The organism is Shimia litoralis (assembly GCF_005518135.1).
GTDB lineage: Bacteria > Pseudomonadota > Alphaproteobacteria > Rhodobacterales > Rhodobacteraceae > Shimia_E > Shimia_E litoralis.
Genome location: NZ_SULI01000017.1, coordinates 1 through 57,671 on the forward strand (window position 1 = coordinate 1; position 57,671 = coordinate 57,671).

At 52.6% G+C, this 57,671-nt stretch carries 52 protein-coding genes, 1 tRNA gene, 2 pseudogenes and 1 riboswitch (1 of these 56 running past the window's edge); of the genes and pseudogenes, 28 read left to right on the forward strand and 27 right to left on the reverse strand.

What is annotated here, in order from left to right; translation table 11 throughout:
- Together FAP39_RS12785 and FAP39_RS17795 are read right to left on the reverse strand one after the other, a co-directional pair.
- Positions 1–963: asparagine synthetase B family protein (locus FAP39_RS12785; RefSeq protein WP_246059135.1), on the reverse strand; the 963-nt coding region annotated here is incomplete at its 3' end.
- A 1-nt stretch (position 964) separates the two neighbouring features.
- A complete protein-coding gene (locus FAP39_RS17795; protein WP_246059137.1) occupies positions 965–1,993 on the reverse strand; it encodes a hypothetical protein in 1,029 nt (342 codons plus the stop codon).
- A 334-nt stretch (positions 1,994–2,327) separates the two neighbouring features.
- Here FAP39_RS17795 and galU point away from each other — a divergent pair, with 334 nt between their 5' ends.
- The 6 genes from galU (at position 2,328) to FAP39_RS12820 (ending at position 9,651) form a co-directional block, all read left to right on the forward strand.
- Positions 2,328–3,221 (forward strand): UTP--glucose-1-phosphate uridylyltransferase GalU, encoded by an 894-nt coding sequence (gene galU / locus FAP39_RS12795; RefSeq protein WP_138016793.1) that lies wholly within the window; start codon positions 2,328–2,330, stop codon positions 3,219–3,221.
- An 18-nt stretch (positions 3,222–3,239) separates the two neighbouring features.
- Positions 3,240–4,223: a UDP-glucose 4-epimerase GalE gene (gene galE, locus FAP39_RS12800; RefSeq protein WP_138016794.1), complete on the forward strand. Its 984-nt coding sequence runs from the start codon at positions 3,240–3,242 to the stop codon at positions 4,221–4,223.
- A gap of 40 nt (positions 4,224–4,263) precedes the next feature.
- Positions 4,264–5,460, forward strand: coding sequence for a glycosyltransferase family 4 protein (locus FAP39_RS12805; protein ID WP_246059139.1), 1,197 nt, complete (start codon positions 4,264–4,266; stop codon positions 5,458–5,460).
- Between the two features lie 76 nt (positions 5,461–5,536).
- Positions 5,537–6,523, forward strand: a complete 987-nt coding sequence (locus FAP39_RS12810) for a glycosyltransferase family 2 protein (RefSeq protein ID WP_171006854.1) — start codon at positions 5,537–5,539, stop codon at positions 6,521–6,523.
- Positions 6,520–8,217, forward strand: coding sequence for a DUF5927 domain-containing protein (locus FAP39_RS12815; protein WP_138016797.1), 1,698 nt, complete (start codon positions 6,520–6,522; stop codon positions 8,215–8,217). Before FAP39_RS12810 ends, FAP39_RS12815 begins: the two co-directional genes overlap by 4 nt.
- 6 nt (positions 8,218–8,223) lie before the next feature.
- A complete protein-coding gene (locus FAP39_RS12820) occupies positions 8,224–9,651 on the forward strand; it encodes a sulfotransferase family 2 domain-containing protein (protein WP_138016798.1) in 1,428 nt (475 codons plus the stop codon).
- 13 nt (positions 9,652–9,664) lie between these two features.
- On the opposite strand, the gene FAP39_RS12825 is transcribed toward FAP39_RS12820, so the two are convergent.
- From FAP39_RS12825 to FAP39_RS12860, 8 genes are all read right to left on the reverse strand, one after another.
- Positions 9,665–10,132 (reverse strand): PTS sugar transporter subunit IIA, encoded by a 468-nt coding sequence (locus tag FAP39_RS12825; protein ID WP_425471429.1) that lies wholly within the window; start codon positions 10,130–10,132, stop codon positions 9,665–9,667.
- A gap of 38 nt (positions 10,133–10,170) precedes the next feature.
- Entirely contained in the window at positions 10,171–10,740 is a 570-nt protein-coding gene (hpf, locus tag FAP39_RS12830; RefSeq protein ID WP_138016799.1) for a ribosome hibernation-promoting factor, HPF/YfiA family, read from the reverse strand.
- 250 nt (positions 10,741–10,990) lie between these two features.
- Positions 10,991–11,749 carry an LPS export ABC transporter ATP-binding protein gene (gene lptB / locus FAP39_RS12835; protein ID WP_138016800.1) on the reverse strand — a complete coding sequence of 253 codons (759 nt, stop codon included), beginning with the start codon at positions 11,747–11,749 and terminating at the stop codon, positions 10,991–10,993.
- Positions 11,749–12,237: a lipopolysaccharide transport periplasmic protein LptA gene (gene lptA / locus FAP39_RS12840; RefSeq protein WP_138016801.1), complete on the reverse strand. Its 489-nt coding sequence runs from the start codon at positions 12,235–12,237 to the stop codon at positions 11,749–11,751. The genes lptB and lptA overlap by 1 nt, the downstream gene beginning before the upstream one ends.
- Positions 12,224–12,859: an LPS export ABC transporter periplasmic protein LptC gene (gene lptC, locus FAP39_RS12845; protein ID WP_171006849.1), complete on the reverse strand. Its 636-nt coding sequence runs from the start codon at positions 12,857–12,859 to the stop codon at positions 12,224–12,226. The genes lptA and lptC overlap by 14 nt, the downstream gene beginning before the upstream one ends.
- Position 12,860: 1 nt before the next feature.
- Positions 12,861–13,829, reverse strand: coding sequence for a KpsF/GutQ family sugar-phosphate isomerase (locus FAP39_RS12850; RefSeq protein WP_138016803.1), 969 nt, complete (start codon positions 13,827–13,829; stop codon positions 12,861–12,863).
- Positions 13,829–14,440 carry a ribonuclease D gene (locus FAP39_RS12855; protein ID WP_138016804.1) on the reverse strand — a complete coding sequence of 204 codons (612 nt, stop codon included), beginning with the start codon at positions 14,438–14,440 and terminating at the stop codon, positions 13,829–13,831. The genes FAP39_RS12850 and FAP39_RS12855 overlap by 1 nt, the downstream gene beginning before the upstream one ends.
- Positions 14,441–14,535: 95 nt before the next feature.
- Positions 14,536–15,555, reverse strand: coding sequence for a glycosyltransferase (locus FAP39_RS12860; protein ID WP_138016805.1), 1,020 nt, complete (start codon positions 15,553–15,555; stop codon positions 14,536–14,538).
- Between the two features lie 125 nt (positions 15,556–15,680).
- On the opposite strand from FAP39_RS12860, the gene rfbC reads away from it, so the two are divergent.
- The 6 genes from rfbC to FAP39_RS12890 all read left to right on the forward strand — a co-directional run bounded on the left by rfbC (position 15,681) and on the right by FAP39_RS12890 (position 21,063).
- Positions 15,681–16,244 carry a dTDP-4-dehydrorhamnose 3,5-epimerase gene (gene rfbC / locus FAP39_RS12865; RefSeq protein ID WP_246059141.1) on the forward strand — a complete coding sequence of 188 codons (564 nt, stop codon included), beginning with the start codon at positions 15,681–15,683 and terminating at the stop codon, positions 16,242–16,244.
- 2 nt (positions 16,245–16,246) lie between these two features.
- Positions 16,247–17,287, forward strand: a complete 1,041-nt coding sequence (rfbB, locus tag FAP39_RS12870) for a dTDP-glucose 4,6-dehydratase (protein WP_138016807.1) — start codon at positions 16,247–16,249, stop codon at positions 17,285–17,287.
- A complete protein-coding gene (gene rfbD, locus FAP39_RS12875; RefSeq protein WP_138016808.1) occupies positions 17,284–18,156 on the forward strand; it encodes a dTDP-4-dehydrorhamnose reductase in 873 nt (290 codons plus the stop codon). The genes rfbB and rfbD overlap by 4 nt, the downstream gene beginning before the upstream one ends.
- Positions 18,143–19,015 carry a glucose-1-phosphate thymidylyltransferase RfbA gene (gene rfbA, locus FAP39_RS12880; RefSeq protein ID WP_138016809.1) on the forward strand — a complete coding sequence of 291 codons (873 nt, stop codon included), beginning with the start codon at positions 18,143–18,145 and terminating at the stop codon, positions 19,013–19,015. The genes rfbD and rfbA overlap by 14 nt, the downstream gene beginning before the upstream one ends.
- A gap of 71 nt (positions 19,016–19,086) precedes the next feature.
- On the forward strand, positions 19,087–20,409 hold the full coding sequence (locus tag FAP39_RS12885) for a UDP-glucose dehydrogenase family protein (protein WP_138016810.1): 1,323 nt from the start codon (positions 19,087–19,089) through the stop codon (positions 20,407–20,409).
- 78 nt (positions 20,410–20,487) lie between these two features.
- Entirely contained in the window at positions 20,488–21,063 is a 576-nt protein-coding gene (locus tag FAP39_RS12890) for a sugar transferase (protein ID WP_138016811.1), read from the forward strand.
- Here the strand turns inward: FAP39_RS12890 and FAP39_RS12895 are convergent.
- From FAP39_RS12895 to FAP39_RS12920, 6 genes are all read right to left on the reverse strand, one after another.
- Positions 21,052–21,348, reverse strand: coding sequence for a hypothetical protein (locus FAP39_RS12895; RefSeq protein ID WP_138016812.1), 297 nt, complete (start codon positions 21,346–21,348; stop codon positions 21,052–21,054). The genes FAP39_RS12890 and FAP39_RS12895 overlap by 12 nt on opposite strands.
- Positions 21,348–22,958 carry an IS66 family transposase gene (gene tnpC, locus FAP39_RS12900; RefSeq protein WP_138016813.1) on the reverse strand — a complete coding sequence of 537 codons (1,611 nt, stop codon included), beginning with the start codon at positions 22,956–22,958 and terminating at the stop codon, positions 21,348–21,350. The genes FAP39_RS12895 and tnpC overlap by 1 nt, the downstream gene beginning before the upstream one ends.
- A gap of 61 nt (positions 22,959–23,019) precedes the next feature.
- On the reverse strand, positions 23,020–23,367 hold the full coding sequence (gene tnpB, locus FAP39_RS12905) for an IS66 family insertion sequence element accessory protein TnpB (protein WP_212743426.1): 348 nt from the start codon (positions 23,365–23,367) through the stop codon (positions 23,020–23,022).
- Positions 23,364–23,738 carry an IS66-like element accessory protein TnpA gene (gene tnpA / locus FAP39_RS12910; protein ID WP_138016815.1) on the reverse strand — a complete coding sequence of 125 codons (375 nt, stop codon included), beginning with the start codon at positions 23,736–23,738 and terminating at the stop codon, positions 23,364–23,366. The genes tnpB and tnpA overlap by 4 nt, the downstream gene beginning before the upstream one ends.
- A gap of 301 nt (positions 23,739–24,039) precedes the next feature.
- A complete protein-coding gene (locus tag FAP39_RS12915; RefSeq protein WP_171006850.1) occupies positions 24,040–25,086 on the reverse strand; it encodes a calcium-binding protein in 1,047 nt (348 codons plus the stop codon).
- Positions 25,038–26,000 (reverse strand): calcium-binding protein, encoded by a 963-nt coding sequence (locus FAP39_RS12920; RefSeq protein ID WP_171006851.1) that lies wholly within the window; start codon positions 25,998–26,000, stop codon positions 25,038–25,040. Before FAP39_RS12920 ends, FAP39_RS12915 begins: the two co-directional genes overlap by 49 nt.
- Before the next feature lie 673 nt (positions 26,001–26,673).
- Between FAP39_RS12920 and FAP39_RS12925 the strand changes: the two are divergent.
- Together FAP39_RS12925 and FAP39_RS12930 are read left to right on the forward strand one after the other, a co-directional pair.
- Positions 26,674–27,637, forward strand: a pseudogene (locus tag FAP39_RS12925) (UDP-galactopyranose/dTDP-fucopyranose mutase family protein); the annotation flags it as partial.
- Positions 27,638–27,669: 32 nt separating this feature from the next.
- A complete protein-coding gene (locus FAP39_RS12930; protein ID WP_171006852.1) occupies positions 27,670–28,431 on the forward strand; it encodes a glycosyltransferase family protein in 762 nt (253 codons plus the stop codon).
- 182 nt (positions 28,432–28,613) lie between these two features.
- Here the strand turns inward: FAP39_RS12930 and FAP39_RS12935 are convergent, their stop codons facing one another.
- From FAP39_RS12935 to FAP39_RS12975, 9 genes are all read right to left on the reverse strand, one after another.
- Positions 28,614–30,791, reverse strand: coding sequence for a polysaccharide biosynthesis tyrosine autokinase (locus FAP39_RS12935; RefSeq protein WP_138016819.1), 2,178 nt, complete (start codon positions 30,789–30,791; stop codon positions 28,614–28,616).
- The gene (locus FAP39_RS12940) at positions 30,792–31,238 is read right to left on the reverse strand and encodes an arsenate reductase/protein-tyrosine-phosphatase family protein (protein ID WP_138016820.1); all 447 of its coding nucleotides are present in this window, start codon (positions 31,236–31,238) and stop codon (positions 30,792–30,794) included.
- A 23-nt stretch (positions 31,239–31,261) separates the two neighbouring features.
- On the reverse strand, positions 31,262–32,323 hold the full coding sequence (locus tag FAP39_RS12945; protein ID WP_138016821.1) for a polysaccharide biosynthesis/export family protein: 1,062 nt from the start codon (positions 32,321–32,323) through the stop codon (positions 31,262–31,264).
- 257 nt (positions 32,324–32,580) lie between these two features.
- Complete coding sequence (locus tag FAP39_RS12950; RefSeq protein WP_138016822.1) at positions 32,581–33,684, reverse strand: flagellar basal body P-ring protein FlgI; 1,104 nt, start codon at positions 33,682–33,684, stop codon at positions 32,581–32,583.
- Positions 33,681–34,691 carry a flagellin gene (locus FAP39_RS12955; RefSeq protein WP_138016823.1) on the reverse strand — a complete coding sequence of 337 codons (1,011 nt, stop codon included), beginning with the start codon at positions 34,689–34,691 and terminating at the stop codon, positions 33,681–33,683. Before FAP39_RS12955 ends, FAP39_RS12950 begins: the two co-directional genes overlap by 4 nt.
- A 2-nt stretch (positions 34,692–34,693) precedes the next feature.
- Positions 34,694–36,136: a flagellar hook-associated protein FlgK gene (gene flgK, locus FAP39_RS12960; protein ID WP_138016824.1), complete on the reverse strand. Its 1,443-nt coding sequence runs from the start codon at positions 36,134–36,136 to the stop codon at positions 34,694–34,696.
- A gap of 23 nt (positions 36,137–36,159) precedes the next feature.
- Positions 36,160–37,461, reverse strand: a complete 1,302-nt coding sequence (locus FAP39_RS12965) for a flagellar hook protein FlgE (protein WP_246059144.1) — start codon at positions 37,459–37,461, stop codon at positions 36,160–36,162.
- A gap of 90 nt (positions 37,462–37,551) precedes the next feature.
- Complete coding sequence (locus tag FAP39_RS12970) at positions 37,552–38,391, reverse strand: flagellar motor protein MotB (RefSeq protein ID WP_138016826.1); 840 nt, start codon at positions 38,389–38,391, stop codon at positions 37,552–37,554.
- Between the two features lie 89 nt (positions 38,392–38,480).
- Positions 38,481–39,065, reverse strand: a complete 585-nt coding sequence (locus FAP39_RS12975) for a lysophospholipid acyltransferase family protein (RefSeq protein ID WP_138016827.1) — start codon at positions 39,063–39,065, stop codon at positions 38,481–38,483.
- Positions 39,066–39,415: 350 nt separating this feature from the next.
- Here FAP39_RS12975 and FAP39_RS12980 point away from each other — a divergent pair, with 350 nt between their 5' ends.
- The 3 genes from FAP39_RS12980 (at position 39,416) to FAP39_RS12990 (ending at position 46,190) form a co-directional block, all read left to right on the forward strand.
- Positions 39,416–41,149 (forward strand): autotransporter assembly complex protein TamA, encoded by a 1,734-nt coding sequence (locus FAP39_RS12980; protein WP_171006853.1) that lies wholly within the window; start codon positions 39,416–39,418, stop codon positions 41,147–41,149.
- Positions 41,113–44,589, forward strand: a complete 3,477-nt coding sequence (locus FAP39_RS12985) for a translocation/assembly module TamB domain-containing protein (RefSeq protein ID WP_138016829.1) — start codon at positions 41,113–41,115, stop codon at positions 44,587–44,589. The genes FAP39_RS12980 and FAP39_RS12985 overlap by 37 nt, the downstream gene beginning before the upstream one ends.
- Positions 44,590–44,720: 131 nt before the next feature.
- Positions 44,721–46,190 (forward strand): M20 family peptidase, encoded by a 1,470-nt coding sequence (locus FAP39_RS12990; RefSeq protein WP_138016830.1) that lies wholly within the window; start codon positions 44,721–44,723, stop codon positions 46,188–46,190.
- A 270-nt stretch (positions 46,191–46,460) separates the two neighbouring features.
- Here the strand turns inward: FAP39_RS12990 and FAP39_RS12995 are convergent.
- Positions 46,461–46,536, reverse strand: a tRNA-Lys gene (locus tag FAP39_RS12995).
- Between the two features lie 150 nt (positions 46,537–46,686).
- Here FAP39_RS12995 and FAP39_RS13000 point away from each other — a divergent pair.
- The 4 genes from FAP39_RS13000 to FAP39_RS13015 are packed head-to-tail and all read left to right on the forward strand — an operon-like array spanning position 46,687 to position 51,149.
- The gene (locus tag FAP39_RS13000; RefSeq protein ID WP_138016831.1) at positions 46,687–48,336 is read left to right on the forward strand and encodes a PAN domain-containing protein; all 1,650 of its coding nucleotides are present in this window, start codon (positions 46,687–46,689) and stop codon (positions 48,334–48,336) included.
- 43 nt (positions 48,337–48,379) lie between these two features.
- Positions 48,380–49,210: a diaminopimelate epimerase gene (dapF, locus tag FAP39_RS13005; protein ID WP_138016832.1), complete on the forward strand. Its 831-nt coding sequence runs from the start codon at positions 48,380–48,382 to the stop codon at positions 49,208–49,210.
- Positions 49,210–50,466 carry a tRNA (N(6)-L-threonylcarbamoyladenosine(37)-C(2))-methylthiotransferase MtaB gene (gene mtaB, locus FAP39_RS13010; protein WP_138016833.1) on the forward strand — a complete coding sequence of 419 codons (1,257 nt, stop codon included), beginning with the start codon at positions 49,210–49,212 and terminating at the stop codon, positions 50,464–50,466. The genes dapF and mtaB overlap by 1 nt, the downstream gene beginning before the upstream one ends.
- A 35-nt stretch (positions 50,467–50,501) precedes the next feature.
- Positions 50,502–51,149 carry a glutathione S-transferase gene (locus FAP39_RS13015; RefSeq protein ID WP_138016834.1) on the forward strand — a complete coding sequence of 216 codons (648 nt, stop codon included), beginning with the start codon at positions 50,502–50,504 and terminating at the stop codon, positions 51,147–51,149.
- Positions 51,150–51,194: 45 nt separating this feature from the next.
- On the opposite strand, the gene FAP39_RS13020 is transcribed toward FAP39_RS13015, so the two are convergent.
- Positions 51,195–51,632: a 6,7-dimethyl-8-ribityllumazine synthase gene (locus FAP39_RS13020; protein WP_138016835.1), complete on the reverse strand. Its 438-nt coding sequence runs from the start codon at positions 51,630–51,632 to the stop codon at positions 51,195–51,197.
- A gap of 81 nt (positions 51,633–51,713) precedes the next feature.
- Positions 51,714–51,876, reverse strand: a riboswitch (FMN riboswitch).
- A 62-nt stretch (positions 51,877–51,938) separates the two neighbouring features.
- On the opposite strand from FAP39_RS13020, the gene FAP39_RS13025 reads away from it, so the two are divergent.
- The 7 genes and pseudogenes from FAP39_RS13025 to pncB form a co-directional block, all read left to right on the forward strand.
- A complete protein-coding gene (locus FAP39_RS13025) occupies positions 51,939–52,571 on the forward strand; it encodes an FMN-binding negative transcriptional regulator (protein ID WP_138016836.1) in 633 nt (210 codons plus the stop codon).
- Positions 52,568–53,115 (forward strand): annotated as a pseudogene (locus FAP39_RS13030) (glutathione S-transferase family protein). Before FAP39_RS13025 ends, FAP39_RS13030 begins: the two are co-directional and overlap by 4 nt.
- Positions 53,116–53,464: 349 nt before the next feature.
- Positions 53,465–54,025, forward strand: a complete 561-nt coding sequence (gene petA, locus FAP39_RS13035) for a ubiquinol-cytochrome c reductase iron-sulfur subunit (RefSeq protein WP_138016837.1) — start codon at positions 53,465–53,467, stop codon at positions 54,023–54,025.
- A gap of 11 nt (positions 54,026–54,036) precedes the next feature.
- Complete coding sequence (gene petB, locus FAP39_RS13040; protein WP_138016838.1) at positions 54,037–55,350, forward strand: cytochrome b; 1,314 nt, start codon at positions 54,037–54,039, stop codon at positions 55,348–55,350.
- Positions 55,351–55,366: 16 nt separating this feature from the next.
- Positions 55,367–56,158: a cytochrome c1 gene (locus FAP39_RS13045; protein ID WP_138016839.1), complete on the forward strand. Its 792-nt coding sequence runs from the start codon at positions 55,367–55,369 to the stop codon at positions 56,156–56,158.
- A 180-nt stretch (positions 56,159–56,338) separates the two neighbouring features.
- The gene (gene pncA / locus FAP39_RS13050) at positions 56,339–56,947 is read left to right on the forward strand and encodes a bifunctional nicotinamidase/pyrazinamidase (protein ID WP_138016840.1); all 609 of its coding nucleotides are present in this window, start codon (positions 56,339–56,341) and stop codon (positions 56,945–56,947) included.
- Between the two features lie 125 nt (positions 56,948–57,072).
- Positions 57,073–57,671, forward strand: partial view of a nicotinate phosphoribosyltransferase gene (gene pncB, locus FAP39_RS13055; protein ID WP_138016841.1) — the 5' portion only. Its footprint extends 694 nt past the window's final position; 599 of the gene's 1,293 nt are visible here — the first part of the coding sequence; its start codon is at positions 57,073–57,075; the stop codon falls past the right edge of the window.

A 57,671-nucleotide genomic window follows, 5' to 3' on the forward strand; every position in this document is an offset into this window, starting at 1 on the left:
AAGCTGGCGGCCATCGGCGTCAATCGCGTCGCGCATCGTGCGGAACTTGATCATTTGAAAGGGCTTAACGGCCGAGAACAGCTCTGTCATTTGATCCAGAGCACTGGTTTGATGTTTTGCCTGAGCCGCGATGATCGACGAGTCGATGCCACCCGATAGCGCTACACCGACCGGCACATCGGCATGCAAACGTAGCCGAATGGCATCTTGCACCAGATGCCGCAATTCCTCGATTGCCTCACCCTCGGACGATATCGGCAACTCGTCTTGATAGCCGGGCTTCCAATACGCCCGCAGGTTAGACAGGCCATTCGCCGGCGCGGTGCCGTCAATCTCGGCTATCGACGCGGCCGGAAACGCCTCGACCAATTCCAGCCAGCTATGGTCGTCAATACTCTGCAATGACTGCGATAAGAAACGCGCGGCGGTTACCGGATCGGGCGTCACGTCGACCCCCGGTAAAGCCATCAGGCTATGCATTTCGGACGCCATGTAGATCCCGTTGCTATCACGGTACATGTACAGTGGTTTCTTGCCGAAGCGGTCGCGCGCCACATAGAATCGGTTCGACACGCAGTCTTGAACGACCATCGCCCACATGCCGTTGAATTGTCGGAACGCTTCGTCGATGCCAAGGCGCTCGATCAATTCGACGATAACTTCGGTATCGGTGCCCGAACGCAGCCCCGTCAATCCAAATTGATCAGCCAGCTCACGAAAGTTATAGACCTCGCCATTGAACAAAATCCGGTAGCGTCCCGAGGCGGAAAGCATTGGCTGTGCGCCGCTTTCACTGAGCCCAACAATCGCCAGCCGCTGATGCGCCATTCCCAAATGGACGCCCGCGGTTTCTTCAAACAAAACCCCTTCGCCATCTGGCCCACGATAATACTGCCGCGCATGGGCGGCAGTAACAAATTCGCGCACAGGACGCGCCGCGAGGGCAAAAATCAATCCACACATTTTAAGATATTCCTTTCGATTGCCCTCGTTGAAGTGCAAGCATGCGTGCGGCTTTGGGCACTCTCGATCGACCAAGAGTCGCCATAGCGAAATACACTGGCGTGTACATATTGACGAAGAAGTTGAATGCAAAGATGGACTGCACGACCATGGCAATAAACGCAAGCCTGCAGGCATATTGGAAATACGATGACTTATCGATCTTTGCAGTCAATACGGCACCGATGGTTACGAACCAAATCAACAGACCAAACAATCCAAATTTTGCTGTGACCGCCAATGGAGTGAAGTGGGCGTTACTGACCTCTTGAACCGCCGCAAAGCCAAACTCATATAGAAAGTCCGTATTCAGCTCATAGCGGAACCCATATCCGTTGCCGAACCAGAGCGACCACCCAGTTAAGTGCGGCTGCAACGAAACATATTCTACATAGCGCCCCGGATCTAGAAACTTAAGCATCTCTAGAAAGCTAGTTGACGACTCTTGCGCACTCACAAACTGCCTGTAAGTCGCAAGAATTTTGTCGACGAAGCTAACGTCGGCGCTTAAAAATGATCCACCAAATATTACAAGCACCGGCGAAAAGAGAACTATGGGGATCAATGCTCGCAGAATGGCAGACCGGAAACGGGCATGCGCAAATCCCGCAATAAGGCCCATGACCAAAACACCAATCAAAATCATTCGCTTAGCCGCTTTGGCAGACGCCGTTGTATTATCGATTTTTCTTGGCCTGAAGGCAGCAATGTGGCGAATCAAACCAACCTTGCCTATTATTTGATCCAGTGCCTCACGGAGAGCGGTAGGTGCGTTGATGATCAACTGTCCGCCTTCAAATATTCGGGGTAGCTCAACGAAACCCAGAAACTGGTCATATATCGTTCCCAAACGTGGAGCTGGATCCGGTTGGGCATATGCTTGTTCGCCCCATACTCGAACCGCTTCAGGCTTGAGCCGTGCTGTTGCCATTTCGTCGGTCAGTAAAGTGTTGAAATTGAGGCGATTCCAATCTGGTTTTTGTGTTTCCACCCTGACAAGATTGACCTACAGAACTTGTTCTGATGTTGATTGATTAATTTCAAGAATTAGAGCTGCAAAGGGTCCGGCGCAAGCGCATCCATCCCGTGCTTGGATGCCATAGGAATCGGAAAGGTGCCCTGTAAAACCACCCGCTGTGGGTATTGTAGCGGAAATGAAACAACCAACCCCGATCAGCAGATGCACAGAGTCGCTTGATTTTAACAAATACTGTCCAACAATCGGGGTAGTTCATTGCGTTGAGTTATCGGTTAAGGTTGTGTACGGTTTGGCAATAAAAACGAATTAGTCCTGAATATGCCATAGTGATTGAGAGAGTTAGTAAATGCGTAAAAAGGTTACCAAAGCCATTTTCCCAGTAGCAGGCATGGGAACGCGGTTTTTACCAGCCACAAAAGTGGTTCCAAAAGAAATCCTGACGCTGGTTGATCGTCCATTGATCCAATATGCGATCGACGAGGCGCGAGAAGCTGGAATCACCGAGTTTATTTTCGTGACTGCAAAAGGTAAAAGTGCGCTTGAGGATTACTTTGATCACTCGCCACTGCTTGAGCAAGAGTTGCGGAAAAAGGGTAAAGACGAACTTTTGGCGACGCTGAAAACTACAAACATGGATAGCGGTGCAATCGCATATATCCGCCAACACAAAGCTCTTGGTTTGGGGCATGCCGTCTGGTGTGCGCGTCGTTTGATTGCGAACGAACCCTTTGCAGTCATTTTGCCGGATGACGTGATCGCGGGCGAGCAAGGCTGTCTTAAGCAGATGGTCGAAGCCTATGAGGAAACCGGCGGAAGTATGGTCGCGGCAATGGAAGTCGCACCGGAGCAGGCGTCATCCTATGGAATCCTTGATATTCAGGAAGACATGGGGTCTCTGGTGTCTGTAAAAGGTATGGTTGAAAAACCGCCCGTTGAATCGGCGCCATCCAACCTTGCGGTGATTGGGCGATATATTCTGACACCAGACGTGTTGCGGACGCTGAACAAGCAAAAATCCGGTGCGGGTGGCGAGATTCAATTAACGGACGCCATTGCTCAAGAAATTGTGCAGGAACGGAATGTGTTTGGGTATCGTTTCCGCGGACAGCGTTTTGATTGCGGATCCAAAGCGGGCTATTTGCAGGCAACTGTATCCTTTGCTTTGGCGCGCGCCGAGCTAAGAGATGAGCTCAGTGCATATCTTAAGGAAATGGTCGCCAGCGAGAAAGCTGCTCAATAACGGTCTGGAGACTCGGGTTTGCAAAATGTGTTAGTTACAGGCGGTGCAGGGTATATTGGCTCGCACGCCTGCAAAGCATTGAAACGTGCTGGTTTTCAGCCGGTTACGTATGACAACCTTTGTGCTGGCTGGCAAGATTCCGTAAAGTTCGGCCCCTTTGAAAAAGGGGACTTGCTTGATCGTGCGCGATTGGACGAAGTGTTTGCGAAGTACCAACCTGTAGCAGTGATGCATTTTGCTGCGTTGAGCCAGGTGGGCGAAAGCATGCAGGTGCCGGGGAAATATTGGCAGAATAACGTCGGTGGGTCCTTAACTCTTTTAGAAGCTGCGGTGGCGGCAAATTGTAAGAACTTTGTGTTTTCCTCAACATGCGCGACGTATGGGGATCAAGATAATGTGGTTCTTGATGAAAATAGCACGCAAGCACCGATTAACGCGTATGCCGCGTCCAAGCGGGCAATCGAAGATATGTTGCGAGACTTTGAAGGTGCGCATGGCCTGCGACACGTGATATTTCGATACTTCAACGTCGCAGGCGCAGATCCAGAGTGTGAAGTGGGCGAGTTTCATCAGCCCGAAACACATTTGATCCCTATAATGCTTGGGGCAATCGATGGCAAAAGAGATGCGTTGACCATCTTTGGAACTGACTATGATACACCTGATGGCACCTGTATTCGTGACTATGTGCATGTGTGTGATCTGGTCGATGCGCATATCTTGGGGCTGAGCTGGCTGTTGTCGGATAAAGAGAGCCGCGTGTTTAACCTTGGTACCGGAAGCGGGTTTTCAGTGCGGGAAGTGATTGATCAATCACGTGCCGTGACCAATAGAGATGTCCCCTATTTTGAAGGGCCGCGCCGCGCAGGAGATTGCACCCGACTTGTCTCAGGCTCGACACGTGCGGAAAAAGAACTAGGCTGGGCACCGTCGAGATCTAATCTGCATACGATGATATCTGACGCTTGGAGATGGTATCAAACTGGCTATTACGAAAAATAACGCCGTTCCCCCCGCACGAATTTTGGACCTTAGCCGGCTTATGAGCCGCGCTGGGAAGACGCCGACTGGTGTGGATCGGGTCGAATTGGCATATTTACGATTTGTGCTTGAGTGCCCAGAGCCTTGTTTCGGCCTGATTAGAACCTCGTTGGGGTTTGTGTTGCTTGACCGGTCGGGCCTGTCCGGCGTCCTGGCGCGTCTGACTGGCGCGCTTGCATGGGGCCCGGCAGACAGATTGGCGCGAGTTGTGCGGAACCTGTCGCCAGAACGGAAAAAAAGTGAGTCTGATCTACGCCGCCTAAGTCTTGCGCGATCACGCCCCATGTTTCTTAAGCGGATGCTGCGCAAACATGTGCCCAACGGCGCGACCTATTTTAACGTAGGTCACACAAACCTGACAGAGCGGGTGATTTGGGCGCTCGAGCACGGGCTAAATGCGCGTATTGTCGTGTTTGTACATGACACCATTCCCTTGGATTTCCCACAGTTCCAACGAAGTGGGAGCGTGCACCGATTTGCCGGGTTCTTGGGGCGCGTTGAAAAATCTGCGGACCTGATTTTATGCAACTCGGCGGTGACAAAAAGAGATATCGAACGTCATCTTTTGAAACGCTCGCCGTCGTTGAAAATTGCTGTGGCGCATCTGGGTGTCGATCTACATTGTTCACAGAGCATGGACAATATGAGCGCCCCTCAACTGCCTTTGCCGTTCTTTTTGTGTGTTGGAACGATTGAGCCGCGTAAGAACCACGCGCTGCTCTTGGATATTTGGCATAAGATGGCCGCGGAAATGGACGCGGCCGAGGTGCCGTCGTTGGTCGTCTGCGGACACCGGGGTTGGTGCAACGCAGAGGTGTTTGACCGATTAGATCAATCACCTCTTCGCGATCACAAAATATTTGAGTTTTCCAACTTGAGTGACGGTCAGATAGGGCGATTGATGCAAACCTCTGCAGGGCTGCTGTTTCCCAGCTTTGCAGAAGGTTTTGGGCTACCTCCGGTTGAAGCGACGGCTATGGGCGTTCCGGTGGTCTGTGGTGAATTAGACGTGATCCGCGAAATCTTGCAAGACAAACCCATTTACGCAAGCGTTACAGACAGTTATGCATGGGAGCAGGCAATACTTGATCTGGCAAGGCAGCATCAGGAAAAGGGCAGCGCAGACCGTGCGACGAGCACGCGTTACACTCCGCCGACATGGGATGCGCATTTCAACGTCGTCTTAAAGGTGACGTGATATTTCGCCCAGATCCATGTACGTTGTCTGGAACTGGGTTGAAGGGTGAAGATTGGGCTTTTTGAATTCATATCGTTTGCGTATTCAGCGGCGTCGCTGGCTGCTTCGGGCGTTGTACAAGCGCCGCGAGCTACAGCCTGTGGCCAATCGCACCAATCAGATTAAGCGCGACGACTTGTTGTTGTTTTCGACCCAAAGAAACGAGAAGATCCGCCTTCCGTATTTTCTAAGCTATTACCGTGACATGGGGATCAATCATTTCCTAATTGTGGACAATGATAGCGATGATGGCTCACTCGAGTACCTTGCAGATCAACCGGATGTTTCCGTGTGGCACACGCGCAAAGGATACAAGCAATCGCGGTTTGGCGTTGATTGGTTGAATTGGCTTCAGCTTAGGTATGGGCACGGCCACTGGTGTTTGACGGTCGATCCAGATGAGTTTCTGATTTATCCATTTTGTGACACGCGCCCGTTGCGCGCCTTGACGGATTGGCTTGACGCGTCGTCGATTAAATCCTTTAGCTCTATGCTGTTGGATATGTACCCAAAGGGGCGTCTGGATACGCAACCCTATCGCGTAGGGCAAAATCCAATGGAAATTGCCAGCTGGTTTGATGCCGGGAACTATACGATGGATAAAAATCCGTCGTTTGGAAACCTGTGGATTCAAGGCGGTCCGAGATCGCGTGTATTTTTCCGTGATGCGCCTGAACTCTCGCCAGCGTTGAATAAAATTCCACTGGTCAAATGGGATCGGCGGTATGCTTACGTGAGCTCTACACACATGTTGTTGCCGCGCGGTCTCAATCAGACGTATGACGAATGGGGTGGCGAAAAAGCATCTGGCATTCTGTTACACGCCAAGTTTTTGGACACGTTCACGGCGAAAGCCGAAGAAGAGCTTAAGCGCAAGCAGCATTATGCGGCGAGCGTGGAGTATTTGGCCTATGCCGAATCTCTTAAGCATGATCCGCAGCTTTGGTGTAAATGGTCCGAGAAATACATCAATTGGCGACAGCTTGAGATTCTTGGCCTGATGTCCAAGGGGAACTGGGCATGAGTGTTGGCATCATCATGTTGGTGCATACGGCGCTAGATCGTGCTGAACAGGTCGCGCGCCACTGGATGTCTGCGGGGTGTCCGGTGGTCCTGCACGTTGATGCTGCTGTTTCATCCAAGCAATATCAAAAGCTGGTTCAGGCGCTAAAAGATCAACCGAATGTCAGGTTTTGTAAACGCCACGTGTGTGAATGGGGCACTTGGGGCCTTGTGGCCGCATCACAGTCCGCGTCCGAAATGATGCTCTCGCAGTTTGAGCAAGTGCGTCATGTCTACCTCTCATCTGGGTCTTGCTTGCCTCTCCGACCGGTTCAAGAACTGGTTGATTATCTCGAAGCGCGACCGCGTACGGACTTTATTGAATCCGCAACGACCCACGAAGTTCCATGGACCGTAGGTGGGCTAAGCGAGGAGCGCTTTGTGATGCGCTTTCCCTTTAGCTGGAAGCGCAACCGGTACCTGTTCGATAAATACGTAGAGCTTCAGCGTTTGGTGGGGTTTAAACGGAAAATGCCAGCGGGACTGGTGCCTCATATGGGATCACAATGGTGGTGCCTCACGCGCCAGACGTTGTCCGCAATTCTCGAAGACCCAGAGCGCGAGGTCTATGACACCTATTTCAAAAAGGTTTGGATCCCTGACGAAAGCTACTTTCAGACGTTGGCGCGATTGTATTCCACAAATATCGAAAGCCGATCCTTAACGCTGTCCAAGTTCGATTTTCAGGGAAAGCCGCATATTTTCTATGATGACCATCTGCAGTTGTTGCGCAGATCAGATTGCTTCGTGGCGCGGAAAATCTGGCCTCGGGCAAATAAACTCTACAAAGTGTTCCTGACCGACCCTGCAGGTGCCATGGCAATGGCCGAGCCGAATCCAGCCAAGATCGACCGCATTTTTTCTAAGGCGGTAGAACGTCGAACCAGAGGGCGCCCGGGTCTGTTTATGCAGAGCCGTTTCCCGAATGATGGCTGGGAGAACGGCGTGACCTGCGGGCGCTACTCGGTATTTCAGGGATTCTCGGACCTTTTTGAAGATTTTGAACCATGGCTTTCCAAGGCCTCTGGAACCCAAGTGCATGGGCATCTGTTCTCGCCTGAACGTGTTGAATACGCTGACCGCCAGACCGCTATAAACGGCGCTCTTTCAGACAGCGCAGCGCAGCGCGACTATAATCCTATCGCATTCTTGGCCAGCTTGATTTGGAATACGCGCGGCGAGCGGCAGTGCTTTCAAATGGGTCCGATGGATGAGGGCGCACCCATGTGGTTTTTGGCAAAAGACCCCAATGCGCAGATTTCCGTGATTAGCGGTGCGTGGGCTGTGCCCCTTTTCAAATCGAACCGTAATTTTGCTGAGTTACGCAGGGATGCGGCCTACTATCAACAGCTTGAAAGTGAACAACTCCACGTTCTTAGGTCGCCTTATGTGAAAGCGCGCGTTCGGATATGGACAATGGCAGAGTTCATCGAGGCTCCGATGGAGCCGTTGCAAACCATTATTGATGAAATGGGCCATCAGCGACTGAGACGGTTGTCAGAGGCGCCTAAGATGGCGGATTTGACGGGGTTTGGGCAGTTCCTGCAAAATCTCAAAAACCAGGGCATGCATCCATACTTGATGGGAGACTTCCCAGCGACGCTTGATGGAATTAACCAGGTGAAAACCCCAAGAAAACCCTATTTGGTGCAGTAAACCCACATGCAAAACCCATTTGATTATTTTGTTGTTTTTGCAGAAATGCGTACCGGTTCAAATTTTCTCGAAACCAACCTGAATGCGTTTGATAGCATCACGTGCCACGGCGAGGCCTTTAACCCGCATTTTATCGGATACCCCAACAAGAGCGAGATTTTGGGTGTCTCGCTAGAAGAGCGAACAGAGAACCCGTTTGACCTTTTGAATGCTGTGAAATCCGAAGAGGGCGTTTTGGCTGGCTTCCGGTATTTTCACGACCACGACCCGCGCATCTTACAGACCTGTCTGGACGATCCGCTATGTGCCAAGATTATTCTGACCCGCAATCCAGTGGATAGCTATGTCTCGTGGAAAATCGCGCAGTCAACGGGTCAATGGAAGTTGACAGATGTCCGTCGCCGCCGCGAAAGTAAGGTGCGCTTCGATCCTTTGGAGTTCCAAAATCACGTTCAGGCGCTGCAAGATTTTCAGGTCACATTGATGAGGTCCCTTCAGATTGCGGGCCAAACCGCATTTTATATCGCGTATGAAGATCTGCAGGATGTGGCGGTCATCAATGGTTTGGCGCGGCATTTGGGCCAAGAAGAACAGCTCGAGGCATTGGACACATCGCTTAAGCGTCAAAACCCTAGCCCTGTGTCTGCCAAGGTATCGAATTTTGATGATATTCCAGCAGCGCTGAGCGCGCTTGATCAATTCAACCTCACCAGAACTCCTAATTTTGAGCCGCGTCGTGGCGCAGCAGTGCCGACATATGCAGCTGCGGCGGAAACGCCTCTGTTGTATTTGCCTGTGCGGTCCGGTCCCGAAGCGCAGGTGATGCAATGGTTGGCTGATCTGGATGGGGTGCAGGTGGATGGCCTGCACCGCAAGCTCAACCAAAAAGCGCTTCGCCAATGGAAGCGGGCCCACAAAGGGCATCGCAGCTTTACAGTCATTCGGCATCCGGTTGCGCGTGTGCATTCCGCCTTTTGTTCGCAAATTCTTGCGACGGGATCAGGCAGTTTTACGCAAATTCGAAAGGTTCTGCGTAAAGTATACAAGTTGCCTCTTCCGGCAGAGGTGACAGACCCAAATTATGACGTTGCGTCACATCGTGCGGCGTTTATCGCATTCCTTGAATTTTTGATGGCGAATCTGGCGGGTCAAACAAGTGTTCGGGTGGATGCACATTGGGCTACTCAGGCCAGCATTCTGAAGGGGTTTGGTGAAATGGCCCTGCCCGATATGATCGTCCGAGAAGATGAGATGGGCACATATCTGGCGGCTTTGGCAGCGCAGGTCGGTCGGTATGATGCGCCAGATATTGTTGCCGTGCCGGATGACACGCCTTATCCGTTGCAGGCCATCTATGATGACTCAATCGAGAAGATGGTAAAAGAGATCTATCAGCGAGACTATCTCATGTTTGGATTTGATCGCTGGGCTTAGCAAAGGCAGCAGGTTAAGCCGCCTTAACGTTTTGGTTCTCAGTCAAGATCGTAAACAGTGTTGACGCGTCTTGATTTGCACGCAGCTTGGCACAAATGGTGTTGTTGCGCAGGGTTCGCGACACCAAAGCCAGTGCTTTAAGATGCTCAACGCCCGCCTCCTGTGGAGCAAAAAGAGCAAAGGCAATGTCCACTGGTTGGCGATCAACCGCGCTGAAATCTACGGGCTTTTCCAATAGGATAAACGCACCAACGACCTGATCAAGGGCAGGCAGCCGCGCATGCGGTAACGCAACACCATGGCCAACACCCGTCGGTCCGAGATTTTCGCGCTCTAGCAACGCTTCGACCACATGGCTTGATGTCAAACCATATGCCGATTCAGCCAGATCACCAAACGCATGTAGCAAGCGTTTTTTGCTTGAGGCAGCCGAAACAACTTTGACCGCCTCAGGCTTAAGGATCATAGAAAGGTCCAACATGCCTGTAATCTCCAGACAGGGCTCAGGACCCTGCCGTATTATCCTTGTGGATCAATCCAGCCTACATTGCCGTCATCACGGCGATAGACCACATTCAACCCGTCTTTGCTTTCGTTTCGGAAGACCAGCACTGGGGCCCCTGCGAGCTCCATCTGCATAACAGCTTCACCGACGCTGAGAGATTGGATTTTGGTTTCCATCTCGGCGACGATCACCGGTTGTAGCGATTCCGGCTCTGCTTCTTCAGTCTCCACTTCTTTGGCGAGGATATACGAGGACGCACCAAAGAGTTCAACCGGTTCCGCACGGTCGCGGTGATGATCCTTGAGGCGGCGCTTGTAACGGCGCAGCTGCTTTTCCATTTTCTCGCAGCAAGTATCGAACGCTGCATAGATCTCGGTTGCATGGGCTTTTGCCTGAGCGGTCAAACCTGTCGAGAGGTGGACCGTTGCCTCGCAGACGTATTCATGTGCGCTTTTGGAAAAGATGATATTGGCGTCCGTCGGACGTTCGGCATATTTGTTGACCGCAATACCCAGGGAATCTTTGACGTGGGTTTGAAGTGCAGCACCGATATCGATTTGTTTTCCGGTAATTTGGTAGCGCATCCTGTCTCCTTTTCGATGACATGTCGGATCAGAAAGGGCGCGTGAAAACGCCCCGAAAGCTTCAGGTCCGAATGCTGGATTTGGACATTCCTAAACCTTGCTCAAGATCGGGCCTTTTCAGAAAGGCCGCGGCGATCAGAGGTGCGGTTGCCAAGAATGTCATGACTGTATTTGAGGCCACAGACGGGGGGGTTGTCAATGTAGGCAGATCAAATTTTGTGCACAAAACGCACAAAAATTTCCACGGCCATCAGGAAATTTTGAAGTTGTCACCCAAATAGACACGGCGCACATTTTCGTTTTCAACCACGTCTTCTGGTGTGCCGGACATCAATACCTTGCCATCGTGCAAAATATAGGCGCGGTCAACAATCTCGAGCGTTTCCCGTACGTTATGGTCCGTGATCAATACACCGATACCACGCTTTTTAAGATCAGATACAAGGTGCCGGATGTCGCCCACCGAAATCGGATCAACGCCCGCAAAAGGTTCATCCAACAACAGATATTTCGGGTCGGCGGCAAGACATCGCGCAATTTCAACACGGCGACGTTCGCCACCCGAAAGCGCCAATGCCGGCGCACGACGAAGATGTTCTATTGAGAACTCGCTCAACAACTCTTCGAGTCGTTCACGGCGTTTGTGGCGGTCCTTCTGGGTAATATCGAGGATTGCCATAATGTTGTCTTCAACGCTTAGGCCGCGAAAGATCGACATTTCCTGTGGCAAATAGCCAATACCCAGTTTGGCCCGCCGATACATCGGAAGAGTGGTCACATCGTGTCCGTCGATCAGAACGTGCCCGCCTTCAGGAACGACCAGACCAGCAATGGAGTAAAATGTTGTCGTCTTGCCCGACCCGTTTGGCCCCAATAGCGCAACCACTTCGCCACGATTGAGTTCCATGCTGAAGTCACGAATGACGACGCGTTTGCGGTAACTCTTGCGCAACCCCTCAACACGCAGCCCAGAACTGCCGTCAGTGACTTGTAATTTGGGGCGGGCCATCAATTGTCTCCGGTGCGCATAATGGTTTTGACCCGACCTTCCATATTCGCGGTGCCTTTTGCGATATGAACGGTCATCTTGTCCGAGTTCATTGTATTTGCCCCCTGAGAGAGCAAGACACTTCCGGTCATGACAATGATTTCGTTCTCAAGGTCATAATCTGCCTCGTCCGATTCCGCCGCATCTTGGTCTTGAACCAAAAGAACGCCTCCGGTGGCGACAAGCCGTGCGATACCTTTTGTGTCGGGGTTATAAAACACATTCACAACCGGCGCGGTCATTCTCATCGTGCCTTGGCTGATAATGACGTTGCCGTTGAACACCGCGCTTCCGTCATTCTGATTGACAGACAGGCTATCGGCGGACACTTCCACCGGCATTTCCGAGTCACCCTGAAGACTTCCAAAGGCTACATCAAAACCTTGCGCAAAAAGCGTTGCAGGCAGGAAGAGAGCGAAAGAAACGACAAATGCTTTAATCAGTGTCACGGGATACCTCGTTTGATCCGGCGGGATTTACTATCATTTTCACACCTTGTGAGAAAATCAAATAGGTGTCGCCCTTCTTTTCGTCTGGTAGTATTTGTAGCATTCCTGCTTCGACCTGCCCACCGGGACCTGTTCCGCGAATTTTTCCAGTTGAATGAGCGCGTGTTTCTCTCATCGCGGTCACGAGTTCGGTCGTTGTGATTTCATAACCTTGAGAGCTTTGGATGTTTACCTGCCCCTGCAGTGTGACGGCATTGCTTGTGTTATCGATCATGGCGCGATCAGAGGCAAAGGTCAGATATTGGCCATTCGGATGATCGATACGGGCTTCCATCTTGGTGGCGATGGCGCGCCCCAATGCGTCGGCGTCGGGTCTTGCCGACTCTGCAGTGAACGCGACAAGATTTCCATTGCTCGTCTTGCCCGAAAAGAATGGTGCGGAAAGCCGTTGTTCTCGCACCTTTTGTTCAAGCTCTTCTTCGGCAAAGGGGATTTCATCCGTGCTGCCCCCAATGTTTCTTGAGAAAAGGAAAAGCGTCGACAACAGAACCAGTGCTGCCAACGGCAAAATAACCTTAAGCCACGCGATCAGGCGCGAATATGTTAAGCCACCAGAGGCCATATCACCCCAATCCGACCCGCAAACAATCGTGTATATGCAAAATGCCCAGTGGGATGTCAGGGGTTTCAGAGCTCGAAACAAAGAGGCACGTGATTTTGCGAGCATTCATAATGGCCACGGCTTCTTCTGCAAGCGCGTCTGTATCGATTGTTGAGGGGGCGCTCGTCATGACTTGTTTCGCCGAATACTCCAGCAAACCCTTCATGTGTCGCCGCAAATCACCGTCAGTAATAATGCCGATCAACCGGCCTTCTGCATCTGTGACGCCTGCGACGCCAAAACCTTTGCGGCTGATCTCCAAAAGAACATCAGACATTGGGGTGGTGCCCGCCACGAGCGGAATGGCGTCACCGCGGTGCATCAGGTCACTGACTTTGCTAAGCTGAGCCCCAAGTTTGCCACCGGGGTGGAACTTGCGAAAGTGCTCTGGTGTAAAATGCCGATGCTCCATCAAGGCAACCGCCAGTGCATCGCCCAACGCCAAGGTCATTGTGGTGGAGCTGGTCGGGACAATTCCGGTGCCGCATGCTTCTGGTGCTTGCGGCAGGATCAAGCCGATATCTGATTGCTTAATCAGGGTCGACTCTGGGCGGCTTGCGACCCCGATCATCGGAATATTGAAGCGGCGAGTATAGGCGATGACATCTGCAAGCTCCGGCGTTTCACCAGAATTCGACAATACCAGTGCCACATCACCCTGCGCCATCATCCCAAGATCGCCATGGCTTGCCTCGGCAGGATGCACGAAATGGGCGGGCGTACCGGTGCTTGCCAAAGTCGCAGCGATCTTGCGGGCGATGTGACCCGATTTGCCCATTCCCAGAATAATGACGCGCCCTGTGGCTGACAGCATCAGGTCTACGGCGCGCGCAAAATTGTCATCCAGGCTATCGCAAAGTTGCGAGAGCGCATCGGCTTCGGTGCGCACAACGCGCCGCGCCGTTGCCAAAAAAATGTCTTTGTCTATCATTAGTGCGAAAAGATGTCCTGATCTGGCCAACCTTCAAGATCCAAGAGCGCGCGTGTTGGCAAAAACTCGAAACAGGATTTAGCCAACTCCTTGCGACCTTCACGTTTGAGGCGGGTATTAAGTTCCTTGCGAAGTCTGTGCAGATACAGCACGTCTGAAGCTGCATAGTCGAGTTGAGCAGATGTTAGGGTATCCGCCCCCCAGTCGCTCATTTGTTGAAACTTGGAAATATCAACACCCAAGAGTTCCTGAAGCAGGTTTTTCAACCCGTGACGATCCGTATATGTCCGAACAAGTTTCGAAGCAATCTTGGTGCAGTAAACTGGTGCTGTCACGGTTCCGAAAGCATTGTGCAAAGCAGCAATGTCGAAACGGCCAAAATGAAACAGCTTGAGCACGTCTGGATCACCCAACATTTTGCACAAGTTTGGTGCACTGGATTGGTTTTTGGAAATTTGGACCAGATGCGCGTTACCATCCCCACCAGATAATTGTACCAAACAAAGTCGGTCGCGGTGTGGGTTTAGCCCCATCGTTTCGCAATCGATTGCCACAACAGGGCCAAGATCAAGGGTATCGGGCAAGTCATTTTGATAAAGATAATTCGTCATATCCGCCTCGGGGCAAAAATCTAATAATAAAGTAAGGTCAAAAAGGGACTGGATCAACAATTCATCCGCTTTTGCAGAGAGTACGAGGATTTTCCCTAGTCGAACTTTGCTGACTTGTCCTGATGTGGGCGCGCTAGTGCAAGGACATTTTTGTGACAGATATCGCTTTTGGTGCGATGCCCATCAAAAATTCCCCGAAATAGAAGTTTAAAGAAGGTGACCCGGTCACTTTTATGGAAAAGACCCATGGTGATCCATCGCGGAAATAGCACGGCGAAGACCAGAAAATACCATCGCCCAGCAGCAAAGGCGTACACTTTTAGAATGTTTCGGTGATGGTAGTATGTCTTCCAAAGGGGATGAAATCGCTTTGTGCCCTTCGACTTTGAGGTGAAGTCATGCGTAAATCGGATATCCGGGCAAAACTCAACCTTTCCCCCCAACTTGGTCAAGCGGAGGGTGTACAGAGTATCGTCGCCGTAGATAAACAGCCGGCCATCAGGATACCCCGCGCGTCGAATAGCATTTCTGGATAGAAACAGGCCAACAAAAGACGCTGCATCCACAGTTTGTGGTGCGGCAACATAATCCGATGGAGCCAAATGAAACCCTTCACGTCCTTGTCGAAGTGTTTGAAAAAATCTGCGCTTCCTCCAAAAAGGATTAACAGATGGGCGGTTAATATCGCAAATTTGGCCATCCGGCATAAAGACCGCGGCGGCGATCGCATCGAACCGTCCATCGGCATGGGCTTGAAATGCGCGCAGTGCCCCGGGTTCCGGACGCCCGTCATCGTCCATTAGTACGACCCAATCTGGGGAATACCGCTTCATCGCAAGGCGCATTGCGGCTTCGAACCCTCCGGCGCCACCGATGTTTTCAGCTGCGGTCTCAGTCCATACGCGTGGATCCTGCAAGGTCTGTAGCCAACTCTCGGTCTCGTCCGTGCTGGCGTTGTTGAATACAATCACTGCGTCAAGGTGCTGTGGCGGCGTGGCAAGCAAGGCCGCCAAGGTCTTCTTGAGCTGCCCAAGCCGATTGTGTGTCACTACGATTGCGACGAGTTTAACGACTTGGCCGTCGCCAATGTTGGCGCGATGGGTGGCTGCAGTCATGGTATCTTTGCCTTTTTTGGGGTGGGGATGGCGGTTATTCCTGCTTGTTTTGGGCGACTCCCGATGCCAAACATGTCGCAATAAAGTTTCCCATGGGTTACCTGTTATTCAGTCAGGAGTTTTTTGTGCATATTGAGGCAACGGCATTACCGGACGTTCTTATTCTGACACCGGCACGGTTCGGAGATTCGCGTGGCTTTTTTAGCGAAAGTTGGAATAAATCTCGTTTGGCTGAGCAAGGGATTGATATTGAATTTGTTCAAGACAACCATTCTCTGTCAGCTGCGAAAGGCACCGTGCGAGGGTTGCACTTTCAGACCCCGCCCCACGCTCAAGACAAACTGGTTCGCTGTGGTCGTGGCGCGCTTTTGGATGTTGCTGTGGATATTCGCCATGGGTCGCCCACATATGGGAAATGGGTGTCCGTAGAGCTGAGCGCGGACAATGGCCGTCAGCTATTGGTGCCCAAGGGTTTTGCCCATGGATTTGTGACACTGACTGATGACACCGAGATCATCTATAAGTGCTCTGACTATTATGCGCCCGACTGTGATCGCGCGCTTATGTTTGATGATCCTGCTGTTGGCGTCGAGTGGGGTATTCATAGAGAGAAAGCGATCATGTCCGACAAGGATCTCGCGGCACCTGCTTTGGCAGACCTAGATAATCCGTTTGTTTGGGTGGCGTAGCTATGAAGATTCTTGTGACTGGAGGAGCAGGATTTATCGGATCAGCGGTTGTCCGGCTGGCGATCCAGCGCGGGCACACAGTCGTCAACGTAGATGCTTTGACCTATGCCGCGTGTTTGGAAAATGTTGCCAGTGTTGCAGCGCATCCCAACTATGCGTTCGAACACGTTGATATTTGTGATCTGGCTGCATTAGAGACTGTTTTTGCACGCCATACGCCTGATGCGGTCATGCACCTTGCAGCCGAAAGCCATGTAGATAGATCGATCGACGGGCCCGGTGCATTTATCGAAACCAATGTGACAGGCACATACAATATGTTGCAGGCGGCTCGTGGGTATTGGGAAGGTTCCGGTAGGCCCGAGGCATTCAGATTTCACCATATCTCGACTGATGAAGTTTATGGAACATTGGGTAAGACAGGATTGTTTACAGAGGACACGCCCTATGCCCCAAACAGTCCCTATTCCGCCTCAAAAGCCGCCAGTGACCATTTGGTCCGCGCTTGGGGTGAAACATATGGGCTGCCGTACGTGCTGACAAATTGCTCGAACAATTATGGGCCATACCATTTCCCTGAAAAACTTGTTCCAGTGGTTATTCTGAACGCGCTGGCGGGAAAGCCGATCCCAATCTATGGCGCAGGTGAAAACATACGAGATTGGCTCTTTGTCGAGGATCATGCCGATGCTTTGCTACATGTTTTGGCGAACGGTGTGTCCGGAAGGAATTATAATGTCGGCGGGGAAAACGAGGTTAAGAACATTGATCTGGTCAAGATGATCTGTTCAATTCTGGATGAGTTGCGCCCGTCAAACAGTCTCTATTCTAGCTTGATTACCCATGTTACCGACCGCCCGGGTCACGACATGCGATATGCAATTGACCCCACGCGTATCCGCACAGAACTTGGCTGGCGCCCGTCCGTCACCCTTGAGCAAGGTTTGCGCAAGACGGTGGAATGGTACTTGAATAACGAAAGCTGGTGGCGCGCATTGCAAGACCGTGACGGCGTGGGTGTCAGATTAGGAACAAAAGCATGAAGGCGCTGGTTTTCGGCAAGACAGGTCAGGTTGCAACAGAATTGGTGAGGCTTGCCTCGCAAGATGTGCAGATCGAAGCCTTGGGGCGCGATCAGGCGGATCTTACGAACCCTGACGCGTGCGCAAAACGTATTGCGGACTCCGATGCCGATGTTGTGATAAACGCGGCGGCATATACTGCCGTGGATCAAGCTGAATCCCAGCCCGAACTGGCGATGGCCGTGAATGGTGTGGCACCAACAGCGATGGCTTTGGCCGCAGCAGAAAAAGGGCTGCCCTTTCTTCATGTGTCTACGGATTACGTGTTTGATGGCGCGGGTGATCTCGCCTTTGCACCGAGTGACGAGACGGGTCCATTGGGCGTTTACGGGCGAACCAAGCTAGAGGGCGAGAACGGCGTGCGCGCTGCGGGTGGGCGTTACGCCATTTTGCGCACGTCTTGGGTGTTCTCTGCACATGGGGGTAACTTTGTTAAAACCATGCTGCGCTTGTCTGACACACACCCAGAGCTGGGCATTGTTTCTGACCAAATCGGGGGCCCGACTCCCGCGCGGGACATTGCGGCAACATTGCTGGAAATGGCGCGCCAGATGCACGCGGGCGCACAAGGTGGCACCTATCACTATTCCGGGACACCCGACACAAGCTGGGCCGGATTTGCAAACGAGATCTTTGCCCAAGCGCAAAGAGATGTGCGCGTCAAAGAGATTGCCACTGTTGATTACCCCACTCCGGCGCAACGACCATTGAATTCAAGGTTGAATTGCGCAGCATTAGAGACTGACTTTGGAATTAGGCAACCTGATTGGACTGTGGGCTTGGCCCGTGTTCTTGAGGCATTGAACGAGGCAAAACATGACCACGCGTAAGGGAATTATCTTGGCTGGCGGATCGGGAACCCGGCTGTATCCAATCACGATCGGTGTTTCGAAGCAATTGCTGCCGATTTACGATAAGCCCATGGTGTTTTATCCGCTTTCGGTGCTCATGTTGTCTGGAATTCGTGAGATTGCCATTATCACAACGCCGCAAGATCAGGCGCAATTTAAACGCGCGCTGGGCGACGGGAGCGACTGGGGCATTTCACTGACCTATATCGAACAACCCAGCCCTGATGGTTTGGCCCAAGCTTACCTCTTGGCAGAAGATTTTCTGGATGGCGCGCCGTCGGCATTGGTCTTGGGCGACAATATCTTTTTTGGGCATGGTCTTCCGGAGATTCTGGAGGCTGCGGATTCAAAAATCGTCGGCGGAACCGTATTTGGATACCGTGTGTCTGACCCAGAACGGTATGGCGTGGTTGATTTTGACCCAAGCGGTCAGGCGCGGGCGATCATCGAAAAGCCGCCCGTGCCACCGTCGAATTACGCTGTTACGGGTTTGTATTTCCTAGACGGAACCGCGCCCGAACGTGCGCGTCATGTGACACCGTCACCACGAGGCGAGCTTGAGATCGTAGACCTGCTTCAAAGCTATCTGGACGAAGGTGGTCTGGATGTTCAGCAAATGGGGCGTGGATATGCATGGTTGGATACGGGCACACATGCAAGTTTGCTCGAAGCCGGAAATTTTGTCCGAACTCTGTCTGAACGGCAAGGCCAACAGGTCGGGTGCCCAGAGGAGATTGCCTTTGAGCAAGGATGGATTGATGCCGACAAGTTGAGAGCATTGGCCGCAAAGCTGAGCAAAAGTGCCTATGGGGAATATCTTTTGGGTCTCGTTGGCTAGGACGTTGCGTTGACACGAGATGGCAGGACCCTCATTCAACGAGGAAAATTGGTGAGGCAGGAGCAGTTCAAATGAAGATAGCAATGATTGGAACGGGCTATGTTGGCTTGGTTTCGGGAGTGTGTTTCTCTGACTTTGGCCACGAAGTGGTGTGCGTGGATAAAGACCCTGCCAAGATCGAGATGCTTGAGCGTGGCGAGGTGCCGATTTACGAGCCGGGCCTAGATGCCCTGATGGCCAAGAACGTCGACGCAGGTCGGTTAAGTTTCACACTGGACCTTGCCACCGCTCTGGACGGTGCCGAGGCAGTGTTTATTGCAGTTGGAACACCCACACGCCGTGGGGATGGGCATGCTGATCTGACCTATGTGATGACGGCAGCCGAAGAAATCGCCAAGCTTGCCAAAGATTATGTTGTCATTGTCACGAAATCGACCGTGCCAGTGGGCACCAATCGACAGGTAAAGCAGGCCGTCAAAAAGGCGAATCCAGAGCTTGATTTTGACGTTGCATCGAACCCTGAGTTCTTGCGCGAAGGCGCAGCAATTGACGACTTTATGAAGCCGGATCGCGTGGTTGTCGGGGTACAAAACGATCGTGCTGCGGAGGTGATGGCAGACATCTATCGTCCACTGTATTTGCGTGATTTCCCGATTGTGACAACTGATCTCGAGTCTGCCGAAATGATCAAATACGCCGCAAATGCGTTCCTTGCGACCAAAATCACCTTTATCAATGAAATTGCCGCGCTGTGCGAGCGGGTCGGTGGGGACATCAAAGAGGTGTCAAAGGGCATTGGCCTGGACAATCGTATTGGGAACAAATTCCTGCACGCTGGTCCGGGCTATGGCGGTTCGTGTTTCCCAAAAGATACGAAAGCACTGGCCCGCATCGGGCAAGAGCACGCCGTTCCCATGCAAATCACTGAGACCGTGATCAAGGTGAATGAAGAAATTAAGCGGCGTATGATCGACAAGCTTCTGGATCTTTGCGGTGGGTCGTTCAACGGAAAAACCATCGCTGTCTTGGGCGTCACGTTCAAGCCTAATACGGATGATATGCGCGACGCACCGGCATTGACGATTGTCCCGGCATTGGTTGGTGGTGGCGCCAAAGTGCGTGTCTGTGATCCGCAAGGGCGCCACGAGGGCGAGGCATTGCTTCCAGGTGTGCACTGGATAGAGGACGCATATAAGGCAGCTCACAATGCCGACCTCTTGGTTATCCTCACCGAATGGAACGAGTTCAGAGCATTGGACCTAAAGCGGGTCGCGCGCAAAATGGCCTCTCCCCATTTGGCTGATCTGAGAAATATCTATTCCCCACGCGACGCCAAGCGTGCAGGTTTCGCGGCCTATGCCTCAATCGGACGGGGCGAATTTATCGAGGATTAAGTTTTCGGGTATAGCGTCTGACCAATTCGATGGTCCCTGATCTTGGGGCATAGTGCGTGAATTGGAAGGGAATGTGCGATGCCGCGGGCAGTGGAATGGGTATTAGCGCTCGTGCTAGGGGTGCTTCTTGCCCCGGTGATTATCTTGGTCGCCCTCGCAGTATTGGTCGTTGAGGGCCGCCCGATATTCTATTTATCCAAACGGATGAAAACGCCAAACATCTCTTTTGGGCTGATAAAGTTCCGAACAATGTCGGTCTCACAGGCAGAAGTGGGTGTCACAGGAGGGGACAAGGCGCACCGCATTTCTGCGTTTGGAGGGTTTTTGCGGCAAAATCGCTTGGATGAAATTCCGCAGCTCTGGAACATCTTGCGCGGGGATATGGGCTTTGTCGGATCACGACCGCAATCCCCTCGGTATGTCAAAATGCATAAGAATGCATACACACAGCTTCTGATGCATCGGCCTGGTCTGACCGGATTGGGGACGTTGATGTGTGTGCGCAGGGAAGGGCGCATTCTTGCGAAATGCCGGACCCCTCTACAGACAGAGCAGATGTATGAACGATATTGCCTTCAGCCAAGAAATCGGGCTGATATTTTATATGCCGCCAATCGCACGATAATGGTAACCGCTCCATTGCTACCGCGGTGACTTCGTCTTGATCTGGGTAACAAGGTCAGAGTCATCGACGAAGCCATCAAGGAATTCATGCCAAGTTTTGGTGTTGATGCGAGCGGCTCGGATCATGCCCGCCAGTTCTTCGACCCCGTCATTTGTCAGGGCAGAGATTGTGTCGTCGGACCCGAGGTCGACGCTTATGATGTTGCCATAAGTCAGATTGTCGTCGTTGGAGATGATGGCTTCGAGCAGCGTGACATCTTCGTCCAGCATTTTGGCGACGTAGTCGATGGTGCGGACATGGGTGATGGCAGCCATCAAGCGGCCTCTTGATGGGTAACGGCCAGCGGTTCCCAGTTCCATGGCAACAGTTCATCCAGCCGGTTGTTCTTATGATCGTGGATGCGGTTCAGGATGTCGGCGAGATAGGCTTGCGGGTCGAGGCTGTTGAGCTTGGCCGTTTCGATGACCGTCATGGCCCGCGCCAAAGTTTCCGCGCCGGTGTCGGCTCCTGCAAAAAGCCAATTCTTGCGTCCTATTCCAATCGGACGCAGCGCGCGCTCGGCTGGATTGTTGTCGATGGCCACACGACCGTCAGTCAGGAACAGGTTGAAGGCCTCCCGACGGCTGAGGCCATAGCGGAAGGCCTTGGCCAGATTGCTCTTGCCTGGAATGCGTAGGAGCTGTTGTTCGGACCAGGCAAAGAAAGCTGTGACCTTTGGCTTGCTCAACTTTTGCCGCGCGGCATGGCGGACGTCAGCGGGTTGACCGTTGATGTCACGCTCAATGTCGTAGAGCTTGCCGATCCGATCAAGCGCCTCGCAGGCGATCTCGGACTTGGTCGAGGTCCAAAAATCGTGGAAGTCGCGCCGCAGATGGGCCCAACAGGCGGCTTCGCGCAAACGCGGCAAACCGTTGGGTTGAGGCTTGTAGAGTTTTGCATAGCCCTTGTAACCGTCCGCCTGAAGGATGCCGCGCGCGTCAGCCAGATGGCTGAGAACGTGCTCCTCCTTCCAGTCTGGCGCAAACCGATAGACAGCACCGGGTGGTGCCGCCCCCGCCCAAGGCCTTTGGTCCCGCACATAGGCCCAGATTCGACCTTGCTTGACCCCTTTGCCAAGCCCCTTGTCGCGCCTTGAGCGGTCCAGAACCCGGATCGGCGTGTCGTCCGCGTGAAGCAGATCGCTGCCCATGATGTCCACCTCGATCCGTTCAATCAGCGGCGACAGTGTTTTCATCGCGCGGCCGCACCAGCCGACCAGCGTGCTTTCAGGAATGTCGGCCCCCATACGCGCGAAGATCTCGTGCTGCCTATACAAAGGAAGATGATCGTCGAACTTAGAGACCAGCACATGCGCCAGCAAGTTTGGCCCTGCCATGCTGCCCGGGATCGGCCGACTTGGCGCGGGCTCCTGCACGATCTTTTCGCAACGACGGCAGGACTTCTTGATGCGTGCTATCTGGATCACCTTCATCTGAGCGGCAATCATGTCAAGAAGCTCGCTGACATCCTCGCCCACCACGCGCAGATCGCCACCACAGTGACAGCCTGTGCCAGGATCAAGCTCACGGCGCTCGCGCAGCGTCGCATCAGACACGCGCGGACGACGGCGCAGTGCGGGCGCGGACGGCTCATCATCGTGAGGTTCACTAACACCTTCATCAATTGGCGCGTCATCTTCCCCTGCTACCGCAACCAGCAGGTCTTCCAGTGCCAGTTCCAGTTGCGCGATCTCACGTTCGATCTTTTCCGATGATTTGCCGAAAGCCAGTTTCTGCAACTTGGCGATCCGCAAGCGAAGTGCTTGAACCAATTGATCATGGACCCGCAGCGTCGCAGAGATTTTGGCGTTTTCAGCCTGCAATTCCGCTATCATCGCCTTCAGTAAAGCGGGATCGTCGGGAAGGTTTTTGGCAGTTTCTGACATGCGTTCGATTACCAAAGATCAGGCCACAACACCATATAAATAAAGCACATACAGACCAAAATCACCCGACGCGCGCAGGCGGAGCACCCCAATCAGGACGCCGCCAATCGATCCCTTCCCAGAGCATCGCCAGCTGTGCGGAGGTCAAACGGGCAGAGCCTTCTTTAGCGCTCGGCCATGGAAATCGACCTCGCTCCAAAACCTTGTAATACAGGCAGAACCCCTGACCATCCCAGTAAAGCAACTTCAGCCGATCCCCGCGTCGCCCACGGAACGCAAACACCGCACCACTGGCAGGTTTCTGACGCAGCACATCCTGAGCAAGTGTCGAAAGGCCAGCGATACCCTTCCTCATATCCGTAACCCCACATGCCAGATAAATCCGAACCCCGGTTCCCGGACCAATCACGCGGCCTCTACCGCCCGGATCAAGCGTGTCAGCGCTGCTGCGTCCACCGCAGTATCAAATCGCAAGCAACGCCCATTGCTCAAAGAAAGTTCCACGCCAGACGGCGGCGTGGGCTCGGGCTCGGGCGTTGATGTCAATTCCTCTGCAACATGGAAATCAATTGGCAGAAAGACTGCGCCTTCGCCGGTGGGCCACAACCCCTTCTTCTTAAGCTCATGCCGCCATCTGTAAATCTGCTGGCGCGTCACATCGTGCCTATGCGCAACATGCGTGACCGTCGCCCCGTCAATTCCAACGGATGAAACAATCGCCAGCTTGTCATCGTCATTCCAGCGCCGCCGACGCTCAACACCTAAAACCTCACCCCGCATAGCACCCTCCGCGTAAGACACGTCACTAACGACGTCGCTATGCACGTGTCTTAAACCATCAGGCCAATATCAGGCAGGCGGTGCCAATCGGGCGGTTACCAATAATGTCTGATATTTATATGTTGATGGCTACGGGCTTGCGCTTTCTACCTACGTCACCTCGACCACGGCGATGGATGCGCAGAGTGCGCATAGGGTGTCGAGGTTACTTTTTCAAACTGCTTTCAAGGGGTCGCCATTTTGGGAAAATTCGTGATTTTTCCCATATTAGACACTAATGTTTATTTTGCCGGCGGTGGTCTCACCACGCAAACAAGAAATCGGATGCTGACAAATCTTCTGGGTTCACCATATCCAGAAATATTTCACCTCCTCCATAGTTGACCCGTACTCCCGCAGGTGTCGCGGTGAGTATGAGGTCTTCAAAAGCCATTGTTGGGTCGTAAATCTGAAGTAGGTCTTCGTCTGGCGTAAAGTCGGTCACACGATCCTGCCCGTAATTGTCGCCAAAAATAAAGGTGTCTGCGCCCAAGCCGCCTGTCATCAGATCATCGCCGCGCCCGCTTCCCAGCACGTCACCTCCTGCGCCACCTTCCAGGGTATCATTCCCATCCCAGGCCCAAAGGGTATCGTCACCGTCGCCGCCATTCATGTGGTCGTCGCCTGTGTGGCCAAAGAGAATGTCGTTTCCAGAATCTCCATTAAGGGTATCATGTCCGGTACCACCCCCAATGGCGTCGTCATGGCTGCCGCCATTTACCAGATCATGCCCGCCACCTGCCCAAAGTGTATCAGTCCCATCACCTCCGTGAACGGTGTCATCCCCCCAGTCACCAAAGATCAGGTCACGACCGAGTTCTCCCCAGATTACATCGTCACCCGTGCTGCCGCCAATGTTGTCGTCTCCGGCGCCGCCAAAAATTAGATCACGTCCCGACCCTGCCCAGAGATTGTCGATCCCGCCATCTCCGTACAATGTGTCATCGCCGGCTCCGCCAAAAATCGTGTCGAGCCCCCAGCCGCCTTCAAGGTGGTCTGCACCATCGCCCCCGCCAATGTTGTCGTCGCCAGCCAAGCCTTTGGCAGTGTCATCGCCGGCTTGGGTCCATATCGTGTCATTTGTGGCACTACCTGTGGCGCTGTCATTGCCGTCGGTTCCCTTGAGGAAGCCACCCGTCGATGCGGATGCCAACGATTCGCCGTCAGGGTCGATCAGTACGAAACTTCGATCAGGTGTGTCCAAGCCTCTGGGGAAAATATCCGAGATACTAAGCGGCCCTCCAGATTTTGAATTTACGGTCAGGCTGTCGTCTCGAAAGGAAATAAGTGCGCCAGTTGACGTCGCCACGAATGATAGCTGCGAAGTGTGGCGTAACATTGGGAAATGAGACAGATCCAAACAGTCGCACCGTTTTCAAAGTCCGTGATCGTCACGTGGTACCCACCGGCCCACATGACAAATAGATCAGCGCCCGAGCCGCCGGTCATCGCGGTGTTGCCATGCCCGGCGACGAGAATGTCGTCTCCGTCGAGCCCGACAAGGGTATCGGCATCTTCTCCTCCTGAAACCAACAGGTCCGCGCGCTGTGTGCCATATTGAACTGTTCCACCATCCTCACGACCAGTCTTGACCATGCCGATCTGATCCAATGGAATGTTGAGCTGTGTGACCCCTGAGTGACTTTGTGAGGTGGCAAACACTTGGATGTCGTTTCCAACGTGGGTGGCAGAAATCGTTGAGATGTTTTCGAGACCGGAACCGATCGAGTTGACGAGCGTTTGCAGGTGCACAAGCCGACCGTCGGGCAACAATGTTAGCAAGCTGAGACCGTCATCAGCACCACCGGCAATCACAAAAACTTGGTTTTCGACTTGGACGACTGACATTGCTTGGACGCCCTGAAAACGAGTCGTCAGTGAATCAATAATGTGATCTGTCGCGATCAAAGCCCCATTCGTCTCTAGGCGCATGACCGACAGGGATGAACTGCCTGCTCCAGCAACGATAACCCAGTTTTGATCATGTGCGGTCAAGACCTCCAGCGCTGACGGCGCATCAATTCCAAGGCCATCCACTGCACCCGAGGTGCCTTGGTGTGTCAGCGCACCTGTCGCCGAGTTGATCCGATAGCTTGTCACCGTTTGGGTGCTTGGACCCGCAGCGACGAGAAGGCTCGTTTGCGAAAACTGACCGGATGCCAACAAGATTTGCCCCTGATCGGCGGACCCATTTTCCCGTGTATTTGTCTCTGAAATACGCAAGACTTCACCCGTTATCGCGACTGTGTACGCCTGAATTTTACCCGTTGCCTGATCCGCGATGTAAAGCGCATGACCATTCGCGAGTGCGAAGGATTCTAATGACGAGATCTCTGCGGATTGAAGATGCGAGATGTCTATGTTCGATACTGTTCCAAGGCCTCCGCTATTTGTGAGCGTCGCGCCAATGAGGTGGTCCTGATCGCTGGCAAAAATCAGATTTGGAGTAGCGCCAATCTGAACTAACTCAGTAGCGTCGGTTAGCGAATTTTGAAGATTTTCGCTATAATAGAGACTGTTTCGTGATGTTGGAAATTCTCCTGATTGAGATAACGCGTAGACATTTATGCCACCATTTCGACCCGTGGCGGTATACAAGTAGTGCTCACCGTTTTGCGAATAAGTTCCGATATTGCGTATGTCTATGTTCAGCGCATCGGGCTCGCTCCCAATGCGTCCTTCTAACTGAAGCCTCATACTTCACCCCATTTCTCTCACCTTGGTCAGGGTGACTTGTGCAAGGGGCAAAGCCAGTGCGAAATTTGGGCGGAAAAGTGAAAACTACCTACAATTCTGGGCATCAGCCAAGAAGTCAGGCCCCTTTTCACTCTGTGTAAAGGGTGAGGCAGTATCAATTGAGGACAAGAAGCGAATCTCGGGCAAGAGAAGGTGGAATATGTCACGCAGCAATACAATTTTGGTGGTTGGGGCAGGGCTTTCTGGTGCGGTGATTGCGAGGTCTCTGGCAGAGGTTGGATATAAGGTCACGGTTCTAGAGGCACGTGCGCATGTCGCCGGAAACTGTCATACCGAGCGAGATCCCGAGACTGGCGTATTGGTGCATGCCTATGGGCCGCACATTTTTCACACCGACGATTCCACAGTGTGGAATTATGTAAATCGATTTGCGCATTTTCGCCCGTTCAAAAATCAGGTCAAAACCGTCTCTGATGATCGGGTATTCTCGTTGCCGATTAACCTGCACACGATCAATCAGTTCTTTGGCACGTCGATGCGACCCAACGAAGCACGTGCGTTCATAAAGACCCGATCAGAACAGACCAGACGGATCGCAAAATCTTTTGAAGATCAGGCCCTGCGTATGATTGGTTCAGAGCTGTATGATGCAATTTTTCAAGGGATACACGGAGAAACAGTGGGGGTATCATCCAAAGGATTTGCCTGCGTCCATACTGAAGCGTCTTCCCGTGCGCTTCACGTATGATGACAACTATTTCTTCCACAAGTATCAAGGCATGCCCGAGAATGGGTACACCGAAATGGTACAGTCCATATTACGGCATGAAAATATTACCGTTCATTTGGGGTGTCGATTTGAACGCGAACTTGCCCGTGCGTATACACATGTCTTTTACTCGGGCGCGTTGGATGGATATTTTGGACATGATTTGGGGCGTTTGGGGTATCGGACGCTTGATTTTGAAACCTTCTCTGTGAACGGCGACTTTCAAGGGTGTGCTGTGATGAACTATGCCGACTTGGACGTCCCCTATACGCGAATTACCGAACACAAGTATTTTGCGCCTTGGGAACGTCACGAGGATTCTGTTTGTACGCGAGAATTCAGCCGCTTTGCCGAGAGTGGAGACATTCCCTATTATGTTCGGATGACGGCACGCTCGAGTATTTGGTCGATCAACCAGATGTTTCTGTGTTCTCGGTCGATACAGACTATAATTTGTCTTATTACGGCGTCGCGTGGCAACAGGCGCTGATGGCGAATTTCCGTGTTGGGAAATGGTCATTGGTGGCCGACGCGGACGAGCTGTTGTTCTGGGAGCCAACCCACCAAGCACCACTCGAGAACCTTCTCTCTATGCCGGACTTCCAGGGTGCAGATGCTGCGCGTGTCTTTATGTTGGATATGTATCCCAAAGGTGCCTTGGAGTGCGCAGACTTTCGAAAACTAAGCCCATTTGACCAAGCAGGCTTTGTCGATCAAGAGCCCTTTCTAGCAAACGTTCTTGGGCGAGGGCCATATTCCAATATGAAAACGTGGACGAGCGCGCTGCGGCATCGCCTCATGCCAGGCTCTCGCTCTGATTTGTTCGTAGCCCAAAAAGTCGCGTTGCTGAAATATCAGCCGTGGATGCAGTTGTCAGCGGGATTACATTTTGTGAATGGTGTCAATTTCGCTCAGCGAGATCTTTTGTTTGGTCATTTCAAATATAATTCTGACTTCCGTCAAAAGGCCCAGCAGGAAGCCGTTCGGCAACAGCATTTCAACAACGCCGAAGAATACGCCAAGTACGCCAACCTGATGTCGGAGGGCCGCAGTCAGATTTTCACCAAAGGGATATCGGTTCTGTGGAGGGACTGCGCATTTGTGAACAAGATGATGACAGAGGATGGCCCGCAAAGTGGAGAATTACAGGTCAAATACTCCATAAAAAAGGTTGTGAAGTTTGTCTGAATCAGGAGCTTACTCTGAGCGGAAGGGATCATTCCAATTCCGTGATTTTTTGGAAGCCAGAATACTGGAAATGATGTTGAAGAAGGTGCGGCGAATGCATTGAAGTTTGCTGCAGACGGGCAAATATAAGATGCCTAGGTCGCGGTGTGGGGCTGTCTACAACATGTACACAGCCCAATATCTTAACTGCGTTTGTCGTATGCGTACCGATAGTCATAGCTATCATAGCTTTGACGTTTAGGTTGTTCGTAAGCGTTGAAAATTGCACCAGAGAACGTCTCGCCGGCAACCTCATAGTCTCTCATAATGGCTTGCATTTCGCGTTGCGTGGTCTTCCCGTAACGTACAACAGCCAACGTCATGCCTGCATGTTTGGAAATGACGATTGGGTCGGTCACCGCCAATACAGGTGGACAGTCAACAATGATCAAATCAAACGACTTGGCAAGGTTGGTCAACAAGGTTGAGAACATAGGGCGCATTAACAGCTCAGACGGGTTGGGTGGGTAAGTGCCTGTCGTAATTGTCGAAAGGCCCGAAACGCTTGATGGCACCAACACTTCTTCTAGGGTCTTTTCTTCTGCCAGATATTCTGACAGCCCGACTTGGGATTTTGGAAGGCCAAAGTAGTTCCGCATCTGGCCGCGACGCAGGTCCGCGTCGATCAGACAGACGCGTTGCCCTGCTTGCGCTGACACGGCTGCTAGGTTGGCAGCGCAAAAGGATTTCCCAATCTCCGGTGAAGGGCCAGTAATTGCCAACGTCTTTGAGGCTCTATCGAGCATCCCAAAATGAAGACTAGTCCGCATACTCCGAAAGGCTTCCACCGCGATGTCTGTCGGGTCGTCCTCCGCAATAAGAGACCACTTTTTGACGCCGTTAATTTTTGTAGGTTTCTTTTCCGCAACCTTATTCACGACGGCAAAAACAGGAAGATGTAACTCTTCAATGTCGGAGCTTTTTGAAATGCCCGTTTTGGCAATTTCTGAAATGAACGTAAGAGCAAATCCAACGATCAAGCCCACGAGAGTACCCAGTGCAACAATTTTTGATTTACTGGGAGCCACTGGCTGTGTCGCGGTTTGGGCCTGATCAATTACACGAACATTTCCGATCGTGCTTGCTTTTACGACCCGCAGTTCCTGAGCCCGAATAAGAAGTTTGCTGTAGGTTTCTCTCGCAAGTTCAAGTTCTTGCGTAATATCATAGACCTCGCGCTGGGTTTGAGGAAGGTCCAGCGACTTTTCTTTTAGCGCAGCCAGCCGAGATTCTAGCGATCCCTTTTGAACCAGCAAATCTTTGTATACGGGATGGTTCGGCGTGTATTTTCTCTTTACTTCTTCTTCCGCTGTCGCAAGAGCCGCCAAATCAGTTTCGATCTGTGTCATTTGCTCAAGTAGTGAAAGTGTTTCAAAACTCAAGTCTAGGGTATTGCGCTCACTTTGCAGTTTTTTGAGCTTGGCTTCTGCGTTGTCGACAATTGTGCGTACTTCCGGGATGCGCGCCTCAATAAATTGCAGGCTGTTTTCGGCTTCGGCAGAATTGCGTGAAATGTTTTGGCGCAGATATGAATTCACAATGGCGCGAAGGGCTCTTTGTGCATCACCTTTGTTGCCAGAGTTGAAGGTGAAATTCAGAATGCCCGATTTTCGACCATGTTCTGATACGGCGAGACTTGAACGAAGATGAAAGATGGCAGCCGCTTCGCTGCGTTGAAAAATCTCGAACTTGCGGCCCGTCTGCCCGACGAGCTGGCTTACCAACAGTGAGAAACCCGACTGTTCATCAACTAGAAGCGTGTCAACTTGACCTGATACTGTCCGCGTATCAGGCAGCAACAAGTCATACCCCTGAGGTGTCTTCGTTAGTATCAATGGTAGATTTAGCCACTCTGGCGGAACCTGCAAAAAGCTGAGTTCAATCTTTTCATCAGCTTGCGCATACGGAAGTAAGAACTCTGGGCTGTATCCAAACAACCCAAATTTTGAGAGAATATGGCCAAATACCGGTAATTTTTGTGGGTAAGAAACCCAATCAAGGTTCTGTTCCGCAACGGCTTGCCCCAAGACCAACCGCGATTTGATGATCTCAATTTCGGTCACGCTTTGTGGAGCGTTACCGCCAAAATCCTCGAGACCACCCGGAAATGGATTTTGCCCGGCTCGTTCTTCGAGTTGAAGCAACGCATTTGCTTGATAGACTGGCGGGGTATTTAGGGCGATAAACGCGCTGATACACGCGGCAAGAAAGCAGACGACGAGTATTTTCCATTTGCCATCCCAAAGAATGCCAAAAATTTGTCCAAGATCTAACTCGCTGTCATCTTGTTGGCTCGATGGCCCAGAAGTAAAATTGCTCATTTAGCTGCCAGTATTTGCTGAAAGTCGTTTGGCCCACTGATCCATTGCGGAGTTCATTTGGGTGAATACATGTTCGTGAAACTCACGAGACATTTTGTAGGGGTCGGCGACATCTGAGGGCCCGGACCAATGGTCCGCCAACATCACGCGCCCCATAATTTGCGGTGCGATCTTTCCGACGGCTGTTTTGTGCCCAGCTTCCATAACCAAAATCAAATCTGCAGCGCCAAGAAGCTCTGCAGTTGCTTGTCTCGCGGCGTGGCCATCAAGAGAAACTCCGTGTTCTGCTGCAACTTCGGACGCGGTTTCGTCAGCTGGCTTTCCAACCAATGCCCCAATTCCAGCCGAAGTTACGTGGAGCTCCGGAACCTTTGATTGCAGCAAGCGTTCCCCCAAAGGGGAGCGGCAAATATTGCCGACGCAGACAACAAGAACATTTTTAATCATAATTAAATCTCAAAACTTGATCACTAAAAGTTCGCCTGCAGCGTCTCAAGAGAGCTGATGGCTGATACGGTCGGCAACAACTGAGTTATTGTGTCGTTCCAATGCTGCAGCGGAGAGCGCGTGACGAAAATAACGTCTTGAGGCGCAAGTGTAAACTTTGTGCCCAAGAGCCAGCCTTCGGGTGATGTGGTATCAAATTGATACACGCTCATCTTGCTGCCTGCTTGCCGAAACACAAACACACCGCGCGCGTCGGATCGCACATTTCGCGCGCCGCCAGCCTCGTTAATTGCGGCCGTCACAGATACCAACTCACTCGACACATCAACGGCACCATTTCTCAGAACCTCTCCCATCACGAAGGCCTCTTCGTTTTCGCGCAGAGGAACATGCACAACGTCGCCTGCGATCAACACGGGATTGTTCTCGGAAATATTGGCTTCAAGAAAACCACGCAAATCTACGCTGTAGGCCTTGTTGTTACGGCGCAGCGTGACCTTTGAAATTTCGGCAAACTCGGTCCATCCGCCGGCCGCATTCACGGCCTGAAGCAAGGTGAGGGGCACAGTTGTTAAAGGTTGACGATTTGGTAACTCCACTTCGCCACTCACAACGACACCTTGCGAGTTGAATTCTAGAACGCGCACATCGACCTGTGGGTCGGTAATGTATGCACGCAGTTTTTGGGAAATTTCTTGCCGGACCGACTGTACCGATCGATCAGCGGTTTGTACCTCACCTATAAATGGATAGTGAATTGCCCCATTCGATTGCACGCGAAAGCCAGAGGGTTGGCTCTGGTTCGCCCCCGACGACGGTAGGTTCAGCTCAGGGTGGTCAAAAACAGATACCGAAATCACATCTCCGACGCCGATCAAATAGGACCAATCGGTCACTTTTGGGAGGCTGGTGCGTTGATAGGAACGTCTGGTCTTATGAAAACCGCCGATGTTTTTGCTGGAAATTCGAACGATATTTACATCACCAGTAAGTTCGGCTTGTTTTTTTTCTTCTGTAGGGAAGGTTGTGAATGCTTCAGAGCAGCCCGAAATTGCCAATACAATAAGAAGCAAAATGCGTTTCATAGTGAGTTACAACCTTTTCAATATAGGCGAACCAGCCGCTTTGCTTGTGAGTTGGCGAACTGGGTTTTGATGTTAGCCTTCCCTAACATTGGAGGAATATTGTTTCAATTGAACTTTGGGAAAAACCGGAAGCGGATACAAACCCGTGGCAATTATCATTCAGATGCCGGCCATCAGATTTGCGTATGCTGTAATTTGGAACGCCGAGAGATGTGCGTTAAGTATCGAAAACTGAGATAATTAGGCAAAAACGTCGACTATCTTACAATAAATTCAGCATGCAAAGCGCCCGCAGCCTTAATGCTTTTTAGAATATCGATCATGTCTCTGGGTGACACTCCAAGGGCGTTCAGCCCGGAAACGATTTCGCTAAGCGAAGTCCCGCCGGGAACTTCAGCCAAGGCAACCCCCTCGTCTTCGTCAAGAGTTGCGGTCGTACGAGGTACAACAACGGTCCGGCCATTCGCAAAGGGGGTGGGTTGAACTGCCAAAGGTGCTTCTTGAACACGAAGAGTCAGGTTACCTTGCGAAACAGCGACACGAGAAATTCTAACATCCTCGCCCATCACAATTGTGCCAGACCGCTGGTCGACAACAACACGGGCTTTGCGCTCGGGTTGGACGAGGATGTTTTCCACTTTGCCTATTGCATGCGCTGGCGACTTTTGCCCGGTCGCCCGAATGTCCAACTGGACTGTGCCTGCGTCCAACATCAAGGCGACACGCCGACCAAAGGCAGAGTTGATGGCGCGCTCTATACGCCCGGCTGTTGTGAAGTCCGGCTCCCTCAGAGCCAATCTAAGGCTACTTAAGCTCGAAAAATCAAATTCGACTTCACGTTCGACACGCCCGCCAGATGGGATGACACCCGATGTGGGGACGCGTTGCGTAACGGTGCCTGCTTCCCCTTCGGCCGAGGCGCCCCCGGCAATGATGGTTCCTTGCGCTACGGCGTATATGTCCCCATCTGCGGCGTTCAATGGGGTCATTATCAGTGTCCCGCCTAACAGGCTTTTGGCGTCACCAATAGCCGATACTGTGACATCAATGCGCCCGCCGGATCGCGAGAATGGAGGCAAGGCCGCGGTCACAAAGACCGACGCCACATTTTTTGGGCGAAATTGCTCTCCATTTACGTTTACACCGAGGCGCTCAAGGATATTCGTCATGAGTTCTTCGGTAAATGGTGCATTGCGAAGCCCGTCGCCTGTTCCGTTTAGACCGACGACCAGGCCATACCCAACGAGATCATTCCTGCGAACACCGTCAAACTCGACTAGGTCTTTGATCCGAATTTCGTTGCAAAATGCTGCAAAGCCAAAACAAGAGAACAGGAAAACTAGGAATATTCTCACTCTCATCTCAGATATCCGGCGAGAGAAAGCTGTGACATGCGTCCTGTCACGGTGTACAAACTTTGAAGTTGTGTCTGCGTATTCTGCAACTTGACCGCAGTTTCGAACGGATCGGCAGAGACGATCTCTGACAGAGCAATTTTGAGGCTTGATGTCGCCGCAGCATTCTTAACACCCGCTTCATCTATTCGTTCTTGCACATAGCCCAGATCGGCCCGGATGCTGGTCAGATCAGCTTGCCTTGCCAACAGATTTTCACCTGCGGATCTAAGGAGGTGTTGGCGATCGGCTGCGGAAAAGTTGAACTCTGAATCTGATGCAAATCCGGCCAAGGCCAAGTCATGAAGTATGTCACGTGCCTCAGAACTGTCCGCACGGAAGGCAAAAGATACCATATCAGATTCTCCCAGCTGATAACCGGACGCGGCATGCTCTGAGCCTTGGTATGCCTCCACAGAAAAACCGGATGTCGTGCTTGAAAACCATTGATCCAGACGGTCTTTGAAACCTTGAACACTGACGACCCCTGCAAGGGGTGTCTTTAGCGAATTCAAAATCTTATCTGGTGCGGCCAAGGCTGGTTGATCTACTGCAGCCCCTGCAAACAGGCTGCTGTCACCGATCCGAGTGTTCAGAAGAGAAACGACGGATTTGAACTCTTCGATGGCCAATTTTGAAACCGTTGGACCGATGGTCGACGACGTATCCGACGAGGCGGTAATCAGGGTGCTCGATATATCTGATGACTTATTTTGTAACGTCTCAAGGGTCGATTGAGATATTGTTGTTTCTACACGGGCTTCGGCAATGGAATTGTCGAAACCAGCCAAGACTTTGAGCGCGTGATCTATTTCAGACAGCGGCGTGTATCCGCCTGTGGTTGTGTGTCCTGGGTCGGTTTTGAGACCTGACGCGAGCTCTTGCGTCAGTGACATCATTTGATTTCTGATCGAGGTGTTTTGACGTTGCAACATATAATGTTGGGTCAAGTTTCCGATGCTGGTCATTCCCATGGTCAAATCCTTAACAGTGTGTCCATCATCTCTTCGACGGTTTGTACAATTCTGGCATTGGCCGCATAGGCCTGCTCAATCAAGAGTAGGTTCTGAAGTTCGTGATCATTGTCGACGCCCTCCGACAATTCGGCCTCTTTGAGGCTGGCACGTATTGTCTCAGACACGGTTGACACTTCTTCTGCAGAAATTCGGTCAGCACCCAGCGAAGACGCCAATTGCGATGCTTGCCCAAAGATTGTCGCGTTTGTGCCACTCAACAGACCGCTTGTCTGGCCGAGCGCACTCTTCATGCGATGCAAAAAGTCCGCATTACCTTTGTCACCCGCGGATGCCGCTCCCAAACCGTCTCGCAGTCGCCACAAATCTGAAGTTGTGCGTTCGTCGACGAGAGAGTTCAGGGATATCCGCGCTGCAAGCCCGGTTGCATTCGCGGTGTCAAAATACGAGTCTTGATCGGTGAAGAGCCCTGCCTGCCCCGCCGACAGGCTTTGGTCGGTAAGAGGGTTCTGAAAGCGGTTCACAAGATCCGCAGCCAGATTGTCGATGTCGGTTTGAGCTTTGACAGCTAACTCGTCTCTCACTTCAAATTGTGCTGACAAGCGCCCACCTGACAGAGAACCATTCATTGATGACGCATCGATTGCACGGCCATTGATAGATAGCCCAGAAAGCAGGCCAGCATCCCGTGTCATATGGGGTGTTACGACGTTTGATGGGGCGAATTCCACCTTAACGGCTTGTGTATCCAGCAAGACATCACCGCCCCCCATGTACAACGCAACTGCCCCATTTTCTCGTTGCATTAACTGCACCGGGACAATTTCAGAGATCTGATCAAGAGCGCGTTGCCGGGTATCCATATGGCCGTCGGTTGGATGGCCTTGGACGTGGGCCGACGCGATTTTCCGGTTTAGGTCCTGCGTTTGTGACAAGAGCTGGTTCAATCGAGACACATCAGAAGCAATTGCCGCATCTGCTCTTGCTCTAAGGTTTTGGATACCTTCAGAGATGGTATTGAATTTTTCTGTAAGTTCGGTGCCGTCGCGCGAAAGAGCTTTTAGCCGTTGTTCAGACTCTGGTTTGCTTGCTGCTGTGATGAGGCTCGCTTCAAATTCTGTAATCTTGTTTTCTAACGATCCATCGTCAGTAGCATGCCCTACCAAGGTTTCCAGATTTACTTGAAACGAAAGGATCGTTTGATTTTGGTTTGCCTCGGCGTCGGCGAGCCTCCGTTGCTGAAGCGCATTTGGATTCGAATGGCGAATTGTGCCATTTACGGAAACCCCTCCCGATTTTCCTGTGGACTGCGACGAAAGGGAAACCTCGCGACGGCCGTATCCCTCGGTCATTGAGTTTGCCAAGTTCGAGGAGACAATTTCTGCAGCACGAGAGGATGCGGTCAGTCCGGAAAGCGCATTGGATAATGTACTCGAGATACTCATAAAGCGTGCCTCAATTCAAAAGGTTATCGTTTGATGTTGGTGGTTTCCTGTAGCATTTCATCCACTGTCTGAATGACTTTGGCATTTGAACTGTAGGCGCGCTGTGTCTGGATCATATCGGTCAATTCACCCGCGACATCCGTGGCAGATTCTTCGCGCGCAAAGGCCACAACATCGCCCGTTGGACCATCACCAGCATCCCAGAGAAAATAGGACCCGCTTTCGGGGGATGGAATATAGGTCTGTTGATCCAACGATACCATTCCGTTCGGGTTCGGGAGGTCGACCAGAGGCACCTGGAAAATGGTCCGGGTCATGCCCGTGTCAAAAAAGGCATGAACCAGCCCATTGGCGTCGACTTCTACCGACATCATGTTCCCGACGGGCGTCCCGTCCTTGGAAATCTGAAGCGGGGCAAAACCGTCTGATAGCTGTGTTAGGCCATCATTCGCACCGATTTTACCGATGTTGATTTCCATTGGGCCGCCGGCAACGTCTACGATCAGATTTCCCGTCGCGGCATCAAATCCACCACCCGTTATGGTGGATACAGATGCGAGCGTTCCGCCTTGGGTGCGATCATCTGCAAAGGTCAGCGTGTATTCTCCGATTGAGGTCGTGCCCGTCGCAGAGTCCGTAATTTTCATGGTCCATTCGTTCGAAGAGCCAGCGGCGGGGATTGTGGGCGTAAACTCAATATTGATGGTTTCAGAACGCCCAAGATTATCGAAATATTCGACTGACAAATCTTGTGGCGCGCCGTTAGATCCGGCCTCGGTCTCGGTCGCAGGTAGATTCACACCAAGAGTCATCGTCGTGGTTGGTTTGCCGGTCAGTTGATTGACATTGATCTGTACGGGCTCCAATCCCTCACTTGTATCGCGAGGATATGTCGGAATGGACCCATCCGCATTTGCGGGCCATCCCATCAAAACAAGACCGGACTCTGTTGTGAGATACCCCTTGGCGTCGGTTCGGAACGATCCCGTTGTCGAGAGCAGCATTTGCGGATCGCCATTCCCGACGCCAACTTCGGAGGAACGCGCAACTGGCAGCATCCCGCGACCACGCACAGCAAGGTCTGTGGCATTCGACGTGGACACAAGTGAACCGCGTTGGTCGATAAGGCGCTGGTTGGTCACACGGACACCGCCCGCAGAATATGTACCGCCGTTGCCCGAAATCACCATAGAATGGAAATCGGATTCCATCCGTTTGTACCCGTAGGTCGCGGAGTTGGCGATGTTGTCAGAAATCGCGGCGAGGCGGCTTGCGTTTGCGGACAGGCCCGCGACCCCAGCGTTGAGCGAGGAAGAAATTGTCATGGATACACCTTTCTGCTGCATCGATATCTATCTGAGCAACAGGTAAGGCGTGTCCATTAACAGGCCGCTAACAAGTAAAATCTTCTGCGTTTAGGGTTGGTCGCTGCGCAACAGAATGATCTCTATGCGATTGTTGCGCGGGCTTCGAGGATCACGCGAAATCAATTCACGGTCAGCGTGCCCAGTCACGCGCTTCATACGATCCGGCGCGACGCCAAACACTTCGAGAAGATGGCGCACCTTGTCCGCCCTGTCCCCGGATAACGGCCATGCGAGTTTGTTGGCCAAGACGATGGGTTCAGACCGCAGATGCGCTTCGATAGCAATATCATTTTCGACAATCTGGATTGTGCCGGCGATCATTCGTAGCAAATCCAGAAGCACGCGCCGTGGTGCCGTTTTATGACCATCAAATAGCGGGGTGTTAGAAAGGTCAAAAATCTCAATCACCAGACCTTCGTCTGTTTGCCGTGTCACGACATGTTTAAGAGTGTTGTCAGACACAAGGCTTTCGCCCCCGTTCCCAAGAATGAGGTCTTCGACTTTGTCGAACTTCGCGTCATCTGCCGATGCCTGCTCCGCACCCATATTTTGATCTTGAAGGTTTGGATCCAAGGCCCTGATCGGGGTCATTCCACCAGTGCCATTCCGCGCTAATGTTTCTTCCTCAAAGACACTATTCCCGCCGAACATGGCATCACCCCCGCCTGAAATGCGGTTGATCGGGACATTGGGATTAAAGTAATCCGCTAGACCCTTACGTTGTTTTTCTGTTGTCGCATTTAGCAGCCACATCAACATGAAAAAGGCCATCATGGCCGTTACGAAATCAGCATACGCAACTTTCCACGCACCACCGTGGTGTCCGTCCGCGCTGACAACCTTTTTCCGTTTGATGATAACTGGCGCGACGTTTGTCTGCGCACACATTTTCACCACCTTTTACTCACCCACGACCTATGTATCAGCGCAGTCATTACCTGCGCGTTAACAGCTAAAATTCGCCCGTTTTTTTGCGTTCAGATTTGTGTGGTTAGATCTTTGGACAGGCGATCAAGGAAATCACGACGATGAATGCCGGCTGGGATAGAAGGTAGGATACGTACGCGAATTTCACCTGCGTATTTCCAAATAGACGTCGGCGGCCAGCAATGCCCTGAGCTGACCAACACAGGCACAACAGGTAAGTCGACAAGTTGATACAAAACTGCCACGCCAGAGTGCAGTTTTGCCTTCTGGGCTGGCCCACGTGTGCCAGTCGGAAAAATGAGCAAATTCCGCCCCGCCTGCGCAGCTTGTTTACCCTTTGCAAAGCTCGTCCGCATCGCATCGACTGACCCGTTTCTGTCGACAGGAATGTGACCGACACGGCGCGCCAAAAAACCAACCAGAGGATAGGAAAATACTTCTCTTTTGGCGAACATGGTGGGATGTCCAAGAAGCGCATGAAAATATAACGTTTCCCATGATGACTCGTGTTGAGATGCAATAAGATAGGGCTCTTGGGGGAGGTTCTCTGTGCCGCTTATGTTAACGGTGATGCCACAGACATATCGTAGAATGGCTGCTTGGATTTTGAGGAAAAAATCCGTGGCAAAAAACATGAAACGTTGTGAGATGAAGAATAGCGGAGACACCAAAATCAACGGCAGGCAGCTGACTGCGGAGCATGCGAAAAACAGAATGGATCGTGTGCGCACAAATGCCAAAATGCTCACCAATGTGTGAAAGATGTTTTCTCAATACCCGACACCTAACGACAGAAATATGAAATTGGAAGCGTGGTGCGCCCAAAGCAAGATGCTTCTGTACTATGGTGATCGAGAATTTGCTGATATATGCTCCGTAAAATAATACATATCGAGCGTTGAGATTGTTCACGATGGCAAAACGAGTGCATCAGCCCAAACGGCTAGGTACATTGGCAGCGGGCTGGGCGTTCGCGGCGGTTTGTATGATGGCGAATGTCGCACATGCCTTTGAGGTCACGCTTAACGCACCGGAAGAGGTCGAAGGACGCTTGAAGAGTGCCTCGATTTTGATGGCAGCGCAGCGCGACGGCGTTACGGGTGTGCAAGATATTACGGCTGCCGCGCAAGCTGAGTATCAACGGCTCGTCTCTGTTCTCTATGACGAAGGGTACTTTGGCCCTACGGTGAATGTGTTGTTGGATGGTCGAGAAGCGGCGACATTGCCCCCGTTCGCAAAAATCGCATCGATTTCCAATGTCACGATTAACGTGAAACCGGGCAAGCTTTTTCTGTTTGAAACGGCAAAGGTGACGCCCATAGCGCCGGAAACCACCTTGCCAACAGGGTTTGCCAAAGGCGAGCCCGCATCGACGTCGACGATTGTTACGGCCGCCGCTGCTGGTGTCGAAGGGTGGCGCGATGTTGGGCATGCCAAAGCCAAGGTAGAAGGCAACGAGATCACGGCGAACCATCGCAACGCGACTTTGAACGCCACGGTGCATCTTGATCCTGGACCCAAGCTAAAGTTTGGCGCACTTAATCTTAGCGGAGCGACCGATGTGCGCGAGAGCAGATTGCGTAGAATTGTCAGCCTTCCGTCGGGTGAGACATTCGACCCTCAAGTGCTGGTAGATGCCGAAAAAAGGCTTCGGCGCACGGGCGTATTTAGATCGGTAAACGTGTCAGAATCTAAAAGTGTCGGCGCAGACAACTCTATGGATATTGACGTCACTCTTGAGGACGACAAGAAACGGCGTTTGAAGTTCGAGACGTATTTGGAATCCAGCGAAGGCTTGGCGCTAAGTGTGGATTGGGTGCACCGCAATTTGTTCGGCGGAGCTGAACGTTTGACGTTGGGGGCGGAAGTCAGCGGTATCGGCGGGGATTCGCCCGGAACCGATTTCCTGCTGTCGGCAGAGCTCATGCGCCCGTCTACGTTTAACGCCGAGAGCGATGTCTCGATGTTGTTGGAAGCTGAACGCATTAATGAAGATCTCTATTTCATAGAACAGGTGACGGCCAAGTTTTTGGTTACGCGGGTGTATTCCGATCAGTTCACCTTGGCTGGCGGTTTTATGTTCAATGCCAGCAACGTGCGTGACAATTACGGAGCGCGCAGCTTCCGAAACTTTGGGATACCACTTGCTGCGACGTGGGACCTTCGCGACGATAAGCTTGACCCTACGGGCGGGATGTTTTTACGCGGCGAGGTGATGCCGTTCGCAGCATTTGGAGACGGCGACCCCGGGACCTATGTGTTTTCCGATTTGCGGGGGTACGTCGGCCTTGGCGCGACCAAAAAGGTCGTTGCCGCGGGGCGCTTCCAAGTTGGATCAATCTTAGGGCCGAGCCTGTCTCAAACGCCGCCGGATATGTTGTTTCTCTCGGGCGGCGGCGGGACTGTACGTGGTCAGCCTTATCAATCGAACTTTGTGACCGTGAATGGCATTGAAAGCGGGGGCCTGTCGTTTGTGGGGCTGTCCGGCGAGCTACGGGTGCGGGTCAAAGAAAGCATCTCTGCCGTGGCCTTTTATGACGCGGGATATGTCGGCGAAACCAGCAATCCGGGTGGTGCAGGAAACTGGCATGCCGGCGCTGGGCTTGGGATGCGGTATCATACCGGTTTTGGCCCAATCCGGGTGGACATTGGTCTTCCGGTCGAAGGCGATACGGGTGACGGATGGCAGCTGTATGTCGGTATTGGACAGGCATTCTGATGCGCTGGTTTGTGTTCATACTGGCATTGCTCTTGCCGCTTGGCGCGATGGCCCAAGAAGAGGATGACAAAAGCCGCCTGACCCGATTTTTAGAAGATACGCTGTCTGGAACCGGGCGTACGATCACCATCAATGGCTTTCAGGGCGCCCTAAGCTCTGTTGTGACCATGGAGGAGCTGACCGTCGCGGATGAGACTGGTGTTTGGTTGCGGATGACAGATGCGACGCTGGATTGGAACAGAGCCGCTGTGCTGGCCGGGCGTATTGATATCAACACGTTATCAGCCAAGGAAATCCACCTGATCCGTCCGCCGGTGGCTGCTCCGGCCGCGCCATCGCCAGAAGCCACGCCTTTTGCGTTACCTGAATTACCTGTCAGCGTGAATATTGGTGAAGTTGATGTGGCCAAGGCCATATTTGACGAGTCTATTATGGGCATTCCAGCTGCGCTGTCCCTTACCGGAGCGGTCACTTTGGCCGACGGGGATGGGCAAGCCAAGTTGAACATTGAACGCGTGGATGGCGCCAAGGGGCACTTCCGTTTGTCCGGCAGCTTTTCCAATGCCACACGTGATCTTGCGATTGATCTGAAAGCTCAGGAAGATGCACAAGGGATTGTTGCAACGCTTCTGAAAATCCCAGACCAGCCGCCACTCGAGCTCTCGATTGTCGGCCAAGGCCCTCTTGATGCATTTTATGCTGACATAAAACTGGCAAGTGCAGGTGCGCCGCGTCTTCAGGGGCAAATTGCCCTAGAGTCTGTCGCAAATCCTGACGCACCCGTACAACCTGTCGGAAGCCCTCTAATAGACCCTATTCAGGTCATTTCAGCAGATATTCGTGGCGACCTGGCTCCGTTGTTTGCGCCAAAATACCGTGCCTTTTTTGGTCCCGATGTTGCATTCACAACCGTTGCGCGACGGTTTTCCGACGGGCGGATGCGCCTAGATCAACTCTTGCTTACAGCTGCTGCGCTGCAGTTGCGAGGCGACTTGGCCTTGGCCCCCAGCGGAATGCCTGAACGCTTTGCGCTGGACCTTGCACTGGAAACACCGGATGGCGCGCCCATATTGTTGCCGACGACCGGTCCGGACCTATTGATCCGTCGAGCGAGTCTCACTGCAAATTTCAACAGTGCGCTTGGCGATGGTTGGTCATTGTCTGGTGTCGTTTCTGATTTCGAGCGTGGCCCGCTTATCGTCCAAACCACTGACCTAAAAGGCAGTGGCCGTATCCAACTGCAAGAACCGCGCCAACTGACGGCGAATGTCCGGCTGGGTTTGATCGGGATGGAAACCTCGAACCCAGAGATTGTTGGGGCGATCGGCGATTCCATGACGACAGTGTTGAAATTGGATTGGGCACAGGGCAGCGCACTTAATATCCAAACGCTGGATGCACGCACCAAATCTGCGAGCCTTGTTGCCAGCGGAAAAGTTCAAGACGTGGATGGTTTGACAACAGTTTCCGGTGAAATAGAGACGAAATTCGCGGATTTGTCGAAATTTCAGGTCATCACAGAACGCCAAGTTTCTGGTGCGCTGTCTGCGAATATGTCGGGCAGCTATGTGCCATCTTCGGGTGCCTTTGATGTTGATGTCGTTGCAATGGGTGTTGATCTTGGTGTCGGTGAGCCAAGCGTTGATGGCCTATTGCAGGGCGAAAGCGTTCTGGCGGTATCAGCGCAAAGAGATCAAACAGGTATTGCAATTGAGAATGCAGCATTCGAAAGCGATGCATCTCGCTTGCAGGCCGCGGGAACTTTATCCAGCGAAAAGGGCCGACTGACGTATTCTGCGTCTCTTGATGATCTCCAGAGGTTTGTCAGCGATGTCAGTGGACCGGTGGATGTCTCTGGTGTCATCATACAAGAAGGCGGGGGCCGGAATGCAACGCTTCAGGCAACCGCACCTGGAGAAGCAGAGATCAAAGCCGAGTATGATTTACGAAGCGATGGCGCGGAATATGTTTTGGTGGATGCCGTGTTGGGCGACACTGGGCGGTACTTCTCAAGCCTTGCGGGGAAAACCTCTTTGGTCGCACGCGCAGATCATGTCGGCGAGAGCTGGCAAGTGGATGCCGACCTTGAGGGACAGGCAGGATCTTTTGCAAAACTGCAAGGATCCTTGGCCGAAGATTTCCAAACGGCGGACATCGGGATCGTTGGTGAACTTCCCCTTGCCGTTGCGAACCGAAGCATCCGCCCCCAACAAGTGACGGGTGTGGCAGGGTTCGATCTCAAACTGACAGGCGCACCGAGTGCGGAAAACATTTCTGGGACAATTTCGACCAAAGGCGCGCGGTTCGCCGCCCCCACCATGCAGATTGCTTTGGAGAATATCGCGTCCACAGTGTCTTTGCAGGGCGGGTCTGCCAATTTGGATGTGTCCAGCAATTTGGCCGCGGGTGGTACTGTGGGGGTGCGGGGCACCGTAGATTTGGCCCCGCCGTTTGCTGCGAACCTATCCGTTGGATTGGGCCAATCGGTCATTCAATTAGGCAGCCTGTTTCAGACATCGTTGACTGGCGACATCTCTGTGACTGGCCCGCTGGCTACTGGCCCGAATGTGGCAGGGCAAATTGACTTGGGTCCAACCGAGGTCAAAATAAGTTCAAATCTTGGAGGTGGAAGTAGCATCCCTGATGTGACGCACCTGTCAGAGCCCTCAAAATCACTGCGCACGCGCACATTCGCGGGATTGATCAAAGAGCCAGAGGCCGAAGGTGGATCCGCGAGCAACTACGCTGTTGGCCTTGATCTGAACATCGTTGCGCAAAATCGAATTTTTGTCCGTGGCATGGGGCTCGATTCCGAATTTGATGGGGCGCTCCAAGTGGCAGGGACCAGCACGAATGTTCTGACAACAGGAGAATTCGATCTGGTGCGCGGCCGTCTAGATTTCTTAAGCAAGCGCTTTGACTTGGATGAGGGCATTATTCGGATGGAAGGCGGCTTGGTGCCTTACATTCGCTTGGTTGCAATCTCGAAAAACAAAGACGCAACTTTCAGCATTATCCTCGAGGGCCTCGCGACTGATCCGGATATTGATATCACGTCGAATCCTGAACTTCCTGAAGACGAGGTTCTGTCGCAAATGCTGTTTGGGCGTGATTTGTCAGCAATTTCGCCTCTTCAGGCGGCGCAGTTGGCCGCTGCCGCCGCAACACTGTCCGGGCACGGCACAGAAGGGCTCATGGGCAAGCTTCGCAAATCTACTGGGCTAAGCAATATTGATCTGACGACCAATGAGGACGGCAACGCCGGCCTGTCCGTCGGGACGTATATTAATGAGAGAATTTATACCGATATCGGTGTGGACAGCACCGGGCTTAGCACGATCCAGTTGAATATGGATTTGACCGACAGCGTAACCGTCAAAGGGCGCGTCGACTCCAATTCCGATACGGCGGTGGGCATCTATTACCAGTTTGATTATTGAACTTGGGGCTGTGCCAAGGGCCGCGCGCATCAATGCGTACTCGTGCGCCATGACGCTTGGTAAATCTTGCGAAACATCCCCAACCCAATAGTGTTTTTCCCGAGTATCTGGAAAAGCTGGGGAGCTATGCCATGTGGAAAAAACTAATCGCGCTCGTGTGCGTTTTGATTTTGGGGCTGGCTGGGATCCTTGCAATCAACACAATCCGATATTCTGCGGCACCCGAACCGCTCGCGGCGGTCGAACTTCCGGATGTGGACGGGGAACGAATAGCGTTGCAGCTCAGCAAGGCCGTGCAATTCAAGACAATATCGTTTGAACAAACGGCTCAGTCCGAGCGCCCCGCTGATTTTCAAAATTTTGTCGATTTTCTGGATGCCGAGTTCCCAAATGTTCAGGCAGCGACTGAAAAGACAATGATCGGGGAATTGACGCCGCTTTACATGTGGCCCGGGTCTGACCGGTCTCTCAAGCCCGTGCTGCTGACGGCACATTACGATGTGGTTCCTGTCGCAAACGCGTCACCTGATAATTGGGACTATCCACCTTTTGCAGGCACGATTGCGGACGGGCAGGTGTGGGGACGTGGCACGCTGGATGACAAAGGCGCATTGATTGCAATGATGCATGCGGCTGAGCGTCTGATCGGTCAGGGGTTCGTTCCCGAAAGAACAATTTATTTCAGTTTTGGGCATGATGAAGAAATCAGCGGTAAGCATGGCGCCGGTGGTGTGGTCAAATATTTTGAACAGCAAGGTATCTCGCTGGCTTGGACATTAGACGAGGGCTCGATGGTGCTTCAGGATGTGATTCCGGGCCTGAGTCAGGACGTGGCCAGCATTAACGTGGCGGAAAAAGGCTATGCGACGGTGGACATAATCGCGACAGCCGCTGGCGGGCATTCGTCGCTGCCCCCCAGAGAAACCGCTGTGGGCACATTGGCCAAGGCGATCACGGGCTTACAGGCGGCCCCTATGCCCGGTGGGCTGACGGATACATCCAAAGATTTTTTTGATGGTATAGGGCCGCATTTTCCGTTGGTTCAACGGGTTCTCTTTGCAAACCAGTGGTTGTTTGGCGGAGTCTTGGAATCAGTACTTTCCAAGTCGGCAGCCACGGATGCGATGTTACGAACGACGATTGCGCCAACGATGCTGTCTGGATCAAGCAAGGAAAATGTATTGCCTCAAGAAGCCGTCGCAACGGTCAACTTTCGACTGCATCCCCGCGATACGATCGAAGGTGTTCTTGAGCATGTGCACGACCATGTGGATCATACCGGAGTAGAGGTGTCGTTACGTGAGAATAGCGCTGCAGAAGCAAGTGGCGTGTCACGCTCTGACAATGCGGCGTATCAACTGTTGTCACAAACCTTTAGTCAGGTATTCGACAATGTGATTGTTGTGCCCGGCCTGACAATTGCAGCAACCGACAGCCGCCATTATTCAAAGATCGCGGATGACAGTTACCGGATTAACCCGTTTGTGCTGCGCGGCGAAGATATCCCGCAAATTCACGGTGCAAATGAACGCTTGTCTATTAAAAACATGGTATTAGCAGTTCAGTTTTACACATTGTTGATGCAAAATTCCGGCGCATAAACGCCGGGATTTCGATGAAAATGTGCACGTAACGCCCGAGATGTTTCGCCCATTGGATGCCTGTGGGCGAAATGACTGTGTTGCATCAGATTTCAGTGATCTCGCTGGGGGTAACGCACAGGCGTCATTTTATGAAATGGGATGTGCTCGGACATATTTAGCGCTCTGACATCGAAGGTGTATGCCTAATGCTAAAAACCGACACAAAGTAGGCAGGTCCATCAAATGCAAAAGGCTCAGGCGTTGCCGCCTGAGCCTTTTTGTACAAAGTGGTGAGCCGTGATGGGTTCGAACCATCGACCTACTGATTAAAAGTCAGTTGCTCTACCAGCTGAGCTAACGGCCCACTCTGTGGCGCGGTTACTATGCTGAGAGATCAGGGCGGTCAAGGCAGAAAACACAAGAATTTCACTTTTCGTCTATCCGGTCAGAATTTGACAGAATCTGTAGCGCTGGCGCAAGCTATCAACACCTCATTCAACGCAGGAATTTTAACATGAAAATGCTAGGGCTACTTCTTGGTGTCTTGCTTGGGTTTGCATCGGTTTCTCATGCCGGAGAGTTGCGACTGGGCACCACAGATTTTTGCCATTGGGAGTTTTCAGGCGAAATTGTCAAAGGTGATGCCGCGAAAATTGACAAAATTCCCCGAGGGTCTTTTGGCCGTCGGCTATGCCTAAATAGCCCGGGCGGAAGCTTGTCCGAAGGATTGGCGATCTTTGATTTGATTTGGGATTCGAATATTTCCACAACAGTCATGCCTGGCGACCGTTGCGAATCCGCGTGTGCAATCGCATTTTTGGGTGGTTCGTTGTTAGAGGGCACAGATGTCACCCGACAAATGGATCGGATCATGTGGGTGGGATCAAAACTGGGTTTCCATGGCCCAAGTCTTAACTTGAAAACCGGACAGGCGTATGTCGACCGCGATTTGAACCGGGCCTTTAAGACAGCCATCAGCGCCGCCGCGCGATTGTTCGAAGTGAATCGCGTTCAAGACAGGGGGGATCGTGCGATGACCGATCATCTGTTGCATCGCTGGCTGAACACCGACCCCTCAAGCATGTATTTTGTCGATACCGTTGGGGATGCGATTCTGTCAGATATCCCCGTGGGTGGCATCGATTTCGATATCAAGCTGCGCACGGATCACATTAAAAACGTGTGCGATAATGTCTACCTCAAAGGAAGTTACCCTTCGGGCAGTGGGCTTTCGGGGACCATTCACAGTGATTTTACGACTTCCGCAGAGCTCTTGACCTCGTATCGAGATGATCCGTGGCGCGAAGAAACCCAAGTCCTTGCCGAAGTTGTCGATGGAACCCTTCGGGCGTTTGCCGGCCCTTATCCCTCTGGAACAAAGTATTTTATGAACGGTTGCCTTGTCGAATTCGATGTGAATTCTGTCCGCGGTTTTTTGGCCGAAGATTACTATTACCAGAAAGTTCCGATCTCAGTTAGGATTGTCCATTACACGTCGCCCCCTGAAAGCATGGCAATGCTTGATGCGTGGAGCCAAGAACGCGATGTGCTTCAGCACCGCAGTCTGGATCCGATCTATCTGTTTTCATTTGATACAACGCTTGATGAGCTTCCCAAAAGCGCCGAACAGCGGTTGGCCGTTCTGCGCCCCGCGCGGACGGATAAAGACGAAGAGGGGTGGGAATATTTCAAGCTTATTTCATATTATCGGCGTGATTTGCCCGGAGGCGATATTGGCAGCCTCAAGACAGAGGATGTGAATGATTGCGCGATTCAATGTCTGGGGAATGAAAGCTGTATCGGTTTGACGATGGATCGTTGGAACAACATCTGTTTTCTCAAGGGACAAGATGCCGTCAAAAGCAAGCTGCGCCTTCACCCCAAAGCAGAGACCTATCTCAAGGCTGACGTCGCCTTTGATATGATTGAGGATTCGCGAGCTGCGATCATGAAGCATCGCAAAGGAAAGGGATTTGAAGGGTACGCATATGAAACATTCGATGCCGCAACCTACGAGGTGTGTGCAGCCCTATGTTTGGCGGACCAGAGCTGTATGGCGGTGAATTTTCGACCTGCTCAGAAAAGCTGTGAAAAATTCGCGGACCCCCCCGAGTATTTTTCCATGGAGGGGGTGGAAATGGGGCTGAAACTTCAGGTCGATTGAGACTCATATAGTCAATCATGATCAAAGCCCTTATATGCGCCCTATGATCGCGCGAAAAAATACCGGATTGCCCTTTGAAAAGATGCACGGGCTGGGAAACGATTTTGTCGTCGTGGACGCGCGTGCGCGTGAGATCCCGATGCCCGAAGCATTGGTGAAAGCCATCGCAGACCGACATTGCGGTGTTGGCTTCGACCAACTTGCTGTCATTTCCAAGGGGGCGCATGACGCCCATCTGACATTTTATAATGCTGATGGTTCGATCTCTGCGGCCTGTGGAAACGCGACGCGCTGTATTGCTCGCAAGCTGATGAATGAAAGCGGTCTTACCACCCTGCGTCTGACCACGGATCGCGGCATGCTTATGGCGCGCGATGCGGGCAACGGGTTGACGTCGGTGAACATGGGGCAACCTCAGATGGATTGGCAAGAGATTCCATTGGCCCACGAAATGGATACTTTGCAGCTGCCAATCGAGGGCGCACCAACGGCGACGGGGATGGGTAATCCGCATTGTACGTTCTTTGTGCCGGATGTGGATGCCGTTGATCTGGCGGCGTTTGGGGCGCGACATGAACATCACCCGCTCTATCCAGAGCGGACAAATGTACAGATCGCCCAGATCACGGGCCCAGATCGGATTCGGATGCGTGTCTGGGAGCGGGGCGTGGGAATCACCCTTGCGTCTGGTTCATCGTCATGTGCGACCGCTGTGGCGGCGACGCGCCGCGGGCTGACCGCTCATAAGGTTCAGATCGATCTGGATGGTGGTTCGCTGCACATCAACTGGTCCGAGGATGGCGTCTGGATGACTGGCGGCACAACACATGTGTTCTCTGGTGAATTCACACGGGATTTTCTGGAGTCTATCTGATGGCGATGCCCCCCAAGTTCACGACATTGGGATGTCGGTTGAACGCATATGAAACCGAAGCGATGAAAGAGCTTTCCGAGGAAGCGGGCCTTGAGAATGCCGTCATCGTAAACACCTGTGCGGTGACATCGGAAGCCGTCCGCAAGGCACGCCAAGAAATTCGCAAGCTGCGGCGCGAAAATCCCGATGCGCGTATCATTGTCACGGGCTGTGCGGCCCAAACCGAACCCGAGACCTTTGCGGCCATGGGCGAAGTCGACAAGGTGATCGGCAATACCGAAAAAATGCAACGCGAGACGTGGCAAGGTATGGCTGCCGACTTTGTCGGCGATACCGAAAAGGTACAGGTCGACGACATTATGTCGGTGACCGAGACCGCGGGCCACTTGATAGATGGGTTTGGCACGCGCAGCCGCGCATATGTGCAGGTCCAGAATGGGTGTGATCATCGGTGCACGTTCTGCATCATCCCATACGGACGTGGCAATTCGCGTTCCGTTCCGGCGGGTGTTGTGGTCGATCAGATCAAACGTCTTGTCGACAAAGGCTATAACGAAGTCGTTTTGACGGGCGTGGATCTCACCAGTTGGGGTGCGGATTTGCCGATGGAGCCACGTTTAGGCGATTTGGTCCTCCGCATTCTCAAACTGGTTCCTGATCTACCAAGGCTGCGCATCTCGTCGATCGACTCGATCGAAGCAGATGATGCCTTGATGCAGGCAATTGCCACCGAACCACGGCTTATGCCGCATCTTCATCTGTCATTGCAGGCAGGGGACGATATGGTTCTCAAGCGTATGAAGCGCAGGCACCTGCGTGATGACGCCATTCGGTTCTGTGAAGACGCGCGCAAGCTACGGCCTGATATGACATATGGTGCCGATATCATTGCGGGCTTTCCGACAGAAACCGAGGCCATGTTTGAAAACAGTCTCAAACTTGTCACCGAATGTAACCTGACATGGTTACATGTGTTTCCGTATTCACCGCGTCTAGGCACGCCAGCCGCGCGCATGCCACAAGTCAACGGAAACGATATTAAATCCCGTGCTGCGCGCTTGCGCGATATCGGACATACGCAAGTGGAGCACCATCTCGCGGCGCAGATAGGCAAGGATCATCATGTCTTGATGGAAAATCCGCATATGGGACGCACCGAGCAGTTTACAGAGGTAAGCTTTGCCAAGGCTCAAGTTGAAGGCAAAATCGTGGACGCGCGTATATTGGGACGCTCGGGCCACCAGTTGATGGCATAGGCCGGTGTTGCGCCGCACACAGGAGAAGAGTTGACATGTCCCCAATTCTGTACAGCTTTCGCAGATGCCCCTATGCGATGCGCGCACGTCTGGCACTGACAAGCGCGCAAATTCGCGTTGAACTTCGTGAGATTTTGTTGCGCGACAAAGCGCCAGAGTTTTTGGCGATCTCACCCAGTGCAACGGTTCCTTGCCTGCAAGTCGGTGATCTGATCGTGGATGAAAGTCTGGATATTATGATTTGGACGCTCTCACAGGCTGACCCCGAAGGTTTGCTTGATATGCCGGACGTAGGTTACGACATCATCAAAGTTTTCGACGGTCCTTTTAAGACGGGACTGGATCGCTACAAATACCATACCCGATATCAGGGGGCTGTGCGCGAGGACGAACGCGCCGCTGCCGCTGCTCATCTGTGGGACCTTGATGCGCGCCTGAAGGGACAGGCTTGGCTATTTGGTGACAGGCCAACGCTCACTGACCTCGCTGTGTTGCCGTTTGTGCGCCAATTTGCGTTTACCGATAAGGCATGGTTTGACGCCCAAAACTGGAGGCATGTGCACGCGTGGCTTGAAGCGTTTTTGACCTCGGACCGATTTGGTCAGATTATGACGAAATACCCAAAGTGGGTGTTGGGAGATGCTCCGGAATACTTTGGCAATCCACTGTCCACAGCCGAATAGGTTGGGGCGCCATGGTGACGCCCCAATCATATTATTGGGGGCGCGCTAAAACTTGGTCAGGTTTTCGCGAAGCGCGCATATCGACAGTGCTGATTGTGCCGCCTCGCGTCCTTTTTCGACAAAATGCGCTGCATATATTGTGTTGTGATGATCCGTATCTTGATAGTGGTGTGGGGTCAGAGACACCGATAGAACGGGAATGCCGCTATCAAGACTTGCCCGCATCAAGCCATCTACAACAGCTTGAGCCACAAAATCATGGCGATAAATGCCACCATCGACGACCAAAGCCGCTGCGACAACGGCCCGATATCGTCCGGAATTCGCAAGATCGCGTGCCACAAGGGGCATTTCAAACGCGCCGGGCACGTCAAAAACATCCACATCGTTGCGGTCAATGAGTTCGCAAAACCCTGCCAATGCTTGATCCACAATCGAACCATGCCAGTTAGCCTTGATAAATGCGTATCGGGTGGGTGTCATAAGTGATCTCCTTTCAGGTACAGACACGTCACCCAAGGCGATCACGAACGCCAAGTCACAAGCCAAAGCTCGCGTCTTGTCGTACGTTCTCTTCCATCCGGACTATGACCGTCGGCTCTGGAATTGCACCAGATCTGCTGACATCTCTGTTGCGGTGTGATCCGCGCCTGAGACCGCTCGCGGGCTCGCAGGATTCAGCCTGCATACCGCCGGTGGGGAATTTCGCCCCGCCCTGAGAACAGCGCGACCTTGCCAACTTGCTGTAGACCTTGCAACATCAAATTTTGGAATTGGAGACCAAACGACATGCATCCGAATCCTTCTTTCCGAGCGGTTGAGACACAAGAAAATATTGCCTTTGCCCGCGAACGCGGGTTTGGAACGCTTGCCGTGTCAATTTCGGGCGAGGTCATGCTGTCGCATATCCCCTTTTTGATTGCCGAAGATGGTCGCAGTCTTGAGCTGCATCTGGTTCGCTCAAATCCGATCGCGCGCGCCCTGGGTGACCCCTTGAAAGCCACAATTGCCGTATCTGGCGCCGATAGCTATATCTCGCCGGACTGGTACGGCATAGAAGATCAGGTGCCGACGTGGAATTACGTGGCGGTGCATCTCAAGGGTGAAATTGAACCCTTACCGCAGGACGCGCTGCCGCCGCTTTTGGGGCGATTGTCTGCGCATTTTGAGCAGATGCTTGCCCCGAAACCTGAGTGGACTCAAGACAAGATGTCCCCCGAAGCCCTGACCAAAATGATGCGCATGATTCAGCCCTTTCGCATGTCGATTGCGGATGTGCAGGGGACTTGGAAACTTGGGCAAAATAAACCCGACGATGTTCGTACACAGGCCGCAGACTTTGTGGCTGGCTATGGTCTGGGCAATGAAACTCGCCTTTTGGCGGCCTTAATGCATTCACCAACAGGAAAGATGCCCTCATGAAACTAATTTCTGCCAGTGCCTCGCCGTTTGTGCGCAAGGTGCGCGTCCTGCTCCATGAAACCAACCAANCAAAGCCGCAAACCCCGTTGGGAAAATTCCAGCGCTTATCCGAGAGAATGCGCCAGCGCTCTATGACAGCCGCGTGATTTGCCGGTTTCTTGACGCGCGTGTGAATGCGGGCCTCTATCCCGAGGCTGTGCTGTGGGATGTCCTGACACTCGAAGCGACGGCAGACGGCATCATGGATGCGGCCGTGTTGGTGACGTACGAAGGACGTCTCCGCAGCCCCGAGATGCAAGATGAAGCCTGGCGTGAGGCGCAATGGGACAAGGTTGCCCGTGCGATATCGGCGTTGAACTCTCGTTGGTTAAGCCACCTTGCCGGTCCTTTGGACATGGGGCAAATCGCGGTGGCATGTGCGCTGGGATATGTTGATTTTCGACATGATGCGCGCAAGTGGCGGCGCGGGAATGACGGCCTTGCACAATGGTACGACGCCTTTTCCAAGCGCGACAGCATGATAGCGACCGTTCCAACCGCATAATACGGGTTCTCGGCGGGGCAGAGTGTGTGCGCCGCCGCAATTCGAGTCGAATTTGGAGGAGCCTGCGTTTTTGGCGAATGCAGTCGAATCGCGGGCTATGACATGATGATCTTGCGCGTTGAGTATTCCAAGGTGGTTGGTTTTATGGTGAAATTCCGGCTCTGAGCGCGCGGAAATCCAAAATTTCGTGCGATATATGCGCGACAGAGGGACGCGAGGGGATTGAACAGGTGAATGTTCTCTGGACGGGTTGCGCTGGCTTCGCTAAATAGCGGCGTGGAAAGGCTGCGTTTTTGCGCGGCCCCAACCGATATTGGTCGGGATCCGGCCGAAAAATGGAGAGAACCTCGTGTCCCACGCAGAAGATCACGAAGGCACCCGCAGAGACTTCCTCTACTACGCCACCGCTGGCGCAGGTGCAGTGACCGCAGGTGCAGCCGTCTGGCCGCTGGTCAATCAAATGAATCCCTCGGCCGATGTTCAGGCCCTGTCGTCGATCCATGTCGACATCTCAGGAATTGAGCCAGGAACACAGCTGACCGTGAAATGGCTGGGCAAGCCGGTGTTTATTCGCCGCCGTGTTCAAGCAGAGATCGACGCCGCGCGCGAAGTTGCGCTGGCCGACCTGATTGATGACAACGCACAGAACCGCAATGACATGGCTCTGGATGCGATGGACCAAAACCGTACGTTGGACGAAGCTGGCGAATGGTTGGTCATGATTGGCGTATGTACGCACCTTGGCTGCGTGCCAATCGGTGATGGCGCTGGTGACTTTGGTGGTTGGTTCTGCCCATGCCACGGGTCGCACTATGATACTTCTGGTCGTATCCGCAAAGGTCCGGCCCCCGAAAACCTCTGGGTCCCCGTGGCCGCATTCGTCGACGAGTCGACGATCAAACTGGGATAAGGAGAGCACATATGTCCGGAATTCCCCACGATCATTACGAGCCCAAGACGGGCGCAGAAAAATGGCTAGACGAGCGTCTGCCAATTGTCGGCCTGCTCTATGGTACGTTGATGATCCCGACCCCGAAAAACCTGAACTGGTGGTGGATCTGGGGCATCGTATTGGCATTTTGCCTGGTGCTTCAAATTGTAACCGGCATCGTTTTGGTGATGCATTACACACCGCATGTTGATCTGGCCTTTGCCTCGATCGAGCACATCATGCGTAACGTGAATGGCGGTCATATGATCCGTTATATTCACATGAACGGCGCCTCGTTGTTCTTCTTTGCTGTTTATATCCACATCTTCCGCGGTCTTTTCTATGGTTCCTATAAGGCGCCACGCGAAATCACGTGGATTGTTGGTATGCTGATCTTCCTTATGATGATGGGCACAGGCTTTATGGGCTACGTTTTGCCTTGGGGTCAGATGTCATTCTGGGGTGCGACAGTTATTACAGGTCTGTTTGGTGCGATCCCGTTCATCGGTGAAGCCATTCAAACATGGCTTTTGGGTGGACCAGCAGTTGATAACGCAACGCTGAACCGCTTCTTCTCGCTGCACTATTTGCTGCCATTCGTGATTGCGGCTCTCGTCGTAGTTCACATCTGGGCGTTCCACACCACTGGCAACAACAACCCAACTGGTGTTGAAGTCCGTCGTGACAGCAAAGAAGTCGTCAAGAAAGATACGCTGCCATTCTGGCCATACTTTGTGATCAAGGATTTGTTCGCACTGGCGGTTATTCTGGTTGGGTTCTTTGCGGTTGTTGGCTTTATGCCGAACTACCTTGGTCACCCTGACAACTATATCGAAGCCAACGCTTTGGCGACGCCTGCACACATCGTTCCTGAATGGTACTTCCTGCCGTTCTACGCGATCTTGCGTGCTTTCACTGCCGATGTTTGGGTTGTGATGTTTGCAAGCTGGATCACTGGCGGCATCGTTGATGCGAAATTCTTTGGTGTTTTGGCCATGTTCGGCGCGATTGCGGTTATGGCGCTTGTGCCTTGGTTGGACACATCACGTGTTCGCTCTGGTCGCTTCCGTCCGCAATTCAAGTGGTGGTTCTATCTGCTGGTGATCGACTTTGTCGTTCTGATGTGGGCGGGTGCTATGCCTGCGGAGCCTCCCTATTCGATCATCTCTTTGATCGGTGCAGCATACTGGTTTGGCTATTTCCTTGTGATCCTGCCAATTCTGGGTGTGATCGAAAAGCCGACGACACCGCCGGCCTCGATCGAGGAAGATTTCGAAGCCCATTACGGCAAACCTGCTGAATAAGAAGGAAAACAGGATAATGCTTAAGAAACTTAGCATCGCTGCTATTGCTGCCCTGTCCTTGACGGCAGGTGGCGCAATGGCCGCAGGCGGAGAAAGCCACATTCACGATGTGGATTTCTCTTTCGAAGGACCATTTGGCAAGTTCGATCAGAACCAGCTGCAACGTGGTCTGCAAATCTACACCGAAGTCTGTTCGGCGTGTCACGGTATGCGGTATGTTCCACTGCGCACGCTGGGTGACGAGGGTGGCCCACATCTGCCCAAGGACCAAGTGCGCGCCTATGCGGCAGAGTTCGACATCTATGATGCCGAAAAAGACGAAGATCGTCCGCGTACACCGGCTGATCCGTTCCCAATGAGCGGTGATCCCAACGCGCCTGACCTGTCCTTGATGGCCAAGGCACGCGCGGGCTTTCATGGCCCCCAAGGTACGGGCCTGAGCCAGCTTATCAATGGCATGGGCGGTCCCGAGTATATCGTCTCGCTCTTGACTGGTTACACCGGTGAAGAAAAAGAAGAAGCGGGCACGACGTTCTATGAAAACACCGCCTTCCCAGGTGGCTGGATTTCTATGGCGCCTCCGCTGGCCGGTGAAGATGTCGATTTCGCAGATGGCCACAGCAACGAACTGCACCATGAAGCCGAAGACATTGCGGCCTTCTTGATGTGGACAGCAGAACCCAAAATGATGGCTCGCCAAAAGGCAGGTTTCGTGGGTGTTCTGATGCTGACCCTTCTGTCCGTTTTGTTGTATCTGACCAACAAGAAGCTTTGGGCGCCGATCAAAGGCAAAAAGTTCCAAGGCTGATATCGGCCTCTTGAAGACATGAAAATTGAGCCCCGTCAGAACGTCTGGCGGGGCTTTTTTGTGGATCACCGGACAGGGGGTTCATGCTGATCGCGTCTTGTTTGCGAAAATTCACCCGACCGGCAGATATTGACCGCTCCAATCGGCGTGATATCCATGATGCAACCACAGGAGCGCCCCATGACCAACGCCTTGATCGTTATTGATGTCCAGAATGATTTTTGCCCAAACGGCGCCCTCGCCGTGCCAGATGGGGACGCGATTGTTGCCAACATCAACGCGTTGATGGAAGAGTTCGATGCAACGATCCTGACCCAAGACTGGCACCCCAACGGGCATTCTTCGTTTGCGTCGTCGCATGCAGATGCTGCGCCGTACTCGGGTGTTGAAATGCCATACGGGCCGCAAGTTCTTTGGCCAGATCATTGCGTGCAGGGCACCCATGGCGCAGAGTTCCACTCCGATCTGAATGTGGATGCGGCTGATCTTATCGTGCGCAAGGGCTATAATCCGGCGATTGACAGCTATTCAGCCTTTTTTGAGAACGATCAGGTGACACCAACGGGGCTCGAGGGGTATCTGCGGACGCGCGGTATCACAGATGTCACCCTGGTCGGTTTGGCCACTGATTTCTGCGTAAACTTCTCGGCGCAAGATGCGGCGCGGCTTGGGTTCAATGTAACTGTGCGTACAGATTTGTGCCGTGCGATCGATCTGGATGGGTCTCTGACAGCAGGCATCGAAGAGATGGAAAAGGCAGGCGTGATTTTGAAGACCGCGGAATCATGATGTCGTCTGCGTCAAGACCGCGTCCAACGCGGGAATTTGTCCGATCAGGATGCGCGAGCGGATATGGCTTGCGTCACTCCAGACAAGTTGGCACAACTTTGAACTGATATAGTCAGGAGTCCGTCATGGTTGATATCGCAACGCGGGTCTGGAACCACAAATGGAAGATCGATCCGATTGTACGATCTCTGATCGACAATGACTTTTACAAGCTGTTGATGTGCCAGTCTGTTTTTAGAAACAAGTCAGATGCCACGGTCACATTCAGCCTGATCAACCGATCCAAAGACATTCGTACTGCTGATCTGATTGATGAGGGCGAGCTGCGCGAGCAACTGGATCATATTCGATCGTTGTCTCTGACGCGTGGCGAGAGTACGTTCCTGAGGGGGAATACCTTTTATGGGAAACGCCAGATGTTTCGGCCGGACTTTATGGAGTGGTTCGATAACCTTCGCCTGCCCGATTACCATTTGGAAAAACGTGACGGTCAGTACGAGCTCACCTTTGAAGGCAAGTGGCATGAAGTCATGCTATGGGAAATTCCTGCCCTTGCTGTGCTGATGGAGCTGCGAGGTCGTGCGGTGCTGCACGACATGCGCAGGTTCGAATTGCAGGTCCTCTATGCACGTGCAATGACCAAGCTGTGGCAAAAAATTGAACATCTCCGAGAAGTTCCAGACTTGCGGATTGCAGATTTCGGTACGCGGCGACGGCATTCGTA

Excerpts from the sequence above, each read along its gene's own strand:
- FAP39_RS12825 (WP_425471429.1), bottom strand. The coding sequence starts at position 10,132 with ATGTTGGACCTTTCTATGATCCTTAAGCCTGAGGCGGTCAAAGTTGTT.
- dapF (WP_138016832.1), top strand. The coding sequence starts at position 48,380 with ATGATCGCGCGAAAAAATACCGGATTGCCCTTTGAAAAGATGCACGGG.
- FAP39_RS12990 (WP_138016830.1), top strand. The coding sequence starts at position 44,721 with ATGTGGAAAAAACTAATCGCGCTCGTGTGCGTTTTGATTTTGGGGCTG.
- FAP39_RS12940 (WP_138016820.1), bottom strand. The coding sequence starts at position 31,238 with ATGATTAAAAATGTTCTTGTTGTCTGCGTCGGCAATATTTGCCGCTCC.
- hpf (WP_138016799.1), bottom strand. The coding sequence starts at position 10,740 with ATGCGCTACCAAATTACCGGAAAACAAATCGATATCGGTGCTGCACTT.
- FAP39_RS12945 (WP_138016821.1), bottom strand. The coding sequence starts at position 32,323 with ATGAAACGCATTTTGCTTCTTATTGTATTGGCAATTTCGGGCTGCTCT.
- FAP39_RS12985 (WP_138016829.1), top strand. The coding sequence starts at position 41,113 with ATGGCAGCTGTATGTCGGTATTGGACAGGCATTCTGATGCGCTGGTTT.
- FAP39_RS12815 (WP_138016797.1), top strand. The coding sequence starts at position 6,520 with ATGAGTGTTGGCATCATCATGTTGGTGCATACGGCGCTAGATCGTGCT.
- FAP39_RS13045 (WP_138016839.1), top strand. The coding sequence starts at position 55,367 with ATGCTTAAGAAACTTAGCATCGCTGCTATTGCTGCCCTGTCCTTGACG.
- FAP39_RS12975 (WP_138016827.1), bottom strand. The coding sequence starts at position 39,065 with ATGTTTTTTGCCACGGATTTTTTCCTCAAAATCCAAGCAGCCATTCTA.
- FAP39_RS12885 (WP_138016810.1), top strand. The coding sequence starts at position 19,087 with ATGAAGATAGCAATGATTGGAACGGGCTATGTTGGCTTGGTTTCGGGA.
- FAP39_RS12895 (WP_138016812.1), bottom strand. The coding sequence starts at position 21,348 with ATGGCTGCCATCACCCATGTCCGCACCATCGACTACGTCGCCAAAATG.
- FAP39_RS12950 (WP_138016822.1), bottom strand. The coding sequence starts at position 33,684 with ATGAGAGTGAGAATATTCCTAGTTTTCCTGTTCTCTTGTTTTGGCTTT.
- FAP39_RS12955 (WP_138016823.1), bottom strand. The coding sequence starts at position 34,691 with ATGGGAATGACCAGCATCGGAAACTTGACCCAACATTATATGTTGCAA.
- rfbB (WP_138016807.1), top strand. The coding sequence starts at position 16,247 with ATGAAGATTCTTGTGACTGGAGGAGCAGGATTTATCGGATCAGCGGTT.
- rfbA (WP_138016809.1), top strand. The coding sequence starts at position 18,143 with ATGACCACGCGTAAGGGAATTATCTTGGCTGGCGGATCGGGAACCCGG.
- FAP39_RS12965 (WP_246059144.1), bottom strand. The coding sequence starts at position 37,461 with ATGACAATTTCTTCCTCGCTCAACGCTGGGGTCGCGGGCCTGTCCGCA.
- mtaB (WP_138016833.1), top strand. The coding sequence starts at position 49,210 with ATGGCGATGCCCCCCAAGTTCACGACATTGGGATGTCGGTTGAACGCA.
- FAP39_RS12890 (WP_138016811.1), top strand. The coding sequence starts at position 20,488 with ATGCCGCGGGCAGTGGAATGGGTATTAGCGCTCGTGCTAGGGGTGCTT.
- lptC (WP_171006849.1), bottom strand. The coding sequence starts at position 12,859 with ATGGCCTCTGGTGGCTTAACATATTCGCGCCTGATCGCGTGGCTTAAG.
- FAP39_RS12855 (WP_138016804.1), bottom strand. The coding sequence starts at position 14,440 with ATGACGAATTATCTTTATCAAAATGACTTGCCCGATACCCTTGATCTT.
- FAP39_RS13000 (WP_138016831.1), top strand. The coding sequence starts at position 46,687 with ATGAAAATGCTAGGGCTACTTCTTGGTGTCTTGCTTGGGTTTGCATCG.
- tnpA (WP_138016815.1), bottom strand. The coding sequence starts at position 23,738 with ATGCGGGGTGAGGTTTTAGGTGTTGAGCGTCGGCGGCGCTGGAATGAC.
- FAP39_RS12980 (WP_171006853.1), top strand. The coding sequence starts at position 39,416 with ATGATGGCGAATGTCGCACATGCCTTTGAGGTCACGCTTAACGCACCG.
- FAP39_RS12850 (WP_138016803.1), bottom strand. The coding sequence starts at position 13,829 with ATGATAGACAAAGACATTTTTTTGGCAACGGCGCGGCGCGTTGTGCGC.
- FAP39_RS13025 (WP_138016836.1), top strand. The coding sequence starts at position 51,939 with ATGCATCCGAATCCTTCTTTCCGAGCGGTTGAGACACAAGAAAATATT.
- pncA (WP_138016840.1), top strand. The coding sequence starts at position 56,339 with ATGACCAACGCCTTGATCGTTATTGATGTCCAGAATGATTTTTGCCCA.
- FAP39_RS13015 (WP_138016834.1), top strand. The coding sequence starts at position 50,502 with ATGTCCCCAATTCTGTACAGCTTTCGCAGATGCCCCTATGCGATGCGC.
- FAP39_RS12820 (WP_138016798.1), top strand. The coding sequence starts at position 8,224 with ATGCAAAACCCATTTGATTATTTTGTTGTTTTTGCAGAAATGCGTACC.
- lptB (WP_138016800.1), bottom strand. The coding sequence starts at position 11,749 with ATGGCCCGCCCCAAATTACAAGTCACTGACGGCAGTTCTGGGCTGCGT.
- FAP39_RS12935 (WP_138016819.1), bottom strand. The coding sequence starts at position 30,791 with ATGAGCAATTTTACTTCTGGGCCATCGAGCCAACAAGATGACAGCGAG.
- FAP39_RS13020 (WP_138016835.1), bottom strand. The coding sequence starts at position 51,632 with ATGACACCCACCCGATACGCATTTATCAAGGCTAACTGGCATGGTTCG.
- galU (WP_138016793.1), top strand. The coding sequence starts at position 2,328 with ATGCGTAAAAAGGTTACCAAAGCCATTTTCCCAGTAGCAGGCATGGGA.
- rfbD (WP_138016808.1), top strand. The coding sequence starts at position 17,284 with ATGAAGGCGCTGGTTTTCGGCAAGACAGGTCAGGTTGCAACAGAATTG.
- FAP39_RS12860 (WP_138016805.1), bottom strand. The coding sequence starts at position 15,555 with ATGACTGCAGCCACCCATCGCGCCAACATTGGCGACGGCCAAGTCGTT.
- tnpC (WP_138016813.1), bottom strand. The coding sequence starts at position 22,958 with ATGTCAGAAACTGCCAAAAACCTTCCCGACGATCCCGCTTTACTGAAG.
- petB (WP_138016838.1), top strand. The coding sequence starts at position 54,037 with ATGTCCGGAATTCCCCACGATCATTACGAGCCCAAGACGGGCGCAGAA.
- FAP39_RS12970 (WP_138016826.1), bottom strand. The coding sequence starts at position 38,391 with ATGTGTGCGCAGACAAACGTCGCGCCAGTTATCATCAAACGGAAAAAG.
- flgK (WP_138016824.1), bottom strand. The coding sequence starts at position 36,136 with ATGAGTATCTCGAGTACATTATCCAATGCGCTTTCCGGACTGACCGCA.
- FAP39_RS12805 (WP_246059139.1), top strand. The coding sequence starts at position 4,264 with ATGAGCCGCGCTGGGAAGACGCCGACTGGTGTGGATCGGGTCGAATTG.